We start from the raw sequence: 56712 nt of genomic DNA on the forward strand, positions 1-56712 counted from the left end.
GCCGGGTGCGAGTGACACCGCGCGCTTCGACGAGGTGCTGGAACTGCTGCACCTCGGCGGCCGCGACTTGCACCACGCGATCCTGATGATGATTCCCGAGGCCTGGGAACGCAACGAGAACATGGACCCGCAGCTGCGGGCGTTCTACGAGTACCACTCGATGCTGATGGAGCCGTGGGACGGCCCCGCCGCCGTCTGCTTCACCGACGGCACCAAGATCGGCGCCGTGCTCGACCGCAACGGCCTGCGCCCCGGTCGCATCTGGGTGACCGAGGACGGCCTTGTCGTGCTCGCCTCCGAGGTCGGCGTCCTCGACATCGACCCGTCCACCGTTGTCCAGAAGATCCGCCTGCAGCCGGGCAAGATGTTCCTGGTCGACACCGAGGCCGGCCGCATCGTCACCGATGCCGAGATCAAGTCCGAGCTGGCCGCGGCGCAGCCGTACCAGGAGTGGCTCGACGCCGGCGTCAGCCGCCTGGCCGACCTGCCCGACCGCCCGCACGTGCACATGTCGCACGACCGCGTGCTGATCCGTCAGCAGATCTTCGGGTACACCACCGAGGACCTGAACCTGCTGATCACGCCGATGGCCAAGACCGGCGGCGAGGCACTGGGCTCGATGGGTACCGACACCCCGATCGCGGTGCTGTCGAACCGGTCGCGCCTGCTGTTCGACTACTTCTCCCAGCTGTTCGCGCAGGTCACCAACCCGCCGCTGGACGCCATCCGCGAGAAGGTCGTCACCAGCCTCAAGCGCAACATCGGCCCCGAGGCCGACCTGCTGCACCCCGGCCCCGAGTCGTGCAAGCAGATCGCGCTCGAGCAGCCGATCCTCGACAACGACGAGCTGGCCAAGCTCGTCCACATCAACGACGACGGCAGCCACCCCGAGCTGCGCTCGGTGGTCGTGCGCGGTCTGTACCCGGTCGCCGAGGGCGGCGAGGGCATCCGCAAGGCGCTCGAGGCCATCAACACCCAGGTGTCGGCGGCCATCGACGGCGGCGCGCGCATCATCGTGCTGTCCGACCGCGAGTCCAACGAGAAGCTGGCGCCGATCCCGTCGCTGCTGCTCACCTCCTCGGTACACCACCACCTGGTGCGCGAGCGCACCCGCACCATGGTCGGCCTGGTCGTCGAGGCCGGTGACGCCCGCGAGGTGCACCACATGGCGATGCTGGTCGGCTTCGGCGCGGCCGCGATCAACCCGTACATGGCCTTCGAGTCGATCGAGGACATGCTCGAGCGCGGTTCGCTGCAGATCCCCGGTTCCACCGGTGACCTGGCCGCCGACTTCCGCAAGGCCGTCGCGAACTACTGCACCGCGGCCAGCAACGGCGTGCTCAAGGTGATGTCGAAGATGGGCATCTCCACCCTCGCCTCCTACAACGGCGCCCAGCTGTACCAGGTCATCGGCCTGGCGCAGGACCTGGTCGACGAGTACTTCACCGGCCTGCGTTCGCACCTGGACGGCATCGGTCTCGACGAGATCGCCGCCGAGGTCGCCACCCGCCACCGCGTCGCGTTCCTGGAGAACCGCAACGAGCGCGCGCACCGCGAGCTCGAGGTCGGCGGCGAGTACCAGTGGCGTCGTGAGGGCGAGTACCACCTGTTCAACCCGGACACGGTGTTCAAGCTGCAGCACGCGACCCGCACCGGTCAGTACTCGATCTTCAAGGAGTACACCAAGCTGGTCGACGACCAGTCCGAGCGGCTGGCCGCGCTGCGTGGCCTGTTCAAGTTCAAGACCGGTCAGCGCGCCCCGATCTCCATCGACGAGGTCGAGCCGGCGAGCGAGATCGTCAAGCGCTTCTCCACCGGCGCGATGAGCTACGGCTCCATCTCGGCCGAGGCGCACGAGACCCTCGCGATCGCGATGAACCGTCTCGGCGCCCGCTCGAACTCCGGTGAGGGCGGCGAGAGCCCGGCCCGCTTCGAGGTCGAGGAGAACGGCGACTGGCGTCGTTCGGCGATCAAGCAGGTCGCCTCGGGTCGCTTCGGTGTCACCGCGCACTACCTGACCAACGCCACCGACATCCAGATCAAGATGGCCCAGGGCGCCAAGCCGGGCGAGGGCGGCCAGCTGCCCGCGCACAAGGTGTACCCGTGGGTCGCCGAGGTGCGGCACTCGACGCCGGGCGTCGGCCTGATCTCGCCGCCGCCGCACCACGACATCTACTCGATCGAGGACCTGGCGCAGCTGATCCACGATCTGAAGAACGCGAACCCGCAGGCGCGGATTCACGTGAAACTTGTCGCGGAGCCGGGTGTCGGCACCGTCGCCACCGGTGTGTCCAAGGCGCACGCCGACGTCGTGCTCATCTCGGGCCACGACGGCGGCACCGGCGCCTCGCCGCTGACCTCGCTCAAGCACGCGGGTGGCCCCTGGGAGCTCGGCCTGGCCGAGACCCAGCAGACCCTGCTGCTCAACGGCCTGCGCGACCGCATCGTGGTCCAGGTCGACGGTCAGATGAAGACCGGCCGCGACGTCATGATCGCCGCGCTGCTCGGCGCCGAGGAGTTCGGTTTCGCGACCGCTCCGCTGGTCGTCTCGGGCTGCATCATGATGCGCGTGTGCCACCTCGACACCTGCCCGGTGGGTATCGCCACCCAGAACCCGGTGCTGCGTGAGCGTTTCACCGGCAAGCCGGAGTTCGTCGAGAACTTCATGCTGTTCGTCGCCGAGGAGGTGCGCGAGCTGCTCGCCGAGCTGGGCTTCCGCACGCTCGACGAGGCCGTCGGCCGGGTCGACCTGCTCGACACCAGCAAGGCCAAGCAGCACTTCAAGGCCGCCAAGCTGGACCTGTCGCCGATCCTGGACATGCCGGAGACGGCGTTCATGAACCAGGACACCCGCTGCACCGGCACCCAGGACCACGGTCTGGACAAGGCGCTCGACAACGAGCTGATCGCGCAGAGCGCCGACGCGCTCGAGCGTGGCCAGGCGGTCAAGATCGAAACCAAGATCACCAACGTGAACCGCACGGTCGGCACCATGCTCGGCCACGAGGTGACCAAGCTCTACGGTGGCGCGGGCCTGCCCGACAACACCATCGACATCACCTTCAACGGTTCGGCGGGCAACAGCTTCGGCGCGTTCGTCCCGGCCGGTATCACGCTGCGCGTGCAGGGTGACGCCAACGACTATGTCGGCAAGGGTCTCTCGGGTGGCCACATCGTGGTCCGCCCCGCGCTCAACGCGCCGGAGAGCTTCGTCGCCGAGGACAACATCATCGCGGGCAACGTGATCATGTTCGGCGCCACCAGCGGCCGGATCCTGATCAACGGTGTCGCAGGCGAGAGGTTCGCCGTGCGCAACTCCGGCGCCACCGCGGTCGTCGAGGGCGTGGGCGACCACGCGCTCGAGTACATGACCGGTGGCCGGGTGGTCATCCTCGGTGGCACCGGCCGCAACCTCGGCGCCGGTATGTCCGGTGGTGTCGCCTTCGTCTACGACCCGGAAGGGACGCTGCCCAGCCGCGTCAGCCCGGATCAGGCCGAGGCGATCGAGCAGCTCTCCGGTGATGACTTCACCTGGCTGCGCGACATCATCACCGTGCACCGCGACGAAACGGGTTCGGCTGTCGCCGAACGCATCCTGAGCGATTGGTCCCAGCAGGTGAACCACTTCGTGAAGGTCATGCCCCGCGAATACAAGAAGGTTTTGCTCGCCATCTCCGAAGCTGAGAAGAGCGGCAAGGACGTGGACGAAGCGATCATGGAGGCGGCTCGTGGCTGACCCACAAGGTTTTTTGAAGCACACCTCGCGGGAACTCCCGACCCGTCGTCCGGTCGAGCTGCGACTGCTCGACTGGAAAGAGGTCTACGAGGACAAGTTCTCGCACGACACCCTGCAGAAGCAGGCCAGCCGCTGCATGGACTGCGGTATCCCCTTCTGTCACAACGGCTGTCCGCTGGGGAACCTGATTCCCGAGTGGAACGACCTGGTGTACAAGGGTGCGTGGCGCGAGGGCATCGACCGTCTGCACGCCACCAACAACTTCCCGGAGTTCACCGGCCGCCTGTGCCCGGCTCCGTGTGAGGCGTCGTGCGTGCTCGGCATCAACCAGCAGCCGGTCACCATCAAGCAGGTCGAGGTCGAGCTCATCGAGAACGCCTTCGACGAGGGCTGGGTCACCCCGGTGTATCCGACCCGCCTGACCGGCAAGAAGGTCGCCGTCGTCGGCTCGGGCCCGGCCGGTCTGGCCGCCGCCCAGCAGCTCACCCGCGCCGGTCACACCGTGACCGTGTTCGAGCGTGACGACCGCATCGGCGGCCTGATGCGCTACGGCATCCCGGAATTCAAGATGGAGAAGTCGGTCATCGACCGTCGTCTCGCCCAGATGGAAGCCGAAGGCACCATCTTCAAGGCGGGCGTCAACGTCGGTGTCGACATCACCGCCGAGCAGCTGCGTGAGCGTTTCGACGCGATCGTGCTCGCCGGTGGCGCCACCATCGCGCGTGACCTGCCGATCCCGGGCCGCGAGCTCGACGGCATCCACCAGGCGATGGAGTTCCTGCCGCTGGCCAACCGCGTCCAGCTCGGCGACGACATCACCGACGAGAACGGCCTGCCGCCCATCCACGCGAAGGGCAAGAAGGTCGTCATCATCGGTGGTGGCGACACCGGCGCCGACTGCCTGGGCACCTCGCACCGTCACGGTGCCGAGAGCGTCCACCAGTTCGAGATCATGCCCCGTCCGCCGGAGGAGCGCGCTGGCTCCACCCCGTGGCCGACCTACCCCCTCATGTACCGGGTCTCCTCGGCGCACGAGGAGGGCGGCGAGCGCGTGTTCTCCGTGAACACCGAGCGTTTCGTCGGCAAGGACGGCAAGGTCACCGGTCTCGAGGCCCACGAGGTCAAGATGTCCAACGGCCGTTTCGAGAAGGTCGAAGGCACCGACTTCACCCTCGAAGCCGACCTGGTCCTGCTGGCCATGGGCTTCGTCGGACCGCAGAAGCCGGGTCTGCTGACCGACCTCGGCGTCGGTTACGACGGCCGCGGCAACGTCCAGCGCGACAAGAACTGGGCGACCAACATCCCCGGCGTCTTCGTCGCCGGCGACATGGGCCGTGGCCAGTCGCTGATCGTGTGGGCCATCGCCGAAGGCCGTGCCGCGGCCTCGGCGGTCGACAAGTTCCTGGAAGGCGAGACCGCGCTGCCCGCGCCGATCCCGCCGACCGCTGTCGCCCAGCGCTGACACGCGAATACCCAAGGCGCCCGTGGACTTCGGTCCACGGGCGTTTTTCGTGTTCCCAGGGGGTTGCCGAGTAGGGGGCTGAACGTGCTACGCGCCAAAGATTTTCGGTGTCGAAGCAAACGACGTGGCTGATCTCCGGTGCAGCACATAGACTTTCCGTTATCGATGTGTAACCGGTGATGATCCGAGGGGGAGCTGTGCCGTTACCGCCGGGAACGATGGCGAGCCTGCATCGCGCCGCGGAGCGCGGTGACGGTACCGCCATGCACAATCTCGCCAACATCTACTACGACCACAGCGATTTCGATGCCGCCGAGCACTGGTTCCGCCGGGCGGCCGCCGCCGGACACACCCGGGCGATGAACAACCTCGCGGTCCTGCTGGACAAGCTCGGCGAGGTCGACGAGGCCGAATCCTGGTACCGCCGGGCGGCGGCCGGTGGCAACGCCAACGCCATGTACAACCTGGCGACCCTGCTCTACCAGTGCGGCGAGCGCCGCGAAGCCGAAACCTGGTACCATCACGCAGCTTTCGCGGGCAACGTCGACGCGATGTACAACCTCGCGCGCCTCTTCGAGGACCAGAACCGCCTCGACGACGCCGAAGCCTGGTATCGCGACGCCGCCGACAACGGCGACATCGACGCCATCAACAACCTCGGCATGCTCCTGCGCCGCCGCGGCGCGCTCACCGAAGCCCGCCGCTGCTTCCGCCGCGCCGCCGACCACGGCCACCCCCGAGCCATGGCCAACCTCGCCGCCCTCCTCGAATCCCAAGGCGCCCACCGCGAGGCCGAATCCTGGTACCGCCGCGCCGCGGGCTGAGCGACGCGCCGGGGCGAATATCCGAGCGGACCGAGTTCAGGTTCGCGGATCGTTCGCGTCCCGTTCGTTATGTTCGCGAGATGGTCGCCGGGTCATAAAAGGCGGTTGAGCACGGGGTTTCTCGGGTCGGCAGCGAATCGGGTTCAAGTTACCCAAAAGTATTGATACCGAGCGGTTTTCCAGCAACCCCCAGCAAACATTATGGGGCGCAGCAATTTTCCGGCGTTCGAGGTGCGGGGATTTGCGGGTGGGTATAACGTCTCGTTTCGATAAACTCTCTCGATGACAGGCCGGGGCGTGTGAATTCTCTCGACGGCTGCCTGAAACGCATCATGGATATTCCCGGTGCGTGCAGCGTGACACTGGTGGATGGGGCCAGCGGGTTGGCGATTGCCGCCGCTGGAGTGCACGACATCGTCGACGAACACGAGGATGCCGCTGGCACGACGGATGTCGTGCGGGCGGCGCTGAGCTGTTCGGCGCTGACCACCGGGCGCTCCGACGACGACATCACCGAGATCGTCGTCTGCCGCACCGGTGGATTCCACCTGTTGCACCTGGTCGACGGTGATTTCGAGGGCAGGCTGTTCGTGCACGTCGTCTTCGACGGTGACACCGGCAATCTCGGGATGGCGCGGTATCAGCTGCGGGCCGCGCTCGCGGAACTGACGGGCGGGCAGCGATGAGCTTGGCACTGGCCGAGGAACTGCACAGGCTCGAGGAGCAGGGATCGACCGGGGTTCTGCGGGCCGGGGACGGGGAATTCCATCTGGCCCGCGGCGCGATCGCCTCGGCGGGCTGCCGTCGCACCATCGGTCTGGACCGGCTCGTCGTCGAGGCCGGCGTGGCAACAGCCGAGGACTGGCGCAGGGCGGGCGCTGGCGATCCCGGCTGGTTGCTGAAGAAGCCGCGACTGGAAACCCTTGCGCTGCTGTCGGTTTTCGATGCCGCGTACTTCCTGCTCGCCTCGTCGGCCGAACCGGAATTCCGGCCGGCGCCCGAACATTGGCTCGCCCCGGTCTGTCGCATCGCACCCCGCGCACTGGTCCACGAATGTGCCCGACGCAGCGACCAGGGACCATGGCCCGCCGAGTTGGTCGCTGCGGTACCGGTGGTGCCGGCGCGCCGGGTGCGCCGCAATCGCGTGGTACTCACCGGCAGCCAGGCCGAGGTCCTCGCCGCCGCCGACGAACGCCGCAGCATCGCCGAGATCGCCCGCGACCTGGGCCGCACCACCTACGGCTGCCTCGTCGCGGTCCGCGACCTCACCACGGCGGGCCTGATCCAGGAACCCGACCTGCCCGCAGCGGATCTTCTCCAGACCCCGGACCTCGCCGCGGCCGAAGCGCCGCAGGCCCGGCCGGCCGGGCGTCACCTGGTCCTCGCACCGGACCCCGCCGACGACACCGCGCGACACCGGCGCCCGGCTCCGGCAACAGATGTGCCCGCGTTACCGAGGCGGATCCCGTCCGCGCTCGCCGCGGGGACTGTTCGTTCCTCGCACCCGCTGCAGGGAGCGAACGAAAGATCCGGTCGGCACGCGGTCGACGAGGAAGCGACCGCGGCCGCCCGGCGCCGCGGCAACCACCCCGGCACAGCACCCTACGAGCCCGAGCGCTGGCAGCAGGTGGACCGCGAACTACTCATCCGGCTCAGGGCGGCGTTGGAGGAGCTTGCGTGACCGTGCGGAAGAAGCTGCTCGGTGATTGGAGGGGAAGGTTGACGAAGGTGGCGATGCCCGTGCCCGACCGCAACACGGTGGTGCTGGCCGAACTGAAGTCGTTGCGGGAGCGGGTACCCCGCCTCACCGGCTCGGTGGTCGCGTCCAGCGACGGGCTGCTCATCGAACACGACCTGCCCCCGCATATCGAACCCGCGGGCATGGCGGCCATGGCGGCCGCGCAGTTGTCGCTGTCGTATCGGCTGGCGACCACCGCCCACGGCGGCGGGTTCAACGAGGTCGTCGTGCTCGGCACCGAGGGGCAGGTGGTCATCTACGCCGCCGGCTACACCTCGCTGACCGTGCTCGCGGGCCCGGAAGTGAATGTCGGCCGGCTCCATCTGGAGTCGCGGCCGGTAGCTCGCGCCATCGCCGAACATCTGGCGGCGGCGCAAACCTCTGAAGAATGAAAGGCACGAAATGTCGAATATGGATCTGGCACTGAAAGACATGATGGTGATCGACGGCGCGATCGGCGCCGCGGTCGTCGACTACAGCAGCGGTATGGCGCTCGGAATGCTCAGCAGCAGCAAGGCATTGGACCTGCAGATCGCCGCGGCGGGTAACACCGAGGTGGTCCGCGCGAAGATGCGCACCATCGAGCAGCTCGGCATCAACGAGGACATCGAGGACGTGCTCATCACCCTGGGCAGCCAGTATCACGTCATCCGGCCGATGACCGGGCGCAAGTCCAAGGGCCTGTTCCTCTACCTGGCGCTCGACCGGGCGCGGTCCAATCTGGCCCTGGCCCGCCACCGGCTCAAGGGCATCGAAGAAGACCTGGAGGTGTGAGTTCATCCAGCCGTGGATATGTCGGCGACTCGTGTGGCCGCCGACATCCCACCGCACCCGTCACGCCAGTTCGTCGGCGGTGACAGTGAGGACATTGAGCCGCACACCGTTGTCGATCGCCGCAGCGAGGTCGCCCTCGATGCGGGTGGCGTTCCATTCCAGCCCGGTCGCCGTCGTGGTGGCCACGTACTTGGGCATGGCTGATCCGGTCCTTGTGCTCGCCGATCTGATCGTTCCAGTACGGCGCGGTCCAGGCGGGATTCTCGATGATGCACGTCGGCCGAAATGAACTCCGCGACAACAATCTTGCCCGTGATTCCCTCTTCTCTCTCGTTCGTCGTCAATTGGTGCCGCGTCATGAGATTGTCGTCGGACTGTCGGAAATCAGACACGCTCGACGGGTCGTGTGGCACGAGCGCGGCCGTACGCCTATTGTGATTCGCGGCGAGGCCGGGTGAGTAGCGTCAGGTCGTTGCACGCGACGGCCCATCTGCCGAGTTCACCCATCTTGACAGCAACTTGACGGGGTTTGCTCTGCATCGAGCAATGTTGACTGGAGCGGTATGCAGTTGAAGAAAGTTGTCGCGGCGCTGGGTGCTGCCGCGGCGATGACCACTGGCATCATGGCAGGCAGCACGAGCGCCGCGGCGGCGCCGGGCTGCCCGAGTTTGTACGTCGTGGCGATCCCGGGCACCTGGGAAACCGGCCACGACAAGGCCCCTGGCCCCGGCATGCTCGCCGGTGTCACCAACGGCCTACCCCGCAACACCGACGTCGACTACGTCACCTACGCCGCCACCGCCTTCCCGTGGGAGGGCGATGTCTACGGCCAGTCCAAGAAGCAGGCCGTCGACGCGGCGCGTGGACTGATCACCGACAAGCTCGCCGCGTGCGGTGGCACCGATATCGCGCTGGTCGGCTACAGCCAGGGCGCCGACGCGGCGGGCGACCTCGCCGCCGAGATCGGCACCGGCGTCAGCAAGATCGCGCCGGGCAAGGTCAAGGCCGTCGGCCTGATCTCCGACCCGCGGCGCTCGCCCACCGACGTGCAGGTCGGCCCGATCGCCCAGGGCGCGGGTGCCGGCGGTGCCCGTCCCGGCGGCTTCGGCTGGATCAGCGACCGGGTGCGGACCATCTGCGCGGTCGACGACCTGTACTGCGCCACCGCCACCGACGACTTCGTCACCCGCTTCGCCGGCTTCCTCGCGCAGAGCTCGGACGCCAACCCGGCCAACCTGTGGCGCTACCAGATCGAGGCGGGCGCCATCATGAACGACCTGATGGCGCACGGTGGCGTGCCGACCCTGCAGGCGCAGCTCTCGGAAACGGCCAACCAGCAGCGGGCCAAGGACCTGGAGCGCTTCTACCGTTCGCAGGCGCACACGCTGTACGGCAGCTACTCGGTGGGCGGCGGCCAGACCGCCATCACCTGGATGCACAACTGGATCGCTCAGCAGGCCTGAGAATTCGCCGAAGGGCCGGGCGCGCGCGGATATCGCGCGCCCGGCCTTTCTGGCGTCGAGGCCGCCGCGACCCACTGAGCGGGTGAGGACATGGGTAACTCCCCAGCCACCTCACAGCCGCCACGCACTAACCGGCGGCCCGACGACCAACTATCGAGCTCCCGGGCGGCCCGCTGAAGGCGCGGAGAGGCGGGCTGGGAGCAGGTCCCAGACGTGGCCGTTTTCGTTGATAGTGGCCGCGGTGCGGGTGCCGGTGCGGGAATAGAGGATCCGCGTGACCGAGCAGTAGTCGATGGGGAAGGTCAGCGGGCGGCTGAGGCCGAGAATGTCGGCCAGCAGGACGTTGACGACGCCGCCGTGGGCGAAGGCGACGACAGTGTCGGTCGGTGCCGCCGCGGTGACCAGGGCATCGATCGCCGTCAGGACGCGGGCGGTGAAGGCGGGACCGTCGATCTGCTCGGGGAGATACCCGGCCTTGATCCGGTTGTAGGCGTCGGCGAAGTCGGTCTTGGCGTCTTCGATGGGGATGTAGGCGGGCAGGTCGCGGTCGTACTCGGCCAGATCGTCGATCACCTCGACGGGAAGCTCGCGCGCCGCCGCGGTGGGAGTCGCGGTGTCGCGGGCGCGCCGCTGGGGGCTGCTGACGATCCGGGCGATCTCGTGGCCTGCCAGAGCCGCGGGGACGCGCTCGGCCTGCTGCAGGCCGATGCCGGTGAGACCGGGGTCGGCCGCGGTGGTGGCCCCGACGACGCGTTCCGGCTGGGCATGACGCACGAGAATGAGCTGCACGCTCACACACTCTGCCGTATCGGCGCGGCAGGTGGAATGACGAGGTCGTTCGAGGACCCGCGGGGATACCTCGCCGCCGGGCGAGGATTCCCGCGAGCCCCTCGTCAGATCAGTGCTGGCCGTAGGGCGGCTGACCATACGGCGGCTGACCACCCTGCGGACCACCGTACGGCGGCTGGGCGGGCGGCTGGCCGCCGTCCTTCTTCTTGTTCTTGAGCAGGTAGATGCCACCGACGATGAGCACAACGATCAGCAGGCAGCAGATGCCGCCGATGATCAGGCCGGTGTTGCTCTTCTTCTTCTTTTTCGCCGCGAGGTCGAGAGCGGTGTTGACCGCGTCCGAACTCGCCAGGGTGTCGAAGCTGCTCGTGAGCATGTGCGGATCGACCAGAGCGGCCGTGGTCAGCAGGTCCAGATACATATAATCCCATCCCGATGTGTTGTCAGCCCGGCATCCTCCCGGTGCCGGAGCTCCGAGACTAACGCTGTCGGTGTGACTTTCGGTTGGAAAGCCTCGCGAAGACGCGGAGCAGTGGTTGATCGCGGCGGCGCCGGATTTCGTTTACACCAAGGTCCGTATACCCCCTCTCAGCGTGGTTTCACCAAGGGGAACGGCAGCGTCTCGCGGATGCTGCGCCCGGTGATCAACATGACCACCCGGTCGACGCCCATGCCGAGACCACCGGTGGGCGGCATGGCGTGCTCGAGCGCCTGCAGGAAGTCCTCGTCGAGTTCCATCGCCTCCGGGTCACCGCCCGCGGCGAGCATCGACTGCTCGGTGAGTCTGCGCCGCTGTTCGACCGGGTCGGTGAGTTCGCTGTAGGCGGTGCCGAGTTCGACGCCCCAGGCCACGAGATCCCAGCGCTCGGTGACGCCGTCGATGCTGCGGTGCGAGCGGGTCAGCGGGGAGACCGAGGTGGGGAAGTCGAGGTAGAACGTCGGGTCGGTGGTCTGCGACTCCACCAGATGCTCGTACATCTCCAGCACCACCGCGCCCTCGTCCCAGCTGTGCTGGTAGGCGATGCCCGCCTCGTCGCACAGCTCGCGCAGGCGCGAGAGCTCGGTGCGCGGGGTGATCTCGGTGCCGATCGCCTCCGAGACCGCGCCGTGCACCGTCTTGACCCGCCACTCGCCGGAGATGTCGACCTCGTCGAAACCGCCGTCGTCGTTCGGGCGCAGCGCCACCTCGGCGCCGTTGGCCGCCATCGCCGCGTCCTGGATCAGCCGACGGCACAGATGCATCATCCGCAGGTAATCGCTGTGCGCCTCATAGGCTTCCAGGATCGTGAACTCGGGGTTGTGGCTGAAGTCGACGCCCTCGTTGCGAAAGGTCCGGCCGAGCTCGAACACCTTCTCCATGCCGCCGACGCACAGCCGTTTGAGGTAGAGCTCGGGCGCGATGCGCAGGTAGAGGTCCAGGTCGTAGGCGTTGATGTGGGTGCGGAACGGTGTCGCGTTGGCGCCGCCGTGCACCTGTTGCAGGATCGGCGTCTCGACCTCGAGGAAGCCCCAGGTGAACAGCGAGTCGCGCAGCGAATGCAGCACCGCGCTGCGCTTGCCCATCACCTCGCGGGTCTCCGGGTTGATCGCCATGTCGACGTAGCGCTGCCGCACCTTGGCCTCGGAATCGGCCAGGCCGCGCCACTTGTCGGGCAGCGGGTGCAGGCACTTGCCGTTCATCCGCCAGTCCTGGGCGAGCAGCGACAGCTCACCGCTGCGGCTGGTCCCGAGCTGGCCGCTCACCTCGATGAGATCGCCTAGGTCGAAGAACTCGGTGAATTCGGCGCTGCGGTCGGCGCCGACCCGTTCGCGGTCGACGACGAGCTGGATCTCGCCGGTCCAGTCCCGGACGACGGCGAAGATCACGCCGCCGAAGTCGCGGATGCGCAGGATCCTGCCCGCGATCCGGACCGTCGTGCCCCTGGGGCATTCCCTGGCCGCGGCGATGGTGTGCGTCGGCGGGTAGGCGACGGGGTAGGAGTCGATGCCTGCGGTGGTGAGCCGGTTGAGTTTGTCCATGCGCACGCGCACCTGTTCGGGCCTGCGCGGACCCTGCTCGGCCTCTTCGCCTTCCGGCGCCTCGGGCGGGCTGCCGTCGGCGTGCAGGCCGGCGATGCCCGCGGGCATCGCCGGGCGGGTGCCGGTGTGCACGGTCGCGTCGGGTTCCTTGCCGAGGCGCGGCAGGAAGCCCTCGGCCAGGCCGCTTGCCGTCGCCACCCGCGGCAGCTGCCTGCGTTCCTCGAACAGGAAGAACCGCGGCACCCAGCGCGGGTGGTACTTCACGTTCGACCGGTACAGCGCCTCGAGCTGCCACCAGCGCGAGAAGAACAGCAGCACCCCGCGCCACGCCCGCAGGATCGGGCCGGCGCCGATCCGGCCGCCCTCCTCGAACACCGAACGGAACACCGCGAAGTTCAGCGAGATCTTGGTGATGCCGTACTGATCGGAGTTCAGCGCGAGCTGCGAGATCATCAGCTCCATCACGCCGTTGGGGCTCTGCGGATCGCGGCGCATCAGTTCCAGCGAGACGCCGCTGCGGCCCCACGGGACGAACGAGAGCATGGCGTGCACCCGGTCGTCGTGATCGACGGCCTCCACCAGCAGGCAGTCGCCGTCGAGCGGGTCGCCGAGGCGGCCCAGCGCCATCGAGAAGCCGCGTTCGGTCTCGGTGTCGCGCCAGGCGTCGGCGCGGGCGACGATGTCGGCGAACTCGGCGGCGGGGATGTCGTGGTGCCTGCGCACGCGCACGCCGAAGCCGTTTTTGCGCAGCCGGTTCGCGGCCTGGCGCACCTGTTTCATCTCCGGCCCGGCCAGCGAGAACGTGCGGGTGTCGAGGATCGCCTCGTCGCCGAGGCGCAGCGCCGAGAGCCCGGCATGGCGGTACGCGGTCGCGCCGAGCTCGCTCGCGCCCATCACCGCGGGCGCCCAGCCGAACCGGTCGGCCTGCTCGAGCCACGCCTTGATCGCCTGCGGCCAGGCCTGTTTCGGCCCGATCGGATCGCCACTGGCCAGGCAGACGCCCAGCTCGACGCGATAGGTGATGGCCGCCTTGCCGTTCGGCGCGAACACCACCGCCTTGTCCCGGCGGGTGGCGAAATAGCCCAGCGAGTCCTCGACATCGCTCGCGGCGAGCAGACCGCGGATCGCCGACTCGTCCAGGCCGGTCATCGCGTTGTCGGCGCGCTGGGAACGCAGCAGCACCGCCACGGCGGCCAGCAGCGCGATCGCGCCGAACAGGCCGAGCAGGAAGTTCACCCACGAAGGCGGGTGCCCGTCGAAGTGCTCGTTGTCGACCAGCACCGCCGCGGTGACCCGGTAGACCGCCCACAGCGGCCGCTGCGCGCCCGCGGGCAGCGAGCCGGGCGCGAGCTCCACCAGCCCCCAGCCGACCAGGCAGCCCAGCGCCAGGCCCGCGACCAGCACGCCGAGCGCCTTCCAGAGCGCACCCGGCCTGACCCGCGTGTAGAACTCCAACCGCGCCGCGATCAGGATCCCGATCACGACGACGTGCACGACGAAGGCGACCAGCGCGTCGACGTCGTCCGCGGAGAAGAAATCCAGGATGTTGGTCACCGCGTAGAGCAGCAGGTAGACGACGAGCAGCAACCACGCGACCCGTTTGCGCGCGGCCAGCGCCCCGGCCAGCAGGCCGACGACCAGCGCCCACACCAGACTCGTGTCGGGTGCGTCGAAGTAGTAGGTGTCGACATAGTGCCGCGGCGCCTGTGTCAGGTGGCGCAGCGAGGGCGAGAGGCTCCACAGAAAGCACAGGACCGCGAAGACACCGAGGACCAGCCCGGTGATGTGCGGTACCTCGGCCAGCCTGCCCCGCCCGCGGTGCGGAACGGCGGCGCGGTCCGGCGGGGCCTCGACGGTGGGATGCTGCTCGGCCTGCGTGGGGGTCACCGATCCAGTGTGCGTCCATCCGGGCCGGATCGGTGTCGCGGTCGCTGCGGCGTGTTCGTCACCGTGGCCGTTGCGGGGCCGGTTGCGACGCGAATTTCCTGGGCGGGTAATAATTTGCCCATGTCGGAACCAGTGGATGTGCCGATCGATGACGATGTCATCAAGCTCGGGCAATTCTTGAAACTGGCCAACCTGATCGATTCGGGTTCCGAGGCCAAGATGGTGATCGCCCAGGGCCTGGTCCGGGTCAACGACGAGGTGGAGCTGCGCCGCGGCAGGCAGCTACAGGTCGGCGATGTCGTCGTGCTGGCCGGGCACAAGGTGCGGGTGTCCGGGAACTAGCCCGAACACCCGCGAGGAGTGCCTCAGTCCTCGGCGCGGACCACGACGCCGTCGTGGTCGCTGTAGACCATCTCGCCGGGCACGAAGGTGACGCCGCCGAACTCGATGGTGACGTCCTTTTCGCCGCTGCCGGTCTGGGTGCTCTTGCGCGGGTTGGTGCCCAGCGCCTTCACCCCGATGTCGAGGGTGCTCAGGATCGCCGAGTCGCGCACCGCGCCGTTGACGATCACGCCCGCCCAGCCGTTGTCGACGCCACGGCCGGCGATGATGTCGCCGACCAGGGCGGTGTGCACGCTCGCGCCGCCGTCGACGACGAGGACCTTGCCCTCGCCCGGCTCGCTCAGGGTCTGCTTGACCAGCAGGTTGTCCTGGAAGCAACGGATCGTGGTGATCCGTCCGGCGAACGCGGCCCGGCCACCGAACTGGATGAACTGGGTGTCGCAGCTGCGGATCTCGGGGCCGATCTCATCGGCCAGATCGGCGGTGGCCACAACATTCGCTGATTCGGTCATGGCCTGCATTCTGTCAGGCACCCTCGAGGTGCGCTTTGGCGATCTCGCGGACCAGGTTGTCGGTGGTGTGCTTGACCGCGATCTTCACGAACGGCTCGATCGTCTTACCGAGCATCTTGCCCGCGATGCCGCCGGGCACGAAGTACTCGATGGTCGCGTCGACGGTGCACAGCGCCTCGCCCTTGGGATAGAAGTGGAACGTCGAGATGATCTCGAATCCCTTGATCGACTTGATGCCGATCACGCGCCCCTTCTCCCACTTCACGACCTCGACCCTGGACTTGAGCGCCGCGGGGCCGAGCTTCATGTGGCCGTCGAAGGTCGCGCCGAGCCCGTCGGTCTGGTCGGTGACCGGGACGAAGGATTCGATGCCGTACAGGAAATGCGGCAGATTGCGGTAGTCGTTGACATACTCGAACGCCGTGTCGGCGGATGCGGCGCAGTCTTCGACGATCCTCACTTCGGTCATATCGGCCACTTTATCGGTCCCCGGCGACCGATCCGACTACGCGGTGACCGATCTGGCTACGCGGTGACCGCCAGCGTCGCGGCCAGGCCGAGCGCTACGGCCATCACCGTCACCTCGATCGCGGCGTTGCGCAGCGAGATGTCGGCGGTGACCCGATGCTCGCCCGCCCGGTGCACCCAGCTGCGCCGCCACCACCAGCCAAGGCCGATCAGCGCGCACAGGACGGTGAACTTCGCCAGCAGGATCCGGCCGTATCCGCTCGTCCACAGCGGTTCGATGCCGCCGATGCGGACCAGCCCGTCGATCAGGCCGGTCGCCGCGATCACGAGCACCAGCGGCGCGGCCAGCGCCGAATAGCGCGGCAGCGTCGCCGCCCAGTCACTCCTGGTGCGCAGGATCAGCGCCATCGCCAGCAGCAGCCCGAACCAGCACGCCGCGGCCAGCGCGTGCGCCGCGGCAAGCACCGAACCGAGCATCTGCTGGGACATGTGCCCGGTGATCGGGCGCAGGGCCAGCGCGACAGCGGCGAACACAAGCACCAGATCGGCCGAGGCCGCGTCGGGCCTGCGGAAGGCCAGTGCCGCGTAGCAGGCGATCGCGCCGGTGCAGAACAGGATCGCGATGCCGATCTGGCCGCCGCTGAGCCGGCCGAGGAACGTGGCGAACTCGCCCGCGCCGAGCTCGGTCACCGGAACGCCGACGATCCCGGCCGCCTCCCACACCAGTACGGTGAACTCCGCGGCGAACCAGGCGCCGGCCAGCGCGGCCACCGGCCGCCAGGCCACGTGCAGCCGCTCGTTGAGCCGGGGGAGTGCCGCCAGCCCGAATACCACCGCACCCGCGCCGTCGGCGACGACGCGCGCGAACGCCGCACCGGGGAAACCACCCTCGCTGCGCAATCCCCACGCCAGCGCCACCCCGGCCAGGGCCGCCACCACGACCGGCACCAGGACCCGCCACTGCCGCAGCGTCGTACCGGATACCCGGCGCCCGGTCGTCATGGATGGCTACTTCTTGCGGCCGGCGCGGCCACCGAGCAGCGCCACCGCGAGGCCGGCGCCGAACAGCACGACGCCACCGGCGATGAACACCCACACGGGCACCCCGCCGGAGTCGCCGCCGCCGTCGGCCTTGTCCTCACCAGGGCGCGGGCCCGGGGTACCGGTGCCGGCCTTGCTCAGCGTGAAATGCCGTGTCCCGCTGACGGGATGGCCGTCCGCCGAGGTCACCCGGAACGCGAGGGTGTACTCACCGACCGGGCCGAGCTCGCCCAATTCCACACTGACGGTGCGGCCTTCGACGAGCGCCTTGCCCTTCGACCACAGCCTGCCGTCCGGGCCGACCACGGTCAGCGACGGAAAGTTCTGCTGCAGTTCCTCGTTGAAGGTGATGCTGGCGCGCGCGGGCCCGACCTCGATGGTCGACCCGTCCTCGGGCACGCTGCTCACGGCACCGGAGTGCGCGCTCGCGACTCCGGCCGCCGCGAATACGGCGAGCAGTCCGGCGATCAGGACGGCGAGCACCCGGCGCGCCATGCGCCGCCGCGACGACCTGTTGATGTCGGCGACGAGTCGGTCGCCCGGAACATCGCCGCGCGGCCCATCCGACGGACGTGCGGGCTCGGCGGAACTGATGATCGTGTTCGCCTGTCGGCAGTGATCGACGCGCATCACGACCGCCGTGAACGGAAGACGAGGCCGAGTCCCAGGGCGGCCGCGAACAGGCCGAGCGCGAGCCCGATGCCGCCGAGCCAGCGGGCCACCGAATCGGTACCCGCCTCGGGGGTTTCGGCGGAAGCGACCTGGTGATCGCCCCCCTCGGCGCCACCCTTGGCGCTCAGGGTGAGCGAGGGGGCCGGGTGTTCGGGTTCGGCGCCGCCGGTGTTCGGCTGATCCCAGGCGACGACCTTGCCGTCGCTGTAGGTCTGCTGGGCGGGGAAGTTCACCGTGTCCTGGGTAGGCAGCGGGCCGAGCGAGAGCACGAATCGCTGGAACTGGCCAGGTCCGACGCCCGCGTTGCCCGGGTCGGCGGTCCAGGCGACGGCGACCGTCTCACCCTTGTCGTTGCGCTCGACCTTCGCGGTCCAGCCCGGCATCGGTTCGGTGCGCACGCTTTTCAGGTTCGGCACGATGATTCGCAGCCCGGTGGTGGACGCGGTGTCGGATTCGGTCGGCACCTTGAACGTGGCGACGGTGTACTTGCCCTGCGCGGCGCCGGGGGCGTCGACGGTCACGTGCGCGGCCGCCGAACCGCAGGCGGCGAGCACCAGCCCGGCCGCGAGCGCGGCGGTGCCGGTACCGCGGGTGAGGAAGTTCTGCATGGAATTGCCTTCTGTCCGAAGAGTTCTGAGGTCGTCTGGATCAGGCGAACAGTGGCGGTGCGCGGGGACGGCGCACACCCTTCGGACGGTCGCCACGAGCGGTGGCGACGGTGGCAGACCAGCGGACAGCGCGATGCGGGATCGGGAGCGAGGGCGCGGTGAGCACCGCCCGAACTACGCTCGACGCAGCGAGACAGAGCCGCTCGGCAACGAGAATCAGTGCGGCACAGGCGAAGGCCGCGAGGAAGTGGGCGGTGACCATCGGGGCGCTGGGCAGATGCAGCACATCGAAGGCATTGTCGTGATGATCCATCGTGCCGGTGAGGGCGAAATGGCCTGCCCACTGGCCGCCGATCAGCGCCGATCCCGCGCGCACAGACGGGGCAGCCGCGAAAATTCGTACGGCGCGAGTAATCCGACCGCGGTGTGCGCCCGCAGCCATGTATCGACACAACGACGAACCTGGCCGCGCCACAGTCGCGCCAGGTCCGACCATGGAACTCGGTCGCGCCGCAGCGTGTTCAGTGCCGTAGCCACTGGCGAAGGCCCCCGCGCCCAGCGAAACCAGCAGCAGCAGTGCGATTTCCGCCGACCGCGGCACCCCACCACCACCGAGTCCGTGCGCGGCGACCGCCAGCGCACCGACGAGTACGCCGCAGCCACCACCGCGTAGGCGGGCGGTGAGCTGCGGCGTGGTCACGGCACGGTTCAGCGCACGCCCAGGCGGGCGAGCGCGTCGGTCTCCAGCACGGAGAGCTCGGCCGAGATGGAGGCGTGCACGGCCTTGCGGCGCGCGGCGGGCATCTGCTCGGCGGTGTTCACCGCGACGGTCAGGTCGGTCAGCCGGGACCGGGCGGCGTCGACGAACTTCTTTGTGTCGGCGTCGCCGGGGGCGTCGGCCGCGACCTTGTTCAGCGCGGTCTCGGTGTTGGTGATGCGGGCCTGCAGGCGGGCGCCGTGGCCGCTGAACTCGCCGAGCTGGTCCAGGCCGATGCCGAGCTGCTGTGCCTTGCGGGCGTCGAGCTGGCCGCGCAGGTAGGTCGCGCCGCGGTAGGCCAGCGGCGTGAGCACCGGGACCAGCACGCGGGCGACGCCGATGTACTTGCGGATCTGGGCCGCGCTGAACAGTTCGCGGTCGGCCTTGGCCGCCAGCTTCTCGGCGGCCTTCTCCTCGGCGTGCAGGGTCGCGATCTGCGCCTTGGCCACCTTGGCCTCGGTCTTGGCCTGTGCTTTGGCCGCGCGACGGTTGGTGCGCTCGCTCGCCTTGGCGGCCTTGCGCTCGTTCTTGGCGCCGAGCTTCGCCTCCACCGCGGCTTTGTGCTTGAGCGCCTTCGCCTCAGCGCGTCGGCTCGGGCGCCGCTTGCGCTTGCTGAACAACCCCATGAGATCAGGCCCTCCGTCATGCTCGCCAAGTCATGAGGCAGTGCCGGGGTAGCGGCCTGCCGTACTTCGTAGCGTAGTGGGATGAGGGTAGCGATTGGGCATTGTGTCGGGGGGAAGGACCATACTGCTTGCGTGCGTGCAGCCGAGGACGACTTCGACGGTGGGCCGGTGCTTCGCCCGGTCCCCGCTTCCGCTGCGCGCGATCGAGGTGCCGATCTCGGGGTCGTCGAGTCCCGGATCGCTTTCCTGGACGCGCGCTCGCTGATCGGCTGCAGGCATCGCCTGCGCCTGGACGCCGAGCATCCGGACATGATCGCCGAGGTCCGCGAAGACCCGGGTGTGCAGCAGCGTCGCGAAGCCGCCACCGCCCATCGCACCAAGGTCCGCGACGAACTGGTCGCGGCCGCCCCCGCCGACTGGGTGGTGATCGACCCGCGGCTGCGTGCCGGGGAGAAGGCCGCGGCGACCATGGCCGCGATGGAGGCGGGCGCACCCCGGATCTGGGGCGGCCTGCTGCCTCAAGAGCCCGACACCGGCCGTCGCGGCGGCGCCGAGTTCCTGCTGCGTGACGACGACCGCGGCGGTTATATCCCGATCATCGTGGTCAACCACAAGGTCACCGACCCGCGCCGGCCCGATCCGGCCGATTTCCACCCGCTGACCTCGGACCTGTTCCGCTGGCAGCCCCGCCGCGACAAGCACGTGAAGCTGCGCCCGCAACCGCGCGACCAGCAGCGTCTCGCGCATCTGTACCGGATGCTGCAGCGCCACGGCATGGCCAGCCCCGCCCTGGTCGGCGGCGCGATCGGCCTGGCCTTCGACCGCATCCTCGTGCACGACCTGACCAATGTCCTCGCCGACTACGACCAGCGCTACGGCGACCGCATCGCGGTGGTGCGCGGCGAGCTGCCGACGCAGCCGTCGAAGGTGCCCGAGTGCAGGCAGTGCCCCTGGTGGGTGCGTGGCCCCGACGGCAATCCCAGTTGCGAGGGGCAGCTGGCGCTGATGCGTGACGTCAGCCTGGTCGCGCCGGGTTCGCGGGCCGAGGTGCTGCGCGTGCACGGCGTGCAGACCGTCGACGAGCTGGCCGCGTGGGAAGGCGAGGAACCCGACGACTGGCAGCACGGCCCGTTCTCCGAGACGGTGGTCACCGCCCGCGCCTGGATCGCCGGCGCCCCGCTGGTCCGCCGCTTCGACACGGTGAGCGTGCGCCGCGCCGACGTCGAGGTCGATGTCGACCTGGAGAGCTACCAGGAGGACGGCGCCTACCTGTGGGGCACCCTGCTCGACGGCGTCTACCGCCCGTTCGTCACCTGGGACCCGCTGCCCACCGAGGACGAGGGCCGCTCCTTCGGCGAGTTCTGGACCTGGCTGATGCGGGTGCGCGCCGACGCCCACGCCGCGGGCAAGACCTTCGCCGCCTACTGCTACTCCCGCACCGCCGAGGACAAGTGGCTCTACGAGTCGGCCCGCCGCTTCGCGGGCAAGCCCGGCGTCCCGACCACCGAGCAAGTCCGCGCCTTCGTCGACTCCCCCGAATGGGTCGACATGTTCCAGGCTGTCACCGACCAATTCATCTGCCCGAACGGCAAGGGCCTCAAGAAGATCGCCCCGGTCGCCGGCTTCGGCTGGCGCGACCCGGAAGCAGGCGGCGAGGCATCCATGGGCTGGTACCGCCGCGCCGTCGGCTACGACGCCGACCCCGACCTGTCCCAGCGCATCCGCCTGTTCGAATACAACGAAGACGACGTCCGGGCAACGCAGGTGCTGCGCGACTGGATGTCACAGCGGGCAGTCGACGAGGTTCCCTCGCTGTCCGACTTCGGGCGCGGTGCGACCGGCGGGCCCGAAGGCGGTAGCGGAGCGTAACCACGCAGGGTCCTCGGGAGCACCGCAGAGCGCACAGTAATACGATCGGTGTCGTGACAGAGCACGTCGAAACCCTCGAGTTCCAGGCCGAAACGCACCAGCTCCTGGAGCTGATGATCCACTCGGTCTACTCCAACAAAGACACGTTCCTGCGGGAGCTGATCTCGAACGCTTCCGACGCACTGGACAAGCTGAAGCTGGCCTCGTTCCAGGACAAGGATCTGGTCGCCGACACCTCCGACCTGCACATCGAGCTGGAGGTCGACCGGGACAAGCGCGTCCTGACCGTCCGAGACAACGGCATCGGCATGTCCCGCGCCGAGGTGATCGACCTGATCGGCACCCTCGCCAAGTCCGGTACCGCCGAGCTGCGCCGCAAGCTGATCGAGGTCAAGTCCGATGCCGCGGCCGAGGAGCTGATCGGCCAGTTCGGCATCGGCTTCTACTCGACCTTCATGGTCGCCGACCGCGTCGTCCTCACCACCCGCAAGGCGGGCGAGACCGAGGGCACCCGCTGGGAGGCCGCGGCGGGCAGCTCCAGCTACACGATCGACACCGTCGCCGACGCGCCGCAGGGCACCGCGGTGACCCTCGAGCTCAAGCCCGCCGACGAGGACGATCACCTCTTCGATTACACGCAGGAATGGAAGCTGCGCGAGATCGTCCGCAAGTACTCCGACTTCATCGCCTGGCCGATCCGCATGCAGGTCGAGCGCACGGTGATGGAGGGCGAGGGCGAGGACAAGGTCGAGAAGACCGTCGTCGAGGACCAGACCCTCAACTCGCAGAAGGCGCTGTGGACGCGCCCGCGCAGCGAGGTCTCCGACGAGGAGTACAAGGAGTTCTACCACCACGTCAGCCACGCCTGGGACGAGCCGCTCGAGATCATCCCGATGAAGGCCGAGGGCACCTTCGAGTATCAGGCGCTGCTGTTCATCCCGTCGATCGCGCCGTTCGACCTGTTCACCCGTGAGCACAAGCGCGGCGTGCAGCTCTATGTGCGCCGGGTGTTCATCATGGACAACTGCGAAGAGCTGATGCCGGAGTACCTGCGCTTCGTCAAGGGTGTGGTGGATGCCCAGGACCTCTCGCTCAATGTCTCCCGCGAGATCCTGCAGCAGGACCGTCAGATCCAGATGATCCGCAAGCGCCTGGTCAAGAAGGTGCTGTCGACGGTCAAGGACATGCAGGGCGCCGAGGATCAGACCAAGTACCAGACCTTCTGGGCGCAGTTCGGCCGGGTCCTCAAGGAGGGCCTGCTCTCCGACACCGACAACCGCGAAACCCTGCTCACCGTTTCCTCTTTCGCCTCCACCGCCTCGGAGTCCGAGCTCACCACGCTCGCGCAGTACGTCGAGCGGATGCCGGACGGCCAGGACGCGATCTACTACATGACCGGTGAAAGCCGTGCGCAGGTGGAGAACTCGCCGCACCTGGAGGCGTTCAAGGCCAAGGGCCTCGAGGTGCTGGTGCTGACCGATCCGGTCGACGAGATGTGGGTCGGCTCGGTGCCGGAGTTCGACGGCAAGAAGTTCCAGTCCATCGCCAAGGGCGAGGTCGACCTCGAGACCGAGGACGAGAAGAAGGAGACCGAGGCGCTGCGCGAGCAGCAGGACAAGGATTTCGCCGACCTGCTCACCTGGCTCGGCAAGACCCTCGACGAGGTGGCCAAGGAGGTGCGCCTGACCAACCGGCTCACCACCTCCCCGGCCTGTCTGGTCGGTGACGTCTACGACTTCACCCCGATGCTCGAGCGCATGTACCGCGCCTCGGGCCAGGCGCTGCCGGAATCCAAGCGCATCCTCGAGCTCAACCCGACCCACCCGCTGGTCACCGGCCTGCGCGACGCCTACGACGCCCGCAAGTCCGACGCCGACGAGGGCAAGGTGCCCGAGCTCGCCGAGACCGCCGAACTGCTCTACGGCACCGCGGTTCTCGCCGAGGGCGGCGAGCTGAAGGACCCGGCACGGTTCGCCCAGCTGCTGACCGAGCGACTGACCCGCACGGTCTGATTGCCTGTGCAGAACTGCCCGTTGTCGATGTCGGCAGCGGGCAGTTTCTGTTCCCCGCGTTTCCGTGCCGACGGCGCCGGTTGGGTTCACCATGGAGACATGGCTGGGCACGAGATCCGGCGGGCACGGCCCGACGACTACGACGATCTGATCGGCGTGGTCGACAACTGGTGGGGCAGAACAGTCGTGCACAACCTGCCGCGGCTGTTCCTCGACCACTTCCACCGCACCAGCCTGATCGCGACCGACGAGGACGGAATCTCCGGTTTCCTGGTGGGTTTCGGCTCGCCCTCGGATGCCGACGCGGCCTACATCCACTTCGTCGCCGTCCGGCCCGACGCGCGCAAGGTCGGCCTCGGCCGCACCCTCTACGACGAGTTCTTCGAGATAGTCAGGGCCGACGGCCGAAAAGTGGTCACCGCCATCACCTCCCCGGCCAATTTCACCTCGATCGATTTCCACCGCAGCCTCGGCTTCACCGTCACCGGCCCGGTCGCCGACTACAACGGCCCCGGCCGGTCGCTGATCACCTTCGAGCGGAAGCTCTGACCCCCGCCTCGCGCGAATTCCGTAGTCTGGTCACGTTATTGACGACTTGCTGAGAGGAACGACCGCGTATGTCGGAGGGGACGCCGGTCACGGCACAACCGTGGGATCTGGTGGCCGAGGGCTACGCCGAAGCGGCGGCGACCGTCCTCGGCCCGTTCGCGGCGCACGCACTCGAGTACGTCGGTCTCGAAAAGGATTCCGAGATCGTCGACGTCGCCGCGGGCACCGGGCTGCTCAGCCTGGCCGCCGCCGAACTGGGTGCGCGAGTACACGCCATCGACCTCTCGGCGCCGATGATCGAACACCTCACGGCGGCAGCCGAAATCTCCGGGCACACCACGGTCACCGCGCAGGTGGGCGACGGCCAGGACCTGCCCTACGAGGATGCGAGTTTCGACGCCGGATTCTCCCTGTTCGGCCTCATGTTCTTCCCCGACCGCCCGAAGGGCTTCGCCGAACTCCGGCGCGTGCTGCGGCCGGGCGCCACGGCCGTGGTCACCGCCTGGGCACCCGCCGTCGACTCCTCGCTCATGCGCGCGCTGTTCGGTGCCCTGACGGCAGGTGACCCGAACGCCGCACTGCCGCAACCGGATGCGCGCAGCCTGGAGAACCCCGCGGTCTTCGAAGCCGAGATGCGGGCGGCAGGGTTCGACGAGGTGACGATCCGCAGCCACACGGTCGAGGTGTGCTTCCCCAGCGCGGAAGCCCTGTGGGACACCATGACCCGCAGCAGCGCCCCGCTGACCGTGCTCAGACACGAAGTGGGCGAAGAGGAATGGCAGCGCCGGACCGACGCGGCCGTCGAACGCCTCACCGTCACCTACCGCGCGAACACCCCACTGCACACCACCGCCCTGTTCGGCGTCGGCGCGGTACCCGCGTCCTGACACGGCGACGGCGCCCTGTCCACGCGGGGGACAGGGCGCCGTCGACCGGTGATTGCTTCTTACCGCGGCGCCATGCGCAGCGCGCCGTCCATGCGGATGGTCTCGCCGTTGAGGTAGTCGTGGCTGGCGATGTACTCGACCAGCTGGGCGTACTCGTCCGGACGGCCGAGGCGCGACGGGAAAGGCACACCGGCCTCGAGGCCCTTGCGGTACTCCTCGGTGACGCCGGCCAGCATCGGGGTGTCGATGATGCCGGGGGCGATGGTGTTCACGCGGATACCGAACTGCGCCAGGTCACGCGCGGCCGGAACGGTCATGCCGTGCACGCCACCCTTGGACGCCGAGTACGCGATCTGGCCGATCTGGCCCTCGAACGCGGCGACCGAGGCGGTGTTGATGACAACGCCGCGCTGGCCGTACTCGTCGACCGGCTCGGTCTTCGCGATGGCGTCGGCGGCCAGGCGCATCACGTTGAACGTGCCGAGCAGGTTCACGGTGATGACGGTGCGGAACAGCTCCAGGTCGTGCGGGCCGTTCTTGGACAGGATGCGACCCGCCCAGCCGACACCGGCACAGTTGACCACGATGCGCAGCGGCGCCGGGCCCTCGGTGATCTGGGCGATGGCGGCGGCGACCTCGTCGTTGCTGGTCACATCGGCCGCGATCAGGGTGACCCCGGCCGGGACGTTGTCGCCCGCGCGCTCGATGGACGCCGGGACGTCAAGGCCGAAGACGGTGGCGCCCGCGTCGGCGAGACGCTTGGCGGTGGCGGCACCGAGGCCGGATGCGCCTCCGGTGACGATGGCGGCGGAACCCGAAATCTCCACGATGGTCCTCTCGTTCGTGACAGCCAGTTGGCACTTCGTCAATTGCACCCTAGCGGGTTACGGTGAGGCGCACATCACCCCTACCGCCGCGTTGGATCCGCTGCGGAAAATACCAGCGAACAGCCCTGTTTTCCGGTGGTAACGTGCCTTCATGAGATCGTTCTCCGGTCCGTCGGTGGCAGGACGCAAGGTCCTGATCACCGGGGCAGCTCGCGGGATCGGCGCCGCACTGGCCAGGAAGCTGGCCGCGCGGGGCGCCCACGTCGCCCTGCTCGGGCTGGAACCGGAACTGCTGGCCGAGGTGGCCGCCGAATGCGGTGACGCGCCGTGGCGCTACTGCGATGTCGCCGATCGCGCCCAGGTCGAGCGGGTGGTCGAGGCGCTGGTCGCCGAGCTCGGCGGCCTGGACGTGCTCGTCGCCAACGCGGGCATCGCCAAGCAGATGGCGATGATCGGCGGCGATCCCTCGGTGCTGGAGGAGACCCTCGCCGTGAATGTGCTCGGCGTCGCCTACGCCGTGCAGGCCGCCGGTCCGCATCTTGCCCGCCCCGGTGGGTATGTCCTGATGATGTCCTCGATCTCCACGGCCGTGCAGTTGCCGCTGGCGGGCGCGTACAGCGCGTCGGCGGCGGCCGTCGAGTCGCTGGCAGGCACGCTGCGCTGCGAGCTGCGCCCGACCGGCGCGCGCGTCGGCATCAGCTACTTCGCCGAGATCGACACCGACATGACCAGTCGCGGCTTCGGCACGGCCGCGGCGCACACCGGTCTGGGCGAGACCAGCCTGACCGGTGTCTCCCCGATCGGTCCCGCCGTCGACGCGCTGGAACGGGCGATCGCGCGCAGGCGCAAGTCCGTCGTCTCACCCTGGTGGGTCTCGCTCGTCCTGCCGGTGCGACCCTTGGCACAGCTGCTGGTGCAGCGGTTGCTCGGCAAGCGGGTCGCCCGCGCGATCGAGATCGCGCGCACCGAGGACGTCCCCTTCACCACCACCCAGCCTGCCCGACCACGCAGAATGGAACGACGATGACCGATTCGGCACCCACCCTGCGCCAGCTCCCGCGCGGTCGGCATCATCTCTCGCGCGAAGAAGTGGTCGCCTCCCAGCGGGAACGCATCCTCGTCGCGATGGGGGAGGCGATGACCGAGGGTGGCTACGTCGGCACGCCGGTGGCCGCCGTGCTCAAACGGGCCGGGGTATCGCGCGAGACGTTCTACGAGCTGTTCCGCTCCAAGGAGGACTGCTTCGCCGCCGCCTTCGACCGGGTCTCGGCCCTGCTGGCCGAGCGGCTGCAGGGCGTGATCGCCGAAACCGCCGACGCCGACGCGTTCACCAGGATGGACCGCATCCTCACCGCCTACTTCGACCACATGATCGACGACCCGGCCTCGGCCCGGCTGTTCCTGGTGGAGGTGTACGCGGTCGGGCCGTCGGCGATCGAGGCGCGGATGGCCTTGCAGAGCCGGTTCGTCGCGGTGGTGGCGGCGATGCTCGGCGCCCAGACCGCCGAGCAGCAGTTCGCCTGCGCGACCCTGGCCGCCGCGATCGGCGCCATGGTCACCGGCAAGATCGCCGGCGACGATCTGGACGGCCTGCGCGCGCTGAAGGAGCCGCTGATCGACCTGGCCCGCCGCTCGGGTTCGGTCTACGGCACCGCGTTCGCCGGCTGATCCGGCACCGCCACGTCCCGGCGCGGCCGGTAGAACCGCCACGCGCCGATACCGAGGCCGACCACGACCGGGACGAGCAGCGCCAGGCCCGTGGAACCCCAGCCGCTGAGGCCGGAGACGAACGCGTCGAGCACCGTCTTCGTGGCGAAGAACAGGAACAGCAGGCCGGAGGCGAACGCGATGCCGCGTTCGGGCAGGTGCTTACCCGCCAGCTTGCCGACCAGAATCGCCAGGCCACCGGCGGCGACCATGCCGATGGTCGAGCCGATCCAGACCGCGAGCCAGCCGTTCTTCGAGGCCAGCGCGGCGGCGGCGAACATGGTGCGGTCGCCGAGCTCGGCGAGCATGAAGGCGGAGATCACGACGAGGAAGGCGTTGCGGGTGCTCGGCGGCGGGGCGTCCTCGGCCTCCTCGGCGGAGCCCAGCGCGTCGCGCAGCGTCCACAGGCCGACGACCAGCAGCGTGAGCGCGGTGACGACGGCGATGGCGTTCGCGGGCAGCGCGGTACCGAGGAAATGGCCGACACCGGCGGCGATGAGATTGACGGCCACGCTGGCGACGCTGATCCCGGCCAGCACCACCCACCAGCGATAGCGCAACGAGAACGTCAGCGCCATCAGCTGCGATTTGTCGCCCAGCTCGGCGAGGAACAGCACGCCGAAGCTCAGCAAGATCGTGGCGATCATGAAGGTCAGCTCCCAGGTGGAATACTCCGGCCTGTGGCTGAAGAAACGGGTGCGCCTCCAGCCACACCGGTCAACGGATCGGTTTGTGGCCGAAGGTCTCGCCCACCGGTGGTAACCGGTTCGCGCAGCCGGACCGCGCCGAATGTGGCGCCGATCAGTATGTCGACTGGGCGATTGCGGGCTACTCCCCTTCGCTGCTGTCCACCCTAGTCCGATTGCTACCGGTATGCCAACTCTGTGTCGTCGAAATCGCAATGGGCGCAGTAAGTTTGGCGATGCGGCCGCGATAGTTCGGTTTCCCTGATCTACGCGTGCCGGACGGCCGTTGCCGGGTATTCGCCAGGCCTGGCCGGTGAAAGTCTCAGGCGGCCAGCAACATCGCGAGGACGGCGGTATCGGGATCGCTGATCAGATCCATCCCGACCCGGCTCACCAGTGAGGTGACGGTCCCGTCGAGCTCGGCCTCGGCCCACGCCGCGCGATGCTCGAGACCCAGATGCGGCACGCCGGGCAGCAGCACGCAGCCCGAGGCCGCGCCCACGCATTCGGGCAACGACGGCCGGGTCTCCGACGGTGGATGCAGCATCAGCAGCGCGGGCGGCACGTGATCGGCGAACCGGCCCGGCGCGACCGCCTCCTCGCCGAGCACCGGCCCCTCCGCCAGCACCAGGCCGACGGTGCCAGGCTCCGGATCGTCGGGCAACTCCTCGCGCACGCCGAACACGGTCGAGGTGACCAGCAGGCCGGGCATCGAGGCGACCCGGACCGCGAGCACCAGCACCTGCGCCCATTCCTTGGTGGTATCCGGCCACCGGCCCGACACCACGAATCCCTGCAGATGACCGCGCGCCTGGAACGGCGTGATCCCGATCGGACCGTGCGTCGTCATGATGGCCTCCCGAACATCCGGGGCGGCGATGCCCGTATACAACAGGAATAGCCCTGAACCCATCTGGCACACAAGTACCACTGAGTGCCAGGAATACGGTCAATCCACGCAAAAGACCGCTAGCCCGCCTCTCCGCGACTCTTGCCGGTCGTCGGGTGCCATCTGAGTATCGACCGGGCTGTCAGTCGGGTGCAGCGCGAGCTCTGGGCGTGCCCGGCGAGTTACCCATGTTCGTGCGAAATCAGGCGGGACAGCGAAGGCCCCCCGACAGCGTCGAGGGGCCTTGCGTCTGCTCAGGCAGCTCAGCCGAAGATGAGGCCCTTGCCCTGGGTGACTGCGCGAGCGAAGCGCTCCTGCACGTCGGCCCAGTTGACGACGTTCCAGAACGCGGTCACGTAGTCGGCCTTGACGTTCTTGTACTGCAGGTAGAAGGCGTGCTCCCACATGTCGACCTGCAGCAGCGGGATGATGCCGATCGGCACATTGGCCTGCTGGTCGTACAGCTGGAAGGTCAGCAGCTTCTGGCCGAGGGTGTCGTAACCCAGGACGGCCCAGCCGGAGCCCTGCAGGCCGTTCGCGGCAGCGGTGAACTGCGCGCGGAACTTGTCGAACGAACCGAACTGGTCGTCGAGCGCGGCGGCCAGGTCACCGACCGGCTTGTCGCCACCGTTGGGCGAGAGGTTCTTCCACCAGATGGAGTGGTTGGTGTGGCCACCCAGGTGGAACGCCAGGTTCTTCTCGTTCAGGAAGATGGCGGCGTGGTCGCCGGCCTCACGGGCGGCTTCCAGCTTCTCCAGTGCCGCGTTGGCGCCGGCGACGTAGGCGGCGTGGTGCTTGGTGAAGTGGATCTCGTTGATCTGTCCGGAGATGTGCGGCTCCAGCGCGCTGAAGTCCCAATCGAGTTCGGGCAGTGTGTAGACGGCCACGATGTCCCTTTCCGTGTGTCGGGCTGTGTGCGCCCATTCGGTCGAGCACACCAACCATCATTCGTACACCCGCTCGCTGCAACCTCAGGCGTGCGGTCCCTCATTCCCGGGAAGGAGCGGGTGGTGCCGAATCGGCCCGGATTACAGCGGAGGGGCGACGTCGGCCTTGGATGCCCTGGCGTCACCGGAATCGTGTGCGGCCCACCAGCGGCGACCGCCTTCGATGAACTCCGCCATGGGGATTTCCTTGCCACCGAGGTCGGTGACGGTGATCTTGTCGAACCAGACGCGGACATCGAGTTCCCGCGGATCGATGCCCTCCTCCTGGGAGAACTCGATGACGTGCGCGGCGATGCGCTGATCGAGCACCGTGTCGAAGCTGAGCAGCTCGCTCCACAGGGTCCAGCCGCTGTCGTCGAGATCGATGAATTCCCAGCCGTGCAGCCCGCCGCCGCCGAAGCTCTCGATCGCTTCGTCGAGTTGGTCGAGGGTCAGCGGGAGGACCCTGGCCTCGATGTCGTCCCAGCGCTGGATGCGCAGGGAAGCGGCGACCCGGGTGACTCCGGTGAAGGTGAGCAGGACTTTCGCCTCGGTCGGCGCCGGTCCGTCGGCGGGTAGCGTCAGCACCTCGAGAGCGAGTTGCAGCCGCCCCGCCGTGGCGTCCACCTCTACTCCGAGACAGGTTGATTCGGACAAAGCGGTATTCAGGCCGTTGATGTCGAAACTGTCGAGTAGCCCCCTGCTCACGTTCATGCGCTCAGGCTACCGATCTGGCCGCCCAGATCCCAGGATTTAGGATTTTCTCTAGTGATGTCGTTTTTATGGAACCGAAATGGCCCGGCTCGCGTCCAAGTAGATGTCGGGACCGATGTAACCGCGGAATCCCGACGTCAGCGGCGAACGGCCGCTCCGGGATGACATGGAGGGGAGTCCCGGATCGGCCGTTTCGCCGACTGACTTCCCCCGTTCCACGTCGGTTGATAGCCCACGCCTCACGATTGTGTGCTGACCGATAGCTGAGTCCTGTGGATCAAGTTGTGGATTCTGTGGATAACCCCCATCCATCCACAGACCGCGCACAGCGTCGCCCCCCGTCGCTTCCGGCATGGCAGGATCGAGACGTGACGAGCTCCGATGTCCCCACGGTGCCGGTGGGTGCGGTACCCGCCGCGTTCGACAACGCCGAGCCGGTGCCCGGCGCCCAGCTGCTCGACGTGCGCGAACCCGACGAGTGGGGGCTCGGCCACGCGCCGGGCGCGATCCACATCCCGATGGTCGACGTGCCGGCCAGGATCGACGAGATCGACATCGACGCCGAGGTCTACGTCGTGTGCAGGCAGGGCGGGCGCTCGATCGAGGTCGTGAAGTACCTGGCCCACATCGGATACGAGGCAGTGAACGTCGCGGGGGGAATGGTGGCCTGGCAGCAGACCGGCCGCCCGGTGGTCGCCGACGGCGAGCACGAAGCCAAGATCTACTAGTCCGGAACGGGGTGCGCGGGTGAGTTCGGTGGTGCAACCATGTGCACGCTGTGGCGCGCGGTGGGCCGTGCAGGGCGCGCCGATGCACTGGTGCCCGCGCTGCCGTGGCGTGCTGCTGTCGCCGGGCAAGGTCGACGCGCCCGCCTCCCAGCGCAACTACCGCTGGGTCGCGCGCAGGCCGGATCACCGCATCCGCAAGGCCGGGGCGCCGGCCACGTCCGCACCGCTCGGCCCGACCCCGCGCTACACCGAGATTCCGCGCTGGGGCCTGCTCGATCCGCCGCCCGCGCCCGGTCGCGCGCCGGAGCGGCCGCTGCGTGGCATCGCGGCCAACCGAGATCTCCTGCTTGTCGTCACCGCGCTGGCCTTCCTGGTCGCGGCCTTCGCCGAATACGGCCGGTACCTGATCCTGCTGCGCAATCGGACCACCCTCATCCCCAGCTGGCTGCTGTGGATCTCCGACATGTCGGTGTGGGTGTTCGGCGTCATCGCGCCGCTGTGTGCCCTCACCACCGCGCTCGCGCTGGTCGCGTGGCTGATCGAAGCGCGTCGCGCGCGGTTCGCCGCGCAGGGCAGGCGCGATCCGCGGCGCCGGTGGTCGCTGATCCTCGGCTGCCTGGTGCCCGGCGTGAACCTGATCTGGCCTGGCGTCTTCCTCACCGAGCTGCTCGGGCCCGCAGCCGATCCGCGTGCCCTGCGGGCCGTGCGGATCTGGTGGGCGGCCTGGGTGCTCAGCGGCCTGATCCTCGTCGGCGCGACGCTGTGGCGTGACGCGTCGACCCTGCAGGCCGAGGCGGACGGTGTCTCCTTCACCGCATTCAGCAACCTGTGCGCGGCCGGGTTCGCGGTGCTCACGCTGTGGACGGTCCGCCAGCTCGAAGGCCGCGACCTGCGTGGCGCGCCGCGCACAGCGCACCGCTGGGTGATGGCCGCCGATCCCGCCGAGGTCGTCATCGCCCCGGTCCAGCCCGGAGTGCCGGGGACCGGGCAGGATGAGGTTGAACGCGCGAATCCCGCCGAAACAGGCGAGAATACGCAGGAGGAGGTTGTGGCCAAGTGAGCCAGGGCAATCGCGCGCCATTCGTTGTCGCGCACCGTGGTGCGTCTGCGGCGCGCCCCGAGCACACCCTCGCCGCCTACGAGCTGGCGCTCGAGCAGGGTGCCGACGGTGTCGAGTGCGACGTCCGGCTGACCCGCGACGGGCACCTGGTCTGCGTGCACGACCGCACTGTCGACCGCACCTCCGACGCCACCGGCCTGGTCAGCGAACTGACCCTGGCCGAACTGCGCGACATGAACTTCGGCACCGAGGACGCGCCGTCCGGTGTCCTTGCCCTCAGCGATCTGATCGGCCTCGTGCTCGATTGGCGCAGCAGGCCGACCAAGCTGTTCATCGAGACCAAGCACCCCGTGCGCTACGGCGCGCTGGTGGAGAACAAGGTGCTCGCCGAACTCCAGCGTTTCGGGATCGCCACGCCCGCCTCGGCCGACCACTCCCGCGCGGTGGTGATGTCGTTCGCCGCGACCGCGGTCTGGCGGATCCGCCGCGCCGCCCCGCTGCTGCCCACAGTGCTGCTGGGCGAATCCTCGCGCTTCCTCGGTGGTGGCGCCGCGACCACCGTCGGCGCGACCGCCGTCGGCCCGTCGGTGAAGACGCTGCGCGAGCATCCCGAACTCGTCGACAAGGCCGCCGCGGCGGGCCGCGCCACCTACTGCTGGACCGTCGACGATCCCGACGACGTGAAATTGTGCGCCGACCTCGGCGTCAGCTGGGTCGCCACGAATCACCCCGGCCGCACCAAGGCACTGCTCGCCGGCGTGTGAGTTTTCCGCCGGGTCGCGCGCAACGACATCGCCTCCCGGCCATAAACTCTCGCCGTGGGTAAAAGCAAGCGGAACAGTCCGAAGCCCGACAGTAATCGGGCTCAGCGTCTCGCCGAGCGGCGTGCGGCGCAGGAGCAGGCATCTGCGGCCCCGACGCGGCCGTTCGAGGGGCTTGCTGCCGAATGTGATCTGGTGGCGCTGCGGGAGTTCGTGCCGTCGGCGACCGCGACCTTGAAGCTGGTGCCCGGTGTCGCCGCCGAGCGCTCGGTGACGCTGGCGACGGTGCTGCCCGGTGCGGTGGCCGCGCTGGTCCGCGCCGGCGACGAGCCGGTCGGCTTCGTCGGCACGCAGATGCAGCACCAGGGCACCGACCCGTCGGCCGATATCGCCGCGGCGATCCTGTGGACGCAGTCCGCCGAGCCCGGTGAGTCGCTGAACTCGGCCGAGTCCGTCGAGGGCGGTCCGCGCCTGGCCGACGTCATCGATCCGGGCGCCGACCTGGAGCTCACCGTGCACCAGGACTTCGACTGGTGGGTGCCGGAGGGCGTGACCCCCGATCCGCAGGTGGCGGCGACGATCGAGCAGGCCAAGCAGGCCATCATGCCGTCGGCGCGCCTGGACCTGGGCGGCGACGGTGTCGGCGCGGCCTGGTGGGTCGACGCGGGCGAGAAGGCGCATGTGCGCTGGGTGCGTCCCGAGGACGAGGACAAGCTGATGCTGGCGCTGGCTCGCGTGCACGCCAGCGGTGGTCTGCACATGGGCGAGGGCTCGCGCTTCGCCGGTTCGTTCCGTACGCACGGCCTGCTGGTGCCGGTGTTCGATCTCGATCCCGAGCGGCACCCGACCGAGTGGGAGGCGCCCGCCCGCGAGTTCGGTGCGCGGCTGGCCGAGGCGCTGGCCTCGGATGCCCCGATGACGGGCGAGGAGCGTCGTTCGCGCGACGGCCTGCGTTCGCGCCAGGTCACCCTGCGCTGAACTAAATGAAATAAGCCTCTTTCACTTGCCGGGGTCGGCTAGGTTCGCGCCTACGCCGGCCAATCGGCGAAGAGGAAAGAGGCACCAATGGAATTTCTGGGTTCTGTCGCCGGTCTCGCTCAGATGGTGATCGGCACCATTCTCGCCAATACCGGCTCGGGTGGTTCCGGCTCCGGCTGGTGAAACGCAGAACGGATTCGGCTCGCTGCTCGCGAGCCGAATCCGTGCCGATGTCAGACGTGGCCGCCGGCGGCGGCAGGGGCACCGGACGCGTCGGACGGGGTAGACATCTCCCGCGCGATGAAGTTCTCCAGGTCGAACAGGTTCGATCCGGCCCGGTCGGCGATGTTGAGCAGCGTGTTCATGCGCGCGACTTCCTCGACCTGCTCCTTGAGGAACCACTGCATGAACTGCTCGCCCAGGTAGTCGCCTTCCTCGCGGGCGGTGCTGGCCAGTTGAATGATCTGGTCGGTGACCGTCTTTTCCTGGGACAAAGCCAGCGCGATCGGCTCGCGGGCGTCCTCGAAATGTGACTTGGCCGCATCGATGCCCGCGATGTCGATGCTGATATCGCGGTCGAGGAAGTACTGAACGATCATCATCGCGTGGTTACGTTCTTCTACGGACTGTGCGTAGAACCGCTTGGCCAGCTGCGGCAGATCGGCATTGTCGAACCACACCGCAATGGCGATGTACTGGTGTTCGGCGTTGAACTCATGTCGGATCTGATCTTGAAGCAGGCTGTGGAATTTGCTGCGCGGGGTTTCCGAATGACTCGACATGCCGGCAACATTAGCGCTGGTCACAGGGGTTGTCATCCAAGTGCAACCTTATTGAGGGAAGTATTTCCTAACCAAGTATTCCCTAACTAAACCTGCCCTGCCCCAGCCATTTTCGGCGCTGTGTTGTCCACCGGGACCTTGCCCGTCAGCTCGCGCCGAATGAATTCCTCTACGTCGAACAGATTTTGCTGGCGGTCCAGCACGGTGAGCAGTGTGCTCATCTCCGCGACGTCGGCCACCTGTTCTTTGAGGAACCACTGCACGAATTGTTCACCGAGATAATCGTGGGCGGTGCGCGCCGCCGCGGCGAGTCCGCTGATCTGCCCGGTGGCCGTGCGCTCGCGGTCGAGCAGGAAGGCGATCGCGGCGCGCGGCGAATCGAACTCCGAGCGCACCTCGTCGAGGCCCCCGATCGTCACCGAGACGTCGCGGTCGAGCAGATACTGGACCATCCGCATCGCATGGCCGCGGCTCTGCGCGGACCGGGCGTAGGTCTGCGCGGCCAGCTCGGGTAGTCGCTGCGTGTCGAAGTACACGGCGGCGGCCAGATACTGTTGCGCGGCGGTCAACCCGTGCTGGATCTGGTCGCGCAGCAGCTCGATGAACGAACGGTCCTCGGCCATACCGTCGACGTTACCGCGTCAGCAGGTTCTCGGGAATCTGTTGGTCGTTGGCCAGTGCCTCGAAGAAGCCGGGCGCCTTCGACTTGTCCCACAGCAGCACATTGCCCACGTCGGTGTCGTCGAAGCCGCCGATCGGCACGCTGGTGGTGACGGTGTCGCCGCGCATCGCCCAGCCGAGCGCGGCCAGGTTCCAGATGTGGTCGCCGTCATCGACTTTCAGCGAACCGGCCACGCCGGTGGCCATCGGCCACAGCGCGAACGGGTTGGCCAGCGTGCCCATGCTCGTCGCCTTCTTCAGCAGTGCCGACATGAACAGCCGCTGATGGTTCATCCGGTCGACATCGGCGCGCGGGGTGGCCCGTGTCCGCACGAATCCGAGCGCCTCCGGCCCGCTGAGCTCCTGACAGCCCGCGGGCAGGTCCAGCCCGGCGAGCGGGTCGACGATCGGCTCGTCCAGGCACATCTCGATCCCGCCGAGCGCGTCGACGACGCCGGCGAAACCGCCGAAGCCGATCTGGGCGTAGTGGTCGATCCGCAGGCCGGTCGCGATCTCGACCGTCTGCACCAGCAGCGGCGCGCCGCCGAGGGCGAACGACGCGTTGAGCTTGTCCTTGCCGTGGCCGGGAATGCTGACATACGAGTCGCGCGGCAGGCTGACCATCGTGGTCGGCCCGGAGGACGGGATGTGCACCAGCATGATCGTGTCGGTGCGTTCGGGGCCGGTGTCGCCGCCGGTCGCCAGTTCCTGCTCCTGCTCGGTCGACAGGTCACCGCGGCCGTCGGAACCGACAAGCAGCCAGTTCGTGCCCGGCGTATTGCCGATCCGGTCGCTGTAGGAGGTGAGGGCGGGGATCCGGGTGAGCGAGTTGTCGAGGTGGATGACCGCGGCGATCAGCCCGACGATCAGCGCCACCACGATCAGCATCAGCCACCGGAACGGATGGCGTCGACGAGGCCGGCGCGGCGGCCTGGCCTGCCTGCCCGCATCGGGCGGGGGCGGGGTGCGCCGGGGCGGGATGGCGTCGTGATGGGGGACCGGGCGCTGGGTCGGTGCGTGCCGGACCGGCTCGCGATGCGGCACCGGGCGCTGCGGCGGCGCGTGCCTGCGCGGCTGCTCGGGTGGCATCTGGGAGTACGCCAGCGGCTCCCCGCGGCCGTCCCGGTGCAGGACCTGGGTTGGTTCGATGTGCGAGGCGGGCGGTTCGCGGCGTGGTGCGGGGTTGTAGCGGACCGTCGGGCCATCGCCGGGCGGGGGCATGCGCCCGCCCGGGGGGTTGCCGCGGCGGACCGTCGGATCGTTGCCGGACGGCAGCGGGCGGTCCTGACGTGGACCGTTGCCGCGCCCAGGCGGCAGCGGCGGACCGCCGGGGCGGCCTGCTTGCGGCGGCACCCGGCGCCTACGCGGGTCATCGCGGGGATCGTCGCCGTTCATCACTGGGGCACTCTACTGATCGTCGGGTGCGCGGGTCGGTTGTGCGCGCTCGGTCACTACTGGGATACCCCGCTCGGCCGCCCGTGTTAGCGCGAAACGCGGGGATGTGGCCGGACTCGCCGTGACACGCCGCTCACGGCAGCCATCCGACGCGACCGCGCAGCACGGTATAGCCGAGGTAGGCGACCGCGTCGATCGTCGCGTGCGCCAGGATCAGCGGCCACAGCCGGTTCGTGCGCTGCCAGTACCGACCGAAGAGCAGGCCCATCACGATGTTGCCGAGGCCGCCGCCGATCCCCTGGTACAGGTGGTAGCTGCCGCGCAGCAGCGCCGACGCGAGCAGCGAGCGGTTGTCCGACCAGCCCAGTTGACGCAGCCGGGTGAGCAGATAACCGACCACCAGCACTTCCTCGGCCACCGAGTTCGCGCAGGCCGACAGGATCAGTACCGGCAGCCGCCACCAGTGCTCCGACAGCGAACTCGGCACGATGGTGACGCTGAATCCCAGCGCGTGCGCGAGCAGATACAGCCCGAGGCCGGGCAGGCCGATCACCGCGGCCAGCACCAGACCCGGCACCACATCGGCGCGCCCGATCTTGGCCAGGCCGATCAGCCGCGGTCCGATTCCGCTGCGCCACAACAGGTACAGGCCCAGCGCGGCCCACGCCAGCAGCCGGGTGACGCTGACGAGCTGGAACAGCAGGTCGAGCACCGAGTTGTCCGACCGGGAGGCGTTGAGCGCCACCGTGCGCCCGCCGACGCCGCCGGGCGAGAGCGCCGAATCCAGCAGCGCCAGACCGGCACTGATCCCGCTCAGCCCGAAGGTCACCAGCAAGACGACGACGATCTCCACTCGGAGACCGAACCGTTCCCGCTCGCTCAGCTGGGTGTCCGGAGGATCGACGCGCATGTCGCGCAGTGTAGGCAGCCCGCAGTGCGCCGAGCCCGGGAGCGGGTTCAGATGCGGCGCAGGCCGTTCAGAAAGGGGCATCCGGCCAGGATGCGCACCGCCTTGCTCAGCGATTCGACGTCGTCGGCGGGCGCGGCGAAGGGCAGGCGAACGTCGTGGTCGCCCTCGGTGCTCTCCACGCGCAGGGTCAGGCCGTAGCGGTCGATGGCCAGCGGATGCACCATCCCGCCGCGCAGCCGGGTCGGCAGGTGCCGGGCCAGCTGCGCGACGATGTCGGCGTGGTCCTCGGCCATGTGCTGCAGCCAGGCGCTCTCGAGTTCGCAGAACGGGTCGGGCGAGGCGGCGCGCAGGTCGGCGTGGTCGACCGATTCGGCGCCGGAGGTGTCGGCCAGCACCGCCGAATTCACCACCACGCGCAGCAGGGTGACCCCGTGCCCGACATCGAGCAGGCCCGGATGCGGGAACTCCTTGGCGATCTCGATCGCGAGCGCGCGCTGCGCCTGCTCGGGCACCTGCCGCACCCAGCCGCGCAACCACACCAGCGCCCGGACCGGCTCGCGCAGCGGCAGCGGCGCGTGATCGGTGAGTTCGAGCACCGCGGATGTCTCGTTCGCCGTCGCGGCCAAGGCCGCAGCGAGCGAGCCCGCGGGCACCGCGATCACCGCGTCGCCGCACCGGCGCAGGTGATGCAGCGTGGTCGGCACCGGATCGATGCCGGGCAGCGCGAGCATCGCCGTCTCCGCGTGCGCGCACGCGCTGCGGACGCGCTCGGCGGTCGTCGGCGCGAGGATCGTGGTGGGGCTCGACATTGACAACCTCCGCGAACTGTTGTTTAGGTAAACCTAAGCTAAGTTACCGCGACCGATCGCGCAAGAGGGACACCCCGCAGAATCGCCGAAAATCCCGCATCTACGGTGGTCTGATGACGCACGACGACCACGTGACTCCCGCCGAACCCGTCCTGGTCACCCTGTCGACGCCCGCCCGCCGCAGTCTGGTGGCAGGCCTGGTCCGACCGCTGGGCAGCGCGCCGGACACCGCGGAAGTCGTCGACGTCGACATCCCCGATGCCGAGCTGGCGGCGTTCCTGGTCCGCATTGCCCACGCCGACCACGGCTTCGTCGCCCGCACCGCCGACGGTCACCGTGCCGTCGCCATCGTTGCCGGCACCGTCGCCGCCCTGTGCGGCGAAGACATCCCGACCGCCCTCGCGAATCCCGATGTCGAATTCCTGACCGCGCTCAAGCCGCCGGCCATCGAAGCAACCCGGACGGTTCTGCTCGCCATCGAAACCGGTGATGAGCAGGCGATCATGGATGCTCTCCTGGTGTTGGATTCCTGAGCCGGGCCGACTTCGGACAACGATCCAGCTAATCTTTCTGTGTGCCGCGTATTGCGTATTTCGGGCCGTCCGGGACGTTCACCGAGATGGCTCTGGCGAAGTTCGAGAACTCGGGGGCCTTCGACGGCCCGGTCGAGCGGGTAGCCGCGCCGAGTCAGGGTGCGGCGCTCGATCTGATCCGGTCCGGCGATGTCGACGGCGCGGTGGTGCCGATCGAGAGTTCCGTCGAGGGATCGATTCCGGCGACGCTGGATTCGCTGGCCATCGGGCCGCGGTTGCAGATCATCGCCGAGACCGAGCTCGAGGTGGCCTTCACGATCGTGGCGCGCCACGGCACCACTCTCGACCAGGTGCGCACGCTGGCTGCCTACCCGGTGGCGGCCGCGCAGGTCAGGCAGTGGGTGGCGCGGAACATGCCGGACGCGCGGCCGTTCACGTCGGCCTCCAACGCGGCCGCCGCCGAGGACGTGGCCGCGGGAACCGCCGACGCCGCCGTGTCGACCGCGCTGGCGGGCGAACGGCTCGGACTGGCCACGCTGGCCGCCGGAGTGGCCGACCACGACCAGGCGATCACCCGGTTCGTGCTGGTGACGCGGCCTGGCGTCGCGCCGCACGCGACCGGCGCCGATCGCACCTCGATCGTGCTCGAACTGCCGAACGAGCCCGGCTCGCTGATGCGCGCGTTCGCCGAATTCGCCACGCGCGGAGTCGATCTGACCAGGATCGAGTCGCGGCCGACCCGCACCTCGATGGGTACCTACCGCTTCTACCTGGACTGCGTCGGGCACCTCGACGATCCGGCGGTCGCGGAGACGCTGAAGGCATTGCATCGCACGGCGCAGGTCCGGTTCCTCGGATCGTGGCCCGCGTACTCGGCAGTCGGAACGCCGCCCCCGTCGGACGAACCTGCCGCAGAATGGTTGACGCAATTGCGAAAGGGGGTCGCTGACCTATGACGACACGCGCGAAGCTGGTGCTGGTGCGGCACGGCGAGACCGAGGGCAACGTCGCGAAGATCCTCGATACCCAGGTGCCCGGCCTCCCGCTGACCGAACGTGGTGTGGCACAGGCGAAAGCGTTCGGCGCGAGCCTGGTGCGCGCGCCGCAGGTGCTGGTGTCGTCGGCGGCGCTGCGCGCCAGGCAGACAGCGAGCTACATCGAGGCGGCGACCGGCTCGCCCGTCCATGTTCTCGACGGTCTGTTCGAGGTGCAGGTCGGCGAGCTGCACGGGCGCTCGGACCCGGAGGCGCACGACTTCTTCCAGCAGATCTACCGCGGCTGGCATATCGGCGAACTCGATATCAGGGCGCCCGGCGGCGAATCTGGTCACGAGGTGCTCGACCGGATCGTGCCGGTGCTCGAAGGGCTGCGCACGGAGTTCCTGACCGGCGACGCCGACGGTGACGTAGTGGTCGTCAACCACGGCGCCGCCATGCGGCTGGTCGCCAAGACGCTGGCCGGGGTGGCGCCGCCGTTCACGACGAACAACCACCTCGACAACACCGAGACGATCGAACTGCTGCCCACCGAGGACGGCGGCTGGGAGTGCCTGCGCTGGGGCAGGTTCACGCCGCCGTTCACGGTCAAGGCCGAGCCGACGGCCGACGACCCGATGGGGTGATTACCCCAGGTTGTCGGCCTTCGCGGCCGGGAATTCGGTGCGGATCGGCAGTGACTCGATGAGATCGGCGACCGCGGTCCGCAGGCGCGCGTTCGTGCCGGAGGCGATGGACGACCACTTCACGCCGTCGTCGGCGACGCTGGCGGTGATGATGAATCTGCCTGCGCGCGTGTTGAACACGGCGATGTGGTTGTCCTGGATGTCGCGGGTGCCGTCACCGTAGGCGACGCCGACGATCTCGGCGTAGGAGTGGATCTCCACCAGTGCCGAGGCGAGCGCGGGCGCGTCGGTGGCCGGTTTGCCGATCTTGCTCAGCCGCTCCGTGGTGGCCGCGACGTCGCCGGTGTCGCCGAAGATCGGCGCGAGTTCCTCGGTGGGAGCGTTCATCCCGTACAGCTCGAGCGCTTCGGACTGCCCGAGCGCCTGCAGTACCGCGCCGGGCAGGTCCAGGCCCGCGTCATCGATGACGTAGGACTCCGGCCCGCGCAGGGCGACGACCGCGCGGTCGTCGCCCTGCGCCAGACAGAACCGGTTCACGTGGCCCTGGACAACCCACCGCAGCGCGATGATCCACTGCGGCCGGTAGAGCACCCGCAGGCGCTCGGCCAGCTCGGGCGCCACCACCTCACCGAACAGCAGTTCGCGTTCGGTGAGGGCGGCCTCGGCAGCCTGCATGGCCGCGTCGTGCGCCGCGACATGGTCGTAGCGGCCCATGGCGTCGAGCACCACGGGCATCTCGTCGAACTGCAGCTTCTCCAGGAGGAACTGCATGTCGTCGAGCGAGAGCACGACGGCCTCGAGCAGTGAACCCCCGCTGCCCCCGCCGAGAACCGTCACTTGGCCGTTCCGGCGAGGTCGGCGCCGATCACACCTTCGGCGGTGTAGCGGCCGTCGGTGAAGGGCTCGCTGGAGCGGCCGTAGTCGATGGCGTCGTGCTCGTCGTCGTCCTCGCCGTCGGCCCGGTTGCCGAGCAGCGGGTTGGCGGCGGCGCCGGTGTTGCGCACGGGCGCGCTGTCGACGCGGGAGACGACCGACTCGCTGACCGGAGCGGCCGTGGGCGCGCTCGCGGCCGGAGCGCCCCAGCCCTCGGGCATCTTGAGCTGACCGGGGGCGAGCGAGACACCGCCGAGGCCGGCCGCCGAGGTCGCCACGCCCGCCGCGGCACCGGCAGCGCCGACGCCTGCCATGGCGGGAGCCGCGGCGGTGGCCGCCGCGGGCATGGTCGCCGTGGTGGCGGCCGAGATGGCGGAGGCGCCGAGGTTGCCGACAGTGCCGACACCGCTGCTGACGACACCACCGGCGACATTGGCCGCCTGGGTGGCCGCGCTGACGACACCGGGGTTGGTGACGAAGGCCTGCGCCGCGGCGACCGCGGTGGACAGCGGGTCACCGCCGAAATCGCCCTGCGCCGCGGTGCCGGCACCGCTGGCGATCGTCGGCGGCATCGAGAACTCGCCCGGCGTGGTGACGGTGGCCGTGGTGGCGGCCTCGTAGGTCTCCATCACCAGCGCGGCGCGGATGTCCATGGCGTGGCGGGCCACCTCGGCGGCCTCGAACGCGCCGGAGACGACGCCGGGCGGGTTGGCCGACACGGCGACCGCGGTGTTGGTCGCGGCGATCTCGGGCAGGCTCGGCATGGCGAGCGAGGCAACGGTGTAGGCGGTGGCGTTGGCCGTGGCCTTGGCGCTCATCGCCGCGGCCATGATGCCCTGCTGGCCCGCCCAGGCGCCGAAGGGCGCGAGCTTGGCGAGCACGGCGAGACCGTTGACGCCCTGCAGGCCGACACCGATCTCGGCGATCACGCGCGTCACGGTGAAGGCGGCATCGCCCCACGCGGCGGCCAGCGTGCCCCACGAGGTGGCCGCGGCCGAGATCGGAATCGCGTGTGCGCCCGCGTTGAGCGTGGTCGAGTTGACTTCTGCCATACGCGGCAGCCAGAAGACCCCGGTGATCCCTGCGGTCATGCTTGTTTCTCCCCTGAATGAATGATCGTCGACGGATCGGGTACGGCTACACCTGGATGGCGGTGATCGCCGCCGCTTCGGCGAGGTCTTCGCCGATGTTGGTGACCAGTTGCGAGCGCAGGGTCGCGGCCGCGTGATGCAGCTCGAGGATGCCCTGGGCGACCGAGCTGTCGTGCGTGGCGGCAGCCCTGTTGAAGTGCGACGCCGCGAGCAGCGACACCTCTTCGGCTCCCGAGGGGAGCACGTGCGTGGTTGGCCCGGCCAGGCCGGCGGCCACGGCGAGCCGCTCGGCGAGCAGATCCAGCTCGGCGGCTGCGGCGAGGACGATTTCAGGTGTGACGAGAACGTGTCCGACCATGACCCGACTCCTTCTGGTGGCGACTAACGGGAACCACGAGAATTCCCCCTACGAGTGATAGGACGCGAGAGCGGGTCGTTCGGTTCCATCGATTCCCCACCCAATTTTCGCTAGCCCCATCCCAGCTCATGCAACCGGTCGTCGTCAATCCCGAAATAGTGTGCTATTTCATGGATCACGGTGATCGCTACTTCCTCGACCACCTCGTCGTCGGTGTTGCAGATGTCGAGAATAGCCTCTCGATAGATGGTCACGGTATCCGGAAGCGAACCCGCGTAGTAGCTGTCGCGGTCGGTCAGCGCGATCCCGTGATACAGCCCGAGCAGCGAGGGTTCCTCGTCGTTCCTAGCCTCGACCAGCACAACGACATTGTCGATGGCCCCGGCCAGTTCGGGCGGGATCAGGTCGAGCGCGTCGCCGACCAGCTCCTCGAACCGTTCCGGCGACATCCTGGCAGGCCCGGTCACCGCGGCTTCGGCTGCGGCGGCAGCGGTGCGGCGCCCGGCAGCGGCGCCGGGGTGGAGCGGCCGGTGTTCGGCGGCGGCACCGGTGCCTGCCCGTCGATCAGGATCTCGCCGCGCGCCGAACCGACGATCGGCGCGAAACCCTCACGGTCGGAGCCCTTTCCGAGCCAGCAATCCAGTTTGTGACTTCCCGCAAGCCAACTGGTCGGTTCCAGATAGTCGAAGAACAGTGTCAGCGTCTTGTTCCGAATGGCGTCCGGGCTGCCGAGATAGTCGGTGGAGAGCCGGTTGCATTCGGCCTCGACGAACTTGTCCTGATCGGCTTCCGACGGCGGTCCGCCGGTGAAGTTGGCCGCCAGGTCGACGGTGCCGACGATCTCGACCGCGTGCGGCTGCGCGCAGTCGACCGGATCGGTCGGCAGGTTCTGGTTGATGCCGAGGCAGGTGCCGGTCGCGTGCACCTTCGACTGGTCCTGGCCCGAGATGCTGCCCGTCGCGGCCGGGCTCGCCGAGGTGCCCGCCACCTGCAGACCGCAGCGCAGTGTCCGGTCGCCGTGCTGCCAGCCCGCCGGGCTCGGCGACATCACGTTGACCATGTACCGGCCGCGCGGATCGAAGCGCCCGCCCAGGTACCGCTGCACCGCCGGGACGCAGTGCTCGTCCCTGAGCTCGGTCATCCGCAGCGAGTCGGGGTGCCTGGTGCCGCCCGCGAACTCGCGCCCCGGGTAGGCGCTGAGGTCGACGACCCCGGCCACCTCGAACAGGTGCTTGTCCGCGCAGTTGACCTTCACCAGATCGCTGCGGTCGGCCTTGGTCCAGCTCAGGCAGTCGCCCTCGTTCGCGCTGCTGAACTCCTTGTCCCTGATCACCGGCGCCGACCCGGGCTGATGCGCCTCCAGGCCGGTGTCGTTCTCGAACCCGGTGACCACCATGGTGACCATCGCCGCGATCACCGCGCCCAGCGCGCCGATCAGCAGCCCCCACCGCAGTTTGTTCGCGGACAGGTGCAGCGAATCGGCGGCGCGGCGCGGCGCCGGTCCCTTGGCTGGTTCACTCTGCTGTTCAGACATCGCGGTCCATCATGGCAGCGCGGTCGCGGCTGTGCCACGACCTTCGGCCCGGAACGTCCGAACGCACGTCCCGGGCCCCGGTCGAGGTCAGCCCCGCAGGGCGGAGGCGAAGATGCCGAGCAGGCGGGTCGGCTTGCCGTCGCCGTAGAACTCGGTCAGCTTGCGGCCGGTGGCCGTTCCGGTCTTGTTGGAGACGAACCACGGCGGCTTCGGGGTGGTGGTGAATTCGCCGCGCAGGATCGAGCGCGGTGCGGGCCGGAACGGTCCGCGCACCACGGTGCGTTCCACGTCGTCGAGCAGGAAGGCGTTGTGCACGACGCCGATGCCGCTCTGGATGTCGTCGAGCGTGTGGCCGGGGAAGGCGCCCCAGCTCGCGCGCGGGGTCAGGAAGGCCAGACCGGTCCAGGAGTTGAGCGCGACGGTGCCGTAGCGCAGGTCCTCGATCGCGGAGTCGAGCTTGTCGCCCAGTTCCTTGATGGTCGCCGGGTGTGCGATGATGTTGGCCCCGAGCGTGCCCATCAGCTCCTCGTTGGCGAAATCGACCGCGTTGCGCAGGAACTCGTCGCCGGTGCCCGCGAGCTCGACCACGCCGAGGACGGGGGAGAAGTACTCCGTGCGCAACAGCGGAGTGTCGCTGGTCGGCAGGTTCTCGACCAGGACCCGGCCGTTGGCCCGCTCGGAACCGGGGTAGTCCGCCAGCGCGCCCTCGACCCGCCCGCCGCTGCCGGGGTAGTAGGCGGGACGCGACGGCGCGTTATCGATCGCGGAGCGCAGCTCGGTGAGGAACTGTTCCTTGAGCGGCCAGTCCGCGCTGAGCACCACGGTCTGCGCCGCGACGCAGTTGTAGCCGCCGTTGTGCAGACGCTGGGTCGCCACGTGCTCGGCCTGGAACTTCAGGTCGGCCGCCGTCCAGTCGCCCGGGACGACGATGCACGGCGCGACGCCGCCGAGCTCGCTGGTGATCGGCTTGTCCAGCGCGGGCTCGCCGGTCTGCTTGCGCTGCGCGCCCTGCTCGCCGGGGCCCCACACGATCGCGTCGTGGGTGGGCGCGCCGCCGGTCATGTGCACGTGCGCGACCTGCGGGTGGTTCACCAGGTAGCCGCCCTCCGGCGCGCCACCGGTGAGGATGCGGACGGCGCCGATCGCGATGAACGGCGCGAAGATCGCCTGGAACACCGGTAGCAGCGGATCGGTGATCGGGTTGAGCTTGAGCGCGACGACCCGATTGTTGGCGTAGAGCTCGTAGAGGGTGTCCAGCGGCGCGATCGACATGATGTTGCCCGCGCCGAGCACGGCCCCGACGCCACCGGTCGCGGCCGGGTCGAGCTGGGCGAGGCCCGCCTTGCGCCGCGCGGTCGCCGCGTCGACGCCGGGCCGCAGCCACACATCGGCGCTGAACCCGTTGAGCAGCAGCCTGTCGTAGCCGCTGTGCGGCAGGGCGGGCACCGACACGCGGCCGCCGGGCGCGGTACCGAACTCGACACCGTCGAGCGGGCTCGCGCCACGTTCGAGCGCGGCCATCGACTCGGCCAGCGCCTGCGCGCCGCCGAGCATCGTCATCGGGCCCGACATCCACTCCTCACCGGCCAGCGGGCTGTCGGCGGGCAGCTGCTTGATGGTGCAGGCGGCCGCGACCCAGGCCTCGGCGTTGCGGGCGGTGAGCGCGTGGAGTTCCTCGAGCAGTTCGCGGCGGCGACGCAGATCCGTCGCGGCCCAGGTCTTCTCCCCTTGTGTGAGATCGGCGAGTGCGTTGTCGATGACGGCGGTGTCGAAAGTAGTACTCACACCGGCAACTATGCCCCTGTTCCGGCCACAAGGCATCAGCTACTAGGCTGTTTTCCTATGATCGACCTCCGATTCCTGCGCGAGAACCCGGAAGCCGTCCGAGCCTCGCAGCGGGCCCGCGGTGAGGACCCCGCTCTCGTCGACGCCCTGCTCGAAGCCGACGCCGCGCGCCGGGCCGCGGTCGCCACCGCCGACACGTTGCGTGCCGAGCACAAGGCGATGGGCAAGGTGATCGGCAAGGCGAGCAAGGAGGAGCGCCCGTCGCTGCTCGCCGCCGCGACCGACATGTCCGCCAAGGTCAAGGAGGCCGAGGTCGCCCAGAACGCGGCCGACGCCGATCTCGATGCCGCGCACCGCGCCATCTCCAATGTGGTGCAGGAGGGCGCGCCCGCGGGCGGCGAGGACGACTACATCGTGCTCGAGACCGTCGGCACCCCGCCGGAGTTCGACTTCGAGCCCAAGGATCACCTCGAGCTCGGCGAGTCGCTCGGCCTGATCGATATGGAGCGCGGCGCCAAGGTGTCGGGCTCACGGTTCTACTTCCTCACCGGCGCGGGCGCGCTGTTGCAGCTGGGCCTGTTGCAGCTGGCCGCGCAGAAGGCCGTCGCCAACGGCTTCACCATGATGATCCCGCCGGTGCTGGTGCGCCCGGAGATCATGGCGGGCACCGGCTTCCTCGGCCAGCATTCGGCCGAGGTCTATCACCTGGCCGACGACGATCTGTACCTCGTCGGCACCTCTGAGGTGCCGCTGGCCGGCTACCACGCCGAGGAGATCCTCGACTTGAGCGCGGGCCCGAAGCGGTACGCGGGCTGGTCGTCGTGTTTCCGGCGCGAGGCCGGTAGCTACGGCAAGGACACCCGCGGCATCATCCGCGTGCACCAGTTCGACAAGGTGGAGATGTTCGTCTACACCACCCCCGAGCAGGCCGATGCCGAGCATCAGCGGTTGCTGGCCTGGGAGCGCGAGATGCTGGCCGCGATCGATGTGCCCTACCGGGTGATCGATGTGGCCGCGGGCGATCTGGGCAGCTCGGCGGCCCGCAAATTCGACTGCGAGGCCTGGGTGCCGACCCAGCAGACCTACCGCGAGCTCACCTCCACCTCGAACTGCACCACCTTCCAGGCGCGCAGGCTCTCGATCCGCTACCGGGACGAGAACGGAAAGCCGCAGGTCGCGGCCACGCTCAACGGCACGCTGGCGACCACGCGCTGGATCGTCGCGATCCTGGAGAACCATCAGCAGGCCGACGGTTCGGTGCGGGTCCCCGCGGCGTTGGTGCCGTTCGTCGGCACCGACGTACTGAAACCGTAGAGCTCTTCACTGTTTGCCGGAATCACTTTTGTTGATGTGGCAAACGCCCTGACCGAACAACATCTAGGCTGGTGCTCGTGCGAGGAATCGGGGCGCGCGGCGATACCCGAACCCGGGTGCGGGCGGCATCGGCGTTGGCGACGGCAAAGGTCATGGCCAGGACAACGGGGGCGTTCTACGTCCTCGGCGGTGTCCTCGGCCTGACGATCACTGCCATCGCACCGGGTGACGACGGTAGTCGGCTGCTGGTCGGTACGGCGGCCGCGGTCGCGCTGGTGCTCGGTCTGACATTGCTGGCGTGGGGTCCGCGGATGCCGCACACCCTGCACCACCTCTACCTGGCGACCGCGACCGTCCTGGTGACGATCGCGGTGCACTCCTTCCCGAACCTGGTCGGCGGCATCACGCTGGCCTCGTTCTACGTCTTCGTCGCCTGCGATGCCGCGCTGTTCTTCGCCTGGCCGCAGGCCGCCGCGCACATCGGCTTCGCCATGGTGCTGTGCCTGTGGGTGCTGCCCGACCGTGGCCTGCCGTGGTGGTCGGGCATGATCCCGGCCGGCGTCACCTTCGGCGCGGGCGTGGTCGTCGGCATCCTGACCAGGATGGCCTCGGACGCCGACATAGACGTGCTCACCGGTCTGCTGAACCGGCGCGGCTTCGAGAAGCAGCTCAACCCCGCGATCGATGCGGCGGGCCGCAGCGGTCAGGGCCTTGCCCTGGTCCTGGTCGACCTGGACCGCTTCCAGAAGATCAACGATCACCTCGGCCACCGGGCCGGTGACGCGGTCCTGCAGCGGGTCGCCGACACCTGGCTCGACCTGCTCGCCCCCGACCAGGTGCTGGCCCGCCTCGGCGGCGACGTCTTCGCGCTGCTGCTGCCCGGCACCACCGAGCAGGCCGCGATCCTGCTCACCGAGAAACTGCGCGCCGCGGTGACCATGGGCTGTTCGGCCGGTGTCACCTCCTGGCAGCCGGGCGAATCCGGTTCGTTGCTGATCAGCCGCGCCGATGTCGGCCTGTACCGGGCCAAGCAGGCAGGCCGCAACCGCACGGTGCTCGAGTCGTCGCGGCAGCTGCCGCTGGCAGTGGAGCTGCGCGAGGCGATCGACCGCGGCGCCCTCGACGTGCACTATCAGCCGATCGTCAGCCTGACCGAGGACGGCGGCCAGGCGGTCGGTGTCGAGGCGCTGCTGCGCTGGTCGTCGAACGCCCAGCCCGAGGTCACCACCGAGGGCCTGATCCGGGTCGCCGAGGAATACGACCTCATCTCCGACCTGGACGAGCTGGTCCTGCGCCGTGCCTGCGCCGACGCCGCCCGCCTGCAGGAAAGCTTCGCCTCGCTCGACCTGACCCTCAACGTCAACGTCTCCGGCCTGGAACTGGCCGAACCCGACTACGCCGAGCGGGTCGCGACCATCCTCAACGACACCGGCTGGCCCGCCGACCAGCTCGTCCTCGAGGTCACCGAGAGCGAACTGGCCGCCGAATCGCAGACCGCGATCACCAACCTGCACACTCTGCGCGACCGTGGCGTGCGCATCGCCATCGACGATTTCGGCACCGGCTACTCCTCGCTGAGCCGCCTGGCCACCATCCCCAGCGACATCCTCAAGGTCGACCAGTCCTTCGTCGCCGCGATCCGCTCCGATTCGCCGGCGCCGCCGCTGCTCGGTGTCATCGCCGCGCTCAGCAAGTCGCTGGATCTGCAGGTCATCGCCGAGGGCGTGGAAACCGAATACCAGGCGGCGGTCCTCACCGAGCTCGGCTTCGCGCTGGCCCAGGGCTACCACTACAGCGATTCGCATCCGGTCTCGGAACTGATCAACGACCTCAACGACCTCAACGACGGTAAACCGCGGATCGGCACCTCCGACGACGACGATTCGCTGTCCGAGAGCGGCTGGATCCCCCTCGGATAATCGCTTGACGCACCGCGCGTGCGCGGCGAACCATGGACGCATGCGCATGCTCATCTACGGCTGTTGATCTTCGGAGCTCCGACGACTCGGTGCGGCGGTGGTGTCACGGTTGACCCGTGAACCGGTCGGCGTCCGCGGGGTCGCCATTCGCGCGGTCCTGTTCAAGGGCACGCGCGACCTCCTGCCGATCTATGCCCTCTACGGCGTGCTGTTCGCCGATCACGGCCTGAGCACTGCGCAGATTTCCCTGTTGCTCGCCCTCTGGTCGGTGACCGCGTTCGTGCTGGAGGTTCCGTCGGGCGCGTGGGCCGACACCGTCTCCCGGCGTGCGCTGCTGGTTCTGAGTTCGCTCCTGCAGGCGACCTGCTTCGCGCTGTGGATGCTGGCGCCGTCGTTCCTCGGATTCGCGCTGGGATTCGTGGTGTGGGGTGTCGCCTCGTCCCTGGAATCGGGCACGTTCGAGGCGCTGATCTACGACGACCTCGTCGTCCGCGGCGAACCGTCGGCCTACGCCTCGATCATGGGCTGGGCGCGCGGTGCGCAGGAAACCACGGTGCTGGTGGCGATTCTGGCGGCCGCGCCGCTGTTCGCGCTCGGTGGCTATCCGCTGGTCGGCTGGGTCAGCGTCGGTATCGCCTTGCTGCACACGCTGACCGCGGTCGCGCTGCCGAGCGCGCCGGTCGCCATCTCCGCCGGCGCCGTCGACGACCTCGACGACGAGCCACCGGGCACTGCCGGGCCACACGTCGTCCCTGGGTCGTCGCAGTCGATGTCCGGCGCCGAGCCCGGGGGACTGTCCCGCTACGTGACCATGCTGCGCACCGGCACCGCCGAGGCGTTCCGGGTTCGCCGGGTTCGCCGAGGAGTCCTGTTGGGCGCCTTGCTCTATGGCGTCACCGCCTTCGACGAGTACTTCGGTCTGCTCGCGGTCTCCGGCGGTGCTTCGACCAGCACCTCCGCGCTGCTGGTCGCCGTGACGGTGGCGGGCTCGCTCGTGGGTTCCGTGCTGGCAGGCCGCACCGAAGTCGTCCCGGCCCGCTGGCTGGCCGTCGCGCTGTTCCTCGCCGGAATCCTGTTCATCGCGGGATCGCTGGCGGTGGGCGCCGCGCTCACGGCAGGCCCGTGGCTGCTGTGGGTCGGTTTCGCCGGGATCGGCATCGCCTACGGTATCGACTTCAACATCGAGGTGGTGGCGGGCGCCCGCCTGCAGGCCGCCATCGAGGGCCGTGCGCGCGCGACCGTCCTCTCGTTCTCCGGCCTGCTCTCGGAGATCGTGGCCCTGCTGGTCTTCGGCTTCGTCGCCGCGGCCACCCAGTGGCTGACGATGTCGGCCACGATCGCCCTGCTCGGCACGGTCCTGCTCGTGTCCGCGCTGCTCACCCCGAGCTGGCTGCCGCCACGGGCGGACGACGACTGATCACCACCGCAGCATCGGCAGCGGACGAAGGGGATGTCGCACGAGGTGCCGGAGCCCGCTGCGCACGAGGAACCGATGGAACCCGGCATAGGGAAACCGCTCGACGACCTGCGCGATGAACTCCGCATCGATGCGTCCACGCAGCACGCCGTGGCCGACATCGACGCGGTCGGCCAGCCGGAACGTCTCGACCAGCGGATCCGTCCGCGCCCGCACACCGTGATGCTCGAGCACCATCGTCTGCGCGAGCTCCGGTTCGGTGATCCCGAATTCGGCCGCGAACCCGTCGACCAGGTCGGCCGACGGCCCGAGATAGTCGAACGTGCCGGCCGTCCAGATCCCGAGATCGTGCACGGCCCAGGCCAGGGCGGCGGTGTCGGGAAGTTCGCCGCCGAGCAGTTCCCGCTGGTAGTTGGCACAGCGATAGACGTGATGGCGATAGGTCCGTTCGTCCCCGCCCAGCGCCGCGTGATGACGCTCCAGCACCGCGTCGATCACCGGATGGGACAGCATCGGAACCCTGGCCGCTGACATCGTTTTCGCCCCCTGCCGAACCATCCGGACAGCCGCCGGAGTCGCAGGTCAGTCTACTGTCGAAAGCTACGACGGCGAGCTGACGGAAGGACGCGGTGGTCGGGCGCAACGGTCTCGGGTTGGTCTTCGGATTCTGCATCGGTGCCGGTGTCGCGGTGCAGGGCCGGATCAACGGCGCGCTCGGCGCCGAGCTGGGTGACGGTGTCGCGGCCGCAACGATCAGCTTCGGCACCGGCCTGCTCGTGCTGCTGATCGCCTTGGCGGCCAGTCCGGCCTTCCGGTCCGGCCTCGCGAGCGTGCGTACCGCCGTGGCCGACGGCACCGTGCGGCCGTGGCAGCTGCTCGGCGGTCTGTGCGGGGCGTTCTTCGTCGCGAGTCAGGGACTCACGATCGCCGCCATCGGCGTCACCGCGTTCACCGTCGCGGTCGTCGCCGGTCAGCTGCTCAGCAGCCTCGTCGTCGACCGCCTCGGCCTCGCCCCGAACGGCCGGACATCGATCACCCCGTGGCGGGTGGTCGCCGCCGTCCTCGGCATCGCGGGCGTCTTCCTCTCGGCGGGCGGCAATTCCGGCCCGGCCCCCGCGGCAACCGGGGTATCCGATGCCCTGCTCATCGTGCTGCCCGCGCTGGCAGGCATCGGCCTGGCCTGGCAGCAGGCGGTGAACGGCCGGGTCGGCGCGGTCGGCGGTCCCTTCCCGGCCACCCTGATCAACTTCGCCGTCGGCCTGGTCGCGCTCTGCCTGTTCGACGTGTACACCCTGCTCACCGCCGACTTCCCGGCGCACTTCCCGACGGCCCCGTGGCTCTACCTCGGCGGCCTGATCGGCGTCGCGTTCATCGCCCTCGCCGCGGTCACCGTCGGCCTGATCGGCGTCCTGCTCCTCGGCCTCACCTCGGTGGCGGGCCAGCTCGTCGCGGCGCTGCTGCTCGACGCCGCGGACGGAAGACTGTCGGCCACCGCGGTTCTCAGCTGCGCGATCGTGCTCGGTGCGGTGGTGGTGGCGAGCCGAGCGACGCAGACGGGTGGTAGCTAGCGTCACCACCGACGATCCGTCGACCACCGCGCTGAACGTTCCCGCTAATCGGCCACGCGGGGAACCATCGGTGCATGTGGTGAATGCTCAGCGCAGTCGGCGGTCAACGCCTGGCCGCGCGGCCAGATGGGCGACGGCGCCGGGTGTTAGGTTGCTCGCGAACGAACCGAGCTCGCCGAACGATCGTGGCGAACTCGCCCGCGATGGCGGGATCGAAGTGGGGGAGTACCGAAGTGATCGAGCCGCTGTCGCCGGGCGAATCGCCGATGATCGGCCGCTACCGGATCCACGGTGTGCTCGGCGCGGGCGGCATGGGCCGCGTCGTGCTGGCCACCGGCCCGGACGGACGTTTCGTCGCGATCAAGCAGATCCACACCCATCTGCTCGACGACCGCGAATTCCGCGCGCGCTTCGAACGCGAAGTAGCCATATCCGCCCGGGTATCCGGCGCCTTCACCGCCGCGGTCGTCGACTTCGATACCAGCGGCGAAACACCCTGGCTGGCCTCGGTATTCATCGCAGGCGTGCCCCTCGACAAGGCAGTGCGCGAACACGGCCCACTGCCCGTCCCGGCCCTGCGCACCCTCGCCTCCGGCCTGGCCTCCGCCCTGCACTCCATCCACAGCACCGGCCTGGTCCACCGTGACCTCAAGCCCGCCAACGTGATCCTCGCCGCCGACGGCCCACGCGTCATCGACTTCGGCATCGCCCAGGCGGTCGGCACCGGCGCCCAGCTCACCGAGGTCGGCGCCGTCGTCGGCTCACCCGCGTACATGTCCCCGGAACAGGCGATGAGCGAACCGGTGACCTCGGCCAGCGACGTCTTCTCCCTCGGCTCCCTGTTGTGCATGGCCGCCACCGGCCAGAGCCCGTTCGCGGCGACATCGGCGCCCTACACCCTGTTCAACATCGTCCACAGCGAACCGCAACTCGACCAGGTACCCGCACCGCTGCGTGAGTTGATCGCCGGTTGCCTGCGCAAGGATCCGCACACCAGGCCGACGCCGGGCCAGATCCTGGACTACCTCGGTGTCCTGCCGGTCCAGCCGCAACCGTGGCCGTCGCCGATTCACACCGAAATAGCGGAGCAGACCAGGAATCTCGTCGCGCTGACCTCGGATCCCGAAGCAACACAGATCGTTCCCGCACACATGCCGATCCAGCCACCCGCGGGCACGCCGCCGACGGCGCCGCACCAGAAGCGCCGTACCGCACTGCGACTGGGACTCGTCGCGGCGGGAGCGGCGGTGCTCGTCGCCGCGCTGACCGCGGTAGTCCTGCGTGGTGGCGAATCCGAGTCTCCGTCTGCCGCACCGTCGGCGACCCTCCCAGCTCTCGATCGGCTCCGCGGAATCGACGCGTGTACCTGGCTACAGCAGAGTCTCGGCCAGACCCTGCCCGCGGCCGTCGCCGTCAAGGCATCCTCGGACGTTTCCTCCTGGCGCTGGCAGTCGACGTCGAGCTGGGGCTGTGACGGTAGTTCCGGCGGTGGCCGCATCGCGGTCGAAATCGGCGCCGCACTGGACGGATTCGAATCCGGCGCCGGGGTCGTCAACGGATACGCGCTGGTTCGCCGCGGTGACGACTGTGCCCTCGCGATCGAGGGTGGCGCGGATGGGCAGCGGTGGGGGATCACGGTCGACACCTTCACCCGCGATTCCTGCTCGCTCGCCGAGCACGTCGTCGGCCGGCTCACCGCGTCACTCGGCGAGCTGCGCGCCGATCCCACCGCGCAGCAGTCGCTGTCCTCGGTCGATCCCTGTGCGCTGGTGGACAGGCCGACGCCGGGCGTCGCGAAGTCCGCCCATGTCTGCGAGTGGACCGGCGATACGAACGTGCGAATCACGCTCTCACAACCGGCCAGGCCGCAGACATCGGCCGAAGAGGACGTGATCGATATCGGGGATGGTGTCGTGGTGATCGATCCCCGGGTCGCCGTATCGTCAGTGTCGGCGACCGAATGTCAGCGGCTATACCGATTCCGCAATGTCGGCCAGACTTTCACCGAGGTCGTCGAGATGCTGGTCAGTGATCCGAAGCAGAACACGACGGCGTTGTGCAAGGTCGCCGACCCTCTCGTGAAGCAGGCTGCCGGCAGGTTGCCCGCGCGGTAGCGGCGGGCGATCCGCGGGTGATAGTTTCACGGCAGAGTTCGGGAGGGGCCGGCGTTCAGTTCGCCGGTCGGAGGGGAATGCTCGTGCGTTACCGGTCGCGTTGTCTCGCGGCGCTGCTGTCGCTCGCGCTGCTCACCGCGGCGTGCGGTGACGAACCCGCGGCACTCGATCACGGTGGGTATGCGCTGGAACCGGTGCCGGGCGACTTCGACGACGCGCCGAGCCGCGTGCGCGGTTCGCTGGTGGAATCGGTGCGCATCGGTGAGCGACTGCTGTTCGCCGACCGCGTCGACCCCGACCTGATCGAGGGTGACGGCGGCGGCGTGGTCGTCGGGCCGAACGGGGTCGACGAGCTGCTCTCCGGTGTGCAGAAGACGGCGCTCGATCCATTCGACGTCCTGGCCGGCTTCGGCGCGATCGGCAGCAACGGCCAGCTCGACAACGAGCAGAAGCACAAGTTGCTGTCGATCACGATCCTGTCGTTGCCCGACGCGGAGCAGGCAGGCGCCGCCGCGCACGCGATGGCCGCAGCCGACTTCGGCGCCAACGCCGAGAACGCGCCGCTGCCGCCGCTGCCCGAATACCCGGCGGCGCTGAGTCATTGGCGACCCGGAGTTCCGACGGTCGGCAGCTGGCTGGTGTGGAAGAACCTGGTGATCCGGGTGTACGCGAAGGTCATCGATCCGCGCGCCGAGGTGCTGACCGACTTGCTCACTCGCACCTACCGCGCACAGCTGGCCGAACTCGACACCTTCGTCCCGACTCCCCCCGCAGACCTGGCGACGCTGAAACTCGACAGCGGGCACCTGCTGACCCGGATGGTGAAGACCGGCGAATACTGGCCCGACCGCTGGGAATTCATGGTCTACGGACCACGGTCCTACGCGCTGCTCCTCGACAAGCCCTCGGCACGCCTGCGGGATTTCGAAGCGAGCTCGATCGACGCGGTCGCGGTGGCGCACAACAAGTTCCTGCACCGCGCGAAGGATCAGGACGCCGCGCAGACGCACGCCGAGAACGAGGAGAAGGTGCTGCTCGCCGCGGATTACACGGCGATCACCGCGCCCGCCCTCGCCGGTGTGTCGTGCTTTCGTGCGGCGCGCCCCAATACCGAGGTGAGTGCCGCCCGTCGGTTCGTCTGCGTGGTGCGCCGCAACGAGTTCGTCGTTCGCATGTACAGCAATCAGGAATCCGATGTCCGGCAACTGGCGGTCGCGCAGTACGCGTTGCTGAGCGGATCCCGGTGAGACGGGAGACGACGCGATGAAACCGCTTGGCCCGCAAGACCCCGAACAGCTGGGCCGGCATCGCCTGCTCGCCGTGATCGGCCGCGGTGGGATGGGACAGGTGCTGCTCGGCCGGAGCCCGGACGGCCGGCTGGTCGCGGTCAAGCAGATCCACCGCCAGTTCACCGGCGACCCCGAGTTCCGGGCCAGGTTCCGCCGTGAGGTACTCGCCTCCCAGCAGGTCACCGGCGCCTACACCGCCGGTGTCGTCGACCACGACGCCGAGTCCGAAACGCCCTGGCTGGCTTCGGAATACATCGCCGGTCCGTCCTTGCAGGACATGGTCGGCGAGTTCGGCCGGCTGACGGTGAGCGGGCTGAAGCTGCTGGCGACCGGGTTGGCGATGGCGCTGCTCGAGATCCATCGCACCGGCTTGGTGCACCGTGACCTCAAGCCGAGCAACATCCTGTTGACCAACGACGGGCCGCGGGT

At 69.0% G+C, this 56712-nt stretch carries 57 protein-coding genes (2 of these 57 only partly in view); 29 read left to right on the forward strand and 28 right to left on the reverse strand.

All coding sequences use genetic code 11. The features are described from left to right. The 7 genes from gltB to IEY60_RS22755 form a co-directional block, all read left to right on the forward strand. Positions 1-3736 carry the 3' portion of a glutamate synthase large subunit gene (gene gltB, locus IEY60_RS22725; protein WP_189031867.1) on the forward strand. It extends 917 nt beyond the left edge of the window, so 3736 of the gene's 4653 nt are visible here — the last part of the coding sequence; the start codon falls outside the window, past its left edge; the stop codon is at positions 3734-3736. Further along, on the forward strand, positions 3729-5198 hold the full coding sequence (locus IEY60_RS22730) for a glutamate synthase subunit beta (protein ID WP_189031869.1): 1470 nt from the start codon (positions 3729-3731) through the stop codon (positions 5196-5198). The genes gltB and IEY60_RS22730 overlap by 8 nt, the downstream gene beginning before the upstream one ends. Positions 5199-5416: 218 nt before the next feature. Beyond that, complete coding sequence (locus IEY60_RS22735) at positions 5417-6022, forward strand: tetratricopeptide repeat protein (protein WP_189031870.1); 606 nt, start codon at positions 5417-5419, stop codon at positions 6020-6022. A gap of 365 nt (positions 6023-6387) precedes the next feature. Then, entirely contained in the window at positions 6388-6708 is a 321-nt protein-coding gene (locus tag IEY60_RS22740; RefSeq protein ID WP_229740039.1) for a hypothetical protein, read from the forward strand. After that, complete coding sequence (locus IEY60_RS22745; RefSeq protein WP_189031874.1) at positions 6705-7703, forward strand: hypothetical protein; 999 nt, start codon at positions 6705-6707, stop codon at positions 7701-7703. Before IEY60_RS22740 ends, IEY60_RS22745 begins: the two co-directional genes overlap by 4 nt. Next, on the forward strand, positions 7700-8152 hold the full coding sequence (locus IEY60_RS22750; RefSeq protein ID WP_229740040.1) for a roadblock/LC7 domain-containing protein: 453 nt from the start codon (positions 7700-7702) through the stop codon (positions 8150-8152). The genes IEY60_RS22745 and IEY60_RS22750 overlap by 4 nt, the downstream gene beginning before the upstream one ends. A gap of 10 nt (positions 8153-8162) precedes the next feature. Continuing rightward, entirely contained in the window at positions 8163-8534 is a 372-nt protein-coding gene (locus IEY60_RS22755; protein ID WP_189031876.1) for a hypothetical protein, read from the forward strand. 60 nt (positions 8535-8594) lie between these two features. Here IEY60_RS22755 and IEY60_RS22760 read toward each other — a convergent pair whose 3' ends face one another. Further along, entirely contained in the window at positions 8595-8732 is a 138-nt protein-coding gene (locus tag IEY60_RS22760; RefSeq protein ID WP_189031878.1) for a hypothetical protein, read from the reverse strand. Between the two features lie 365 nt (positions 8733-9097). Here IEY60_RS22760 and IEY60_RS22765 point away from each other — a divergent pair, with 365 nt between their 5' ends. Then, the gene (locus IEY60_RS22765) at positions 9098-9997 is read left to right on the forward strand and encodes a cutinase family protein (RefSeq protein WP_189031880.1); all 900 of its coding nucleotides are present in this window, start codon (positions 9098-9100) and stop codon (positions 9995-9997) included. Between the two features lie 150 nt (positions 9998-10147). Here IEY60_RS22765 and IEY60_RS22770 read toward each other — a convergent pair whose 3' ends face one another. The 3 genes from IEY60_RS22770 to lysX all read right to left on the reverse strand — a co-directional run bounded on the left by IEY60_RS22770 (position 10148) and on the right by lysX (position 14692). After that, positions 10148-10786, reverse strand: a complete 639-nt coding sequence (locus IEY60_RS22770; RefSeq protein ID WP_189032495.1) for a histidine phosphatase family protein — start codon at positions 10784-10786, stop codon at positions 10148-10150. Between the two features lie 109 nt (positions 10787-10895). After that, a complete protein-coding gene (locus IEY60_RS35910) occupies positions 10896-11207 on the reverse strand; it encodes a hypothetical protein (protein ID WP_229740041.1) in 312 nt (103 codons plus the stop codon). A gap of 167 nt (positions 11208-11374) precedes the next feature. Continuing rightward, positions 11375-14692, reverse strand: coding sequence for a bifunctional lysylphosphatidylglycerol synthetase/lysine--tRNA ligase LysX (gene lysX, locus IEY60_RS22780; protein WP_189031881.1), 3318 nt, complete (start codon positions 14690-14692; stop codon positions 11375-11377). Between the two features lie 120 nt (positions 14693-14812). Between lysX and IEY60_RS22785 the strand changes: the two genes are divergently transcribed. Then, positions 14813-15034 (forward strand): RNA-binding S4 domain-containing protein, encoded by a 222-nt coding sequence (locus IEY60_RS22785; RefSeq protein ID WP_189031883.1) that lies wholly within the window; start codon positions 14813-14815, stop codon positions 15032-15034. A gap of 23 nt (positions 15035-15057) precedes the next feature. Here the strand turns inward: IEY60_RS22785 and rraA are convergent, their stop codons facing one another. From rraA to IEY60_RS22820, 7 genes are all read right to left on the reverse strand, one after another. Continuing rightward, positions 15058-15546: a ribonuclease E activity regulator RraA gene (rraA, locus tag IEY60_RS22790; RefSeq protein ID WP_189031885.1), complete on the reverse strand. Its 489-nt coding sequence runs from the start codon at positions 15544-15546 to the stop codon at positions 15058-15060. Between the two features lie 13 nt (positions 15547-15559). Further along, positions 15560-16015, reverse strand: coding sequence for an SRPBCC family protein (locus IEY60_RS22795; protein ID WP_189031886.1), 456 nt, complete (start codon positions 16013-16015; stop codon positions 15560-15562). Between the two features lie 56 nt (positions 16016-16071). Continuing rightward, complete coding sequence (locus IEY60_RS22800; protein WP_189031888.1) at positions 16072-17016, reverse strand: CopD family protein; 945 nt, start codon at positions 17014-17016, stop codon at positions 16072-16074. A 6-nt stretch (positions 17017-17022) separates the two neighbouring features. Further along, positions 17023-17550, reverse strand: a complete 528-nt coding sequence (locus IEY60_RS22805; RefSeq protein WP_189032497.1) for a copper resistance CopC family protein — start codon at positions 17548-17550, stop codon at positions 17023-17025. Positions 17551-17684: 134 nt separating this feature from the next. Further along, positions 17685-18335: a YcnI family copper-binding membrane protein gene (locus IEY60_RS22810; RefSeq protein ID WP_189031890.1), complete on the reverse strand. Its 651-nt coding sequence runs from the start codon at positions 18333-18335 to the stop codon at positions 17685-17687. Between the two features lie 40 nt (positions 18336-18375). Continuing rightward, positions 18376-19035: a hypothetical protein gene (locus IEY60_RS22815; protein ID WP_189031892.1), complete on the reverse strand. Its 660-nt coding sequence runs from the start codon at positions 19033-19035 to the stop codon at positions 18376-18378. A gap of 8 nt (positions 19036-19043) precedes the next feature. Next, positions 19044-19718 (reverse strand): DUF6474 family protein, encoded by a 675-nt coding sequence (locus tag IEY60_RS22820; RefSeq protein WP_189031894.1) that lies wholly within the window; start codon positions 19716-19718, stop codon positions 19044-19046. Positions 19719-19955: 237 nt separating this feature from the next. Here IEY60_RS22820 and IEY60_RS22825 point away from each other — a divergent pair, with 237 nt between their 5' ends. The 4 genes from IEY60_RS22825 (at position 19956) to IEY60_RS22840 (ending at position 25035) form a co-directional block, all read left to right on the forward strand. Further along, positions 19956-21587 carry a TM0106 family RecB-like putative nuclease gene (locus tag IEY60_RS22825; protein ID WP_189032499.1) on the forward strand — a complete coding sequence of 544 codons (1632 nt, stop codon included), beginning with the start codon at positions 19956-19958 and terminating at the stop codon, positions 21585-21587. 53 nt (positions 21588-21640) lie between these two features. Next, entirely contained in the window at positions 21641-23599 is a 1959-nt protein-coding gene (gene htpG / locus IEY60_RS22830) for a molecular chaperone HtpG (protein ID WP_189031896.1), read from the forward strand. 99 nt (positions 23600-23698) lie between these two features. Beyond that, positions 23699-24148: a GNAT family N-acetyltransferase gene (locus IEY60_RS22835; protein WP_189031898.1), complete on the forward strand. Its 450-nt coding sequence runs from the start codon at positions 23699-23701 to the stop codon at positions 24146-24148. 68 nt (positions 24149-24216) lie between these two features. Beyond that, a complete protein-coding gene (locus IEY60_RS22840; RefSeq protein ID WP_229740042.1) occupies positions 24217-25035 on the forward strand; it encodes a class I SAM-dependent methyltransferase in 819 nt (272 codons plus the stop codon). A gap of 59 nt (positions 25036-25094) precedes the next feature. On the opposite strand, the gene IEY60_RS22845 is transcribed toward IEY60_RS22840, so the two are convergent. After that, on the reverse strand, positions 25095-25862 hold the full coding sequence (locus IEY60_RS22845) for an SDR family NAD(P)-dependent oxidoreductase (protein WP_189031900.1): 768 nt from the start codon (positions 25860-25862) through the stop codon (positions 25095-25097). 151 nt (positions 25863-26013) lie between these two features. Here IEY60_RS22845 and IEY60_RS22850 point away from each other — a divergent pair, with 151 nt between their 5' ends. Continuing rightward, entirely contained in the window at positions 26014-26889 is an 876-nt protein-coding gene (locus IEY60_RS22850; RefSeq protein WP_189031910.1) for an SDR family NAD(P)-dependent oxidoreductase, read from the forward strand. Then, positions 26886-27530 (forward strand): TetR/AcrR family transcriptional regulator, encoded by a 645-nt coding sequence (locus tag IEY60_RS22855; protein ID WP_189031913.1) that lies wholly within the window; start codon positions 26886-26888, stop codon positions 27528-27530. Before IEY60_RS22850 ends, IEY60_RS22855 begins: the two co-directional genes overlap by 4 nt. Here the strand turns inward: IEY60_RS22855 and IEY60_RS22860 are convergent. The 4 genes from IEY60_RS22860 to IEY60_RS22875 all read right to left on the reverse strand — a co-directional run bounded on the left by IEY60_RS22860 (position 27506) and on the right by IEY60_RS22875 (position 30784). Continuing rightward, positions 27506-28216, reverse strand: a complete 711-nt coding sequence (locus IEY60_RS22860; RefSeq protein WP_189031915.1) for a TMEM165/GDT1 family protein — start codon at positions 28214-28216, stop codon at positions 27506-27508. The genes IEY60_RS22855 and IEY60_RS22860 overlap by 25 nt on opposite strands. Before the next feature lie 361 nt (positions 28217-28577). Next, on the reverse strand, positions 28578-29105 hold the full coding sequence (locus tag IEY60_RS22865; RefSeq protein ID WP_189031917.1) for a peptidase: 528 nt from the start codon (positions 29103-29105) through the stop codon (positions 28578-28580). Between the two features lie 302 nt (positions 29106-29407). Next, positions 29408-30031, reverse strand: a complete 624-nt coding sequence (locus IEY60_RS22870) for a superoxide dismutase (RefSeq protein WP_189031919.1) — start codon at positions 30029-30031, stop codon at positions 29408-29410. A gap of 141 nt (positions 30032-30172) precedes the next feature. Beyond that, a complete protein-coding gene (locus IEY60_RS22875; RefSeq protein WP_189031921.1) occupies positions 30173-30784 on the reverse strand; it encodes a hypothetical protein in 612 nt (203 codons plus the stop codon). 368 nt (positions 30785-31152) lie between these two features. Here IEY60_RS22875 and IEY60_RS22880 point away from each other — a divergent pair, with 368 nt between their 5' ends. Genes IEY60_RS22880 through IEY60_RS22895 form a run of 4 tightly spaced genes read left to right on the forward strand, consistent with a single transcriptional unit; the run spans position 31153 to position 34311 of the window. Next, positions 31153-31512, forward strand: coding sequence for a rhodanese-like domain-containing protein (locus IEY60_RS22880; protein ID WP_189031923.1), 360 nt, complete (start codon positions 31153-31155; stop codon positions 31510-31512). A gap of 19 nt (positions 31513-31531) precedes the next feature. Further along, entirely contained in the window at positions 31532-32572 is a 1041-nt protein-coding gene (locus tag IEY60_RS22885; RefSeq protein WP_189031925.1) for a DUF4328 domain-containing protein, read from the forward strand. Next, positions 32569-33336 carry a glycerophosphodiester phosphodiesterase gene (locus tag IEY60_RS22890; protein ID WP_189031927.1) on the forward strand — a complete coding sequence of 256 codons (768 nt, stop codon included), beginning with the start codon at positions 32569-32571 and terminating at the stop codon, positions 33334-33336. Before IEY60_RS22885 ends, IEY60_RS22890 begins: the two co-directional genes overlap by 4 nt. Positions 33337-33390: 54 nt before the next feature. Continuing rightward, positions 33391-34311, forward strand: a complete 921-nt coding sequence (locus IEY60_RS22895; protein WP_189031929.1) for a DUF5926 family protein — start codon at positions 33391-33393, stop codon at positions 34309-34311. Between the two features lie 233 nt (positions 34312-34544). On the opposite strand, the gene IEY60_RS22900 is transcribed toward IEY60_RS22895, so the two are convergent. The 5 genes from IEY60_RS22900 to IEY60_RS22920 form a co-directional block, all read right to left on the reverse strand. Then, entirely contained in the window at positions 34545-35093 is a 549-nt protein-coding gene (locus tag IEY60_RS22900; protein WP_189032503.1) for a ferritin, read from the reverse strand. Between the two features lie 86 nt (positions 35094-35179). Further along, positions 35180-35716 (reverse strand): ferritin, encoded by a 537-nt coding sequence (locus IEY60_RS22905; protein WP_189031931.1) that lies wholly within the window; start codon positions 35714-35716, stop codon positions 35180-35182. Positions 35717-35726: 10 nt separating this feature from the next. Beyond that, on the reverse strand, positions 35727-37148 hold the full coding sequence (locus IEY60_RS22910) for an LCP family protein (protein ID WP_229740043.1): 1422 nt from the start codon (positions 37146-37148) through the stop codon (positions 35727-35729). Between the two features lie 133 nt (positions 37149-37281). Then, positions 37282-38058: a CPBP family intramembrane glutamic endopeptidase gene (locus IEY60_RS22915; RefSeq protein WP_189031933.1), complete on the reverse strand. Its 777-nt coding sequence runs from the start codon at positions 38056-38058 to the stop codon at positions 37282-37284. Positions 38059-38105: 47 nt separating this feature from the next. Continuing rightward, positions 38106-38867 carry a DUF2470 domain-containing protein gene (locus tag IEY60_RS22920; protein ID WP_189031935.1) on the reverse strand — a complete coding sequence of 254 codons (762 nt, stop codon included), beginning with the start codon at positions 38865-38867 and terminating at the stop codon, positions 38106-38108. 113 nt (positions 38868-38980) lie between these two features. Between IEY60_RS22920 and IEY60_RS22925 the strand changes: the two genes are divergently transcribed. Genes IEY60_RS22925 through IEY60_RS22935 form a run of 3 tightly spaced genes read left to right on the forward strand, consistent with a single transcriptional unit; the run spans position 38981 to position 41021 of the window. Continuing rightward, positions 38981-39400 (forward strand): hypothetical protein, encoded by a 420-nt coding sequence (locus tag IEY60_RS22925; RefSeq protein ID WP_189031937.1) that lies wholly within the window; start codon positions 38981-38983, stop codon positions 39398-39400. A 41-nt stretch (positions 39401-39441) separates the two neighbouring features. Beyond that, the gene (gene pheA / locus IEY60_RS22930) at positions 39442-40356 is read left to right on the forward strand and encodes a prephenate dehydratase (RefSeq protein ID WP_189031939.1); all 915 of its coding nucleotides are present in this window, start codon (positions 39442-39444) and stop codon (positions 40354-40356) included. Then, positions 40353-41021: a histidine phosphatase family protein gene (locus tag IEY60_RS22935; protein ID WP_189031941.1), complete on the forward strand. Its 669-nt coding sequence runs from the start codon at positions 40353-40355 to the stop codon at positions 41019-41021. Before pheA ends, IEY60_RS22935 begins: the two co-directional genes overlap by 4 nt. Here IEY60_RS22935 and IEY60_RS22940 read toward each other — a convergent pair whose 3' ends face one another. From IEY60_RS22940 to IEY60_RS22965, 6 genes are all read right to left on the reverse strand, one after another. Further along, positions 41022-41858 carry an ESX secretion-associated protein EspG gene (locus IEY60_RS22940; protein WP_189031943.1) on the reverse strand — a complete coding sequence of 279 codons (837 nt, stop codon included), beginning with the start codon at positions 41856-41858 and terminating at the stop codon, positions 41022-41024. Then, entirely contained in the window at positions 41855-42985 is a 1131-nt protein-coding gene (locus tag IEY60_RS22945) for a PPE family protein (RefSeq protein ID WP_189031945.1), read from the reverse strand. Before IEY60_RS22945 ends, IEY60_RS22940 begins: the two co-directional genes overlap by 4 nt. 46 nt (positions 42986-43031) lie before the next feature. Continuing rightward, on the reverse strand, positions 43032-43343 hold the full coding sequence (locus IEY60_RS22950; RefSeq protein WP_189031947.1) for a PE family protein: 312 nt from the start codon (positions 43341-43343) through the stop codon (positions 43032-43034). A 110-nt stretch (positions 43344-43453) separates the two neighbouring features. Then, positions 43454-43792, reverse strand: coding sequence for a metallopeptidase family protein (locus IEY60_RS22955; RefSeq protein ID WP_189032507.1), 339 nt, complete (start codon positions 43790-43792; stop codon positions 43454-43456). 14 nt (positions 43793-43806) lie between these two features. Then, the gene (locus IEY60_RS22960; RefSeq protein WP_189031949.1) at positions 43807-44877 is read right to left on the reverse strand and encodes a septum formation family protein; all 1071 of its coding nucleotides are present in this window, start codon (positions 44875-44877) and stop codon (positions 43807-43809) included. A gap of 87 nt (positions 44878-44964) precedes the next feature. Then, positions 44965-46662 carry an aldehyde dehydrogenase family protein gene (locus IEY60_RS22965; protein ID WP_229740044.1) on the reverse strand — a complete coding sequence of 566 codons (1698 nt, stop codon included), beginning with the start codon at positions 46660-46662 and terminating at the stop codon, positions 44965-44967. 57 nt (positions 46663-46719) lie between these two features. Here IEY60_RS22965 and serS point away from each other — a divergent pair, with 57 nt between their 5' ends. The 3 genes from serS to IEY60_RS22980 all read left to right on the forward strand — a co-directional run bounded on the left by serS (position 46720) and on the right by IEY60_RS22980 (position 51312). Continuing rightward, entirely contained in the window at positions 46720-47976 is a 1257-nt protein-coding gene (serS, locus tag IEY60_RS22970) for a serine--tRNA ligase (RefSeq protein WP_189031953.1), read from the forward strand. A gap of 77 nt (positions 47977-48053) precedes the next feature. After that, the gene (locus tag IEY60_RS22975; RefSeq protein ID WP_229740045.1) at positions 48054-49895 is read left to right on the forward strand and encodes a putative bifunctional diguanylate cyclase/phosphodiesterase; all 1842 of its coding nucleotides are present in this window, start codon (positions 48054-48056) and stop codon (positions 49893-49895) included. 100 nt (positions 49896-49995) lie between these two features. Further along, positions 49996-51312 (forward strand): MFS transporter, encoded by a 1317-nt coding sequence (locus IEY60_RS22980; RefSeq protein WP_189031955.1) that lies wholly within the window; start codon positions 49996-49998, stop codon positions 51310-51312. Here the strand turns inward: IEY60_RS22980 and IEY60_RS22985 are convergent, their stop codons facing one another. Beyond that, positions 51313-51846 carry a hypothetical protein gene (locus tag IEY60_RS22985; RefSeq protein ID WP_189031957.1) on the reverse strand — a complete coding sequence of 178 codons (534 nt, stop codon included), beginning with the start codon at positions 51844-51846 and terminating at the stop codon, positions 51313-51315. It abuts the gene before it with no gap. A 95-nt stretch (positions 51847-51941) separates the two neighbouring features. Between IEY60_RS22985 and IEY60_RS22990 the strand changes: the two genes are divergently transcribed. From IEY60_RS22990 to IEY60_RS23005, 4 genes are all read left to right on the forward strand, one after another. Continuing rightward, positions 51942-52880: a DMT family transporter gene (locus tag IEY60_RS22990; protein WP_189031959.1), complete on the forward strand. Its 939-nt coding sequence runs from the start codon at positions 51942-51944 to the stop codon at positions 52878-52880. Positions 52881-53113: 233 nt separating this feature from the next. Beyond that, the gene (locus IEY60_RS22995) at positions 53114-54994 is read left to right on the forward strand and encodes a serine/threonine-protein kinase (protein WP_229740047.1); all 1881 of its coding nucleotides are present in this window, start codon (positions 53114-53116) and stop codon (positions 54992-54994) included. Positions 54995-55077: 83 nt separating this feature from the next. Further along, positions 55078-56241, forward strand: coding sequence for a DUF7373 family lipoprotein (locus IEY60_RS23000; protein WP_189031961.1), 1164 nt, complete (start codon positions 55078-55080; stop codon positions 56239-56241). Positions 56242-56257: 16 nt separating this feature from the next. Beyond that, positions 56258-56712: the beginning of a serine/threonine-protein kinase gene (locus IEY60_RS23005; RefSeq protein WP_189031963.1), read on the forward strand. Its footprint extends 1408 nt past the window's final position; the window shows 455 of its 1863 coding nt (coding positions 1-455); the start codon lies at positions 56258-56260; the stop codon falls past the right edge of the window.

It is taken from the genome of Nocardia rhizosphaerihabitans (assembly GCF_014646295.1).
GTDB classification, from domain to species: domain Bacteria; phylum Actinomycetota; class Actinomycetes; order Mycobacteriales; family Mycobacteriaceae; genus Nocardia; species Nocardia rhizosphaerihabitans.

Coding starts and splice junctions, on each gene's coding strand:
- IEY60_RS22735 (WP_189031870.1), top strand. CDS start 5,417: ATGGCGAGCCTGCATCGCGCCGCGGAGCGCGGTGACGGTACCGCCATG.
- IEY60_RS22745 (WP_189031874.1), top strand. CDS start 6,705: ATGAGCTTGGCACTGGCCGAGGAACTGCACAGGCTCGAGGAGCAGGGA.
- IEY60_RS22755 (WP_189031876.1), top strand. CDS start 8,163: ATGTCGAATATGGATCTGGCACTGAAAGACATGATGGTGATCGACGGC.
- IEY60_RS22760 (WP_189031878.1), bottom strand. CDS start 8,732: ATGCCCAAGTACGTGGCCACCACGACGGCGACCGGGCTGGAATGGAAC.
- IEY60_RS22765 (WP_189031880.1), top strand. CDS start 9,098: ATGCAGTTGAAGAAAGTTGTCGCGGCGCTGGGTGCTGCCGCGGCGATG.
- IEY60_RS35910 (WP_229740041.1), bottom strand. CDS start 11,207: ATGTATCTGGACCTGCTGACCACGGCCGCTCTGGTCGATCCGCACATG.
- IEY60_RS22785 (WP_189031883.1), top strand. CDS start 14,813: ATGTCGGAACCAGTGGATGTGCCGATCGATGACGATGTCATCAAGCTC.
- rraA (WP_189031885.1), bottom strand. CDS start 15,546: ATGACCGAATCAGCGAATGTTGTGGCCACCGCCGATCTGGCCGATGAG.
- IEY60_RS22795 (WP_189031886.1), bottom strand. CDS start 16,015: ATGACCGAAGTGAGGATCGTCGAAGACTGCGCCGCATCCGCCGACACG.
- IEY60_RS22800 (WP_189031888.1), bottom strand. CDS start 17,016: ATGACGACCGGGCGCCGGGTATCCGGTACGACGCTGCGGCAGTGGCGG.
- IEY60_RS22805 (WP_189032497.1), bottom strand. CDS start 17,550: ATGGCGCGCCGGGTGCTCGCCGTCCTGATCGCCGGACTGCTCGCCGTA.
- IEY60_RS22810 (WP_189031890.1), bottom strand. CDS start 18,335: ATGCAGAACTTCCTCACCCGCGGTACCGGCACCGCCGCGCTCGCGGCC.
- IEY60_RS22820 (WP_189031894.1), bottom strand. CDS start 19,718: ATGGGGTTGTTCAGCAAGCGCAAGCGGCGCCCGAGCCGACGCGCTGAG.
- IEY60_RS22835 (WP_189031898.1), top strand. CDS start 23,699: ATGGCTGGGCACGAGATCCGGCGGGCACGGCCCGACGACTACGACGAT.
- IEY60_RS22840 (WP_229740042.1), top strand. CDS start 24,217: ATGTCGGAGGGGACGCCGGTCACGGCACAACCGTGGGATCTGGTGGCC.
- IEY60_RS22850 (WP_189031910.1), top strand. CDS start 26,014: ATGAGATCGTTCTCCGGTCCGTCGGTGGCAGGACGCAAGGTCCTGATC.
- IEY60_RS22855 (WP_189031913.1), top strand. CDS start 26,886: ATGACCGATTCGGCACCCACCCTGCGCCAGCTCCCGCGCGGTCGGCAT.
- IEY60_RS22860 (WP_189031915.1), bottom strand. CDS start 28,216: ATGATCGCCACGATCTTGCTGAGCTTCGGCGTGCTGTTCCTCGCCGAG.
- IEY60_RS22865 (WP_189031917.1), bottom strand. CDS start 29,105: ATGACGACGCACGGTCCGATCGGGATCACGCCGTTCCAGGCGCGCGGT.
- IEY60_RS22875 (WP_189031921.1), bottom strand. CDS start 30,784: ATGAACGTGAGCAGGGGGCTACTCGACAGTTTCGACATCAACGGCCTG.
- IEY60_RS22900 (WP_189032503.1), bottom strand. CDS start 35,093: ATGTCGAGTCATTCGGAAACCCCGCGCAGCAAATTCCACAGCCTGCTT.
- IEY60_RS22905 (WP_189031931.1), bottom strand. CDS start 35,716: ATGGCCGAGGACCGTTCGTTCATCGAGCTGCTGCGCGACCAGATCCAG.
- IEY60_RS22910 (WP_229740043.1), bottom strand. CDS start 37,148: ATGAACGGCGACGATCCCCGCGATGACCCGCGTAGGCGCCGGGTGCCG.
- IEY60_RS22915 (WP_189031933.1), bottom strand. CDS start 38,058: ATGCGCGTCGATCCTCCGGACACCCAGCTGAGCGAGCGGGAACGGTTC.
- IEY60_RS22920 (WP_189031935.1), bottom strand. CDS start 38,867: ATGTCGAGCCCCACCACGATCCTCGCGCCGACGACCGCCGAGCGCGTC.
- IEY60_RS22925 (WP_189031937.1), top strand. CDS start 38,981: ATGACGCACGACGACCACGTGACTCCCGCCGAACCCGTCCTGGTCACC.
- IEY60_RS22935 (WP_189031941.1), top strand. CDS start 40,353: ATGACGACACGCGCGAAGCTGGTGCTGGTGCGGCACGGCGAGACCGAG.
- IEY60_RS22945 (WP_189031945.1), bottom strand. CDS start 42,985: ATGACCGCAGGGATCACCGGGGTCTTCTGGCTGCCGCGTATGGCAGAA.
- IEY60_RS22950 (WP_189031947.1), bottom strand. CDS start 43,343: ATGGTCGGACACGTTCTCGTCACACCTGAAATCGTCCTCGCCGCAGCC.
- IEY60_RS22955 (WP_189032507.1), bottom strand. CDS start 43,792: ATGTCGCCGGAACGGTTCGAGGAGCTGGTCGGCGACGCGCTCGACCTG.
- IEY60_RS22960 (WP_189031949.1), bottom strand. CDS start 44,877: ATGTCTGAACAGCAGAGTGAACCAGCCAAGGGACCGGCGCCGCGCCGC.
- serS (WP_189031953.1), top strand. CDS start 46,720: ATGATCGACCTCCGATTCCTGCGCGAGAACCCGGAAGCCGTCCGAGCC.
- IEY60_RS22985 (WP_189031957.1), bottom strand. CDS start 51,846: ATGTCAGCGGCCAGGGTTCCGATGCTGTCCCATCCGGTGATCGACGCG.